The organism is Paraburkholderia phytofirmans, from assembly GCF_046028095.1.
GTDB lineage: Bacteria > Pseudomonadota > Gammaproteobacteria > Burkholderiales > Burkholderiaceae > Paraburkholderia > Paraburkholderia phytofirmans_A.
In genome coordinates this window covers 228,120-284,462 of sequence record NZ_JAQQDJ010000003.1, presented here as the reverse complement: position 1 = coordinate 284,462, position 56,343 = coordinate 228,120, and the positions used below count along the sequence as shown (strand labels likewise).

At 61.2% G+C, this 56,343-nt stretch carries 55 protein-coding genes and 2 pseudogenes (2 of these 57 running past the window's edge); 24 read left to right on the top strand and 33 right to left on the bottom strand.

The window, feature by feature from the left end; translation table 11 throughout:
* From PQR54_RS10195 to PQR54_RS10175, 5 genes are all read left to right on the top strand, one after another.
* Positions 1 to 741, top strand: the 3' portion of a protein-coding gene (locus tag PQR54_RS10195) for an ABC transporter permease subunit (RefSeq protein ID WP_408245261.1). 180 nt of this gene lie to the left of the window's left edge; the window shows 741 of its 921 coding nt (coding positions 181-921); its start codon lies beyond the left edge, outside the window; the stop codon is at positions 739 to 741.
* Between the two features lie 221 nt (positions 742 to 962).
* A complete protein-coding gene (gene phnY / locus PQR54_RS10190) occupies positions 963 to 2,396 on the top strand; it encodes a phosphonoacetaldehyde dehydrogenase (RefSeq protein ID WP_408245260.1) in 1,434 nt (477 codons plus the stop codon).
* A 189-nt stretch (positions 2,397 to 2,585) separates the two neighbouring features.
* The gene (gene xsc / locus PQR54_RS10185; protein ID WP_408245259.1) at positions 2,586 to 4,418 is read left to right on the top strand and encodes a sulfoacetaldehyde acetyltransferase; all 1,833 of its coding nucleotides are present in this window, start codon (positions 2,586 to 2,588) and stop codon (positions 4,416 to 4,418) included.
* A gap of 148 nt (positions 4,419 to 4,566) precedes the next feature.
* A complete protein-coding gene (pta, locus tag PQR54_RS10180) occupies positions 4,567 to 5,604 on the top strand; it encodes a phosphate acetyltransferase (RefSeq protein WP_408245258.1) in 1,038 nt (345 codons plus the stop codon).
* On the top strand, positions 5,601 to 6,362 hold the full coding sequence (locus PQR54_RS10175; RefSeq protein ID WP_408245257.1) for a TSUP family transporter: 762 nt from the start codon (positions 5,601 to 5,603) through the stop codon (positions 6,360 to 6,362). The genes pta and PQR54_RS10175 overlap by 4 nt, the downstream gene beginning before the upstream one ends.
* Before the next feature lie 25 nt (positions 6,363 to 6,387).
* Here the strand turns inward: PQR54_RS10175 and PQR54_RS10170 are convergent, their stop codons facing one another.
* The 5 genes from PQR54_RS10170 to PQR54_RS10150 all read right to left on the bottom strand — a co-directional run bounded on the left by PQR54_RS10170 (position 6,388) and on the right by PQR54_RS10150 (position 12,759).
* The gene (locus PQR54_RS10170; RefSeq protein WP_408245256.1) at positions 6,388 to 8,115 is read right to left on the bottom strand and encodes a cobaltochelatase CobT-related protein; all 1,728 of its coding nucleotides are present in this window, start codon (positions 8,113 to 8,115) and stop codon (positions 6,388 to 6,390) included.
* On the bottom strand, positions 8,112 to 9,101 hold the full coding sequence (locus tag PQR54_RS10165; RefSeq protein ID WP_408245255.1) for an AAA family ATPase: 990 nt from the start codon (positions 9,099 to 9,101) through the stop codon (positions 8,112 to 8,114). Before PQR54_RS10165 ends, PQR54_RS10170 begins: the two co-directional genes overlap by 4 nt.
* Before the next feature lie 138 nt (positions 9,102 to 9,239).
* Entirely contained in the window at positions 9,240 to 10,670 is a 1,431-nt protein-coding gene (locus PQR54_RS10160) for an amino acid permease (protein ID WP_408245254.1), read from the bottom strand.
* A gap of 249 nt (positions 10,671 to 10,919) precedes the next feature.
* On the bottom strand, positions 10,920 to 12,335 hold the full coding sequence (locus PQR54_RS10155) for an NAD(P)/FAD-dependent oxidoreductase (protein ID WP_408245253.1): 1,416 nt from the start codon (positions 12,333 to 12,335) through the stop codon (positions 10,920 to 10,922).
* A 13-nt stretch (positions 12,336 to 12,348) separates the two neighbouring features.
* Positions 12,349 to 12,759, bottom strand: a complete 411-nt coding sequence (locus PQR54_RS10150; RefSeq protein ID WP_408245252.1) for a nuclear transport factor 2 family protein — start codon at positions 12,757 to 12,759, stop codon at positions 12,349 to 12,351.
* 284 nt (positions 12,760 to 13,043) lie between these two features.
* Here PQR54_RS10150 and PQR54_RS10145 point away from each other — a divergent pair, with 284 nt between their 5' ends.
* Genes PQR54_RS10145 through PQR54_RS10130 form a run of 4 tightly spaced genes read left to right on the top strand, consistent with a single transcriptional unit; the run spans position 13,044 to position 17,269 of the window.
* Positions 13,044 to 13,253, top strand: coding sequence for a DUF3311 domain-containing protein (locus PQR54_RS10145; protein WP_106300676.1), 210 nt, complete (start codon positions 13,044 to 13,046; stop codon positions 13,251 to 13,253).
* 12 nt (positions 13,254 to 13,265) lie between these two features.
* On the top strand, positions 13,266 to 14,651 hold the full coding sequence (locus PQR54_RS10140; RefSeq protein WP_408245251.1) for a sodium:solute symporter family protein: 1,386 nt from the start codon (positions 13,266 to 13,268) through the stop codon (positions 14,649 to 14,651).
* A gap of 33 nt (positions 14,652 to 14,684) precedes the next feature.
* Entirely contained in the window at positions 14,685 to 16,343 is a 1,659-nt protein-coding gene (locus tag PQR54_RS10135; protein ID WP_408245250.1) for an amidohydrolase, read from the top strand.
* Positions 16,340 to 17,269, top strand: a complete 930-nt coding sequence (locus PQR54_RS10130) for a CobW family GTP-binding protein (RefSeq protein ID WP_408245249.1) — start codon at positions 16,340 to 16,342, stop codon at positions 17,267 to 17,269. Before PQR54_RS10135 ends, PQR54_RS10130 begins: the two co-directional genes overlap by 4 nt.
* Positions 17,270 to 17,299: 30 nt before the next feature.
* Here PQR54_RS10130 and PQR54_RS10125 read toward each other — a convergent pair whose 3' ends face one another.
* Positions 17,300 to 18,121, bottom strand: a complete 822-nt coding sequence (locus tag PQR54_RS10125) for a LysR substrate-binding domain-containing protein (protein WP_181196480.1) — start codon at positions 18,119 to 18,121, stop codon at positions 17,300 to 17,302.
* 126 nt (positions 18,122 to 18,247) lie between these two features.
* Between PQR54_RS10125 and PQR54_RS10120 the strand changes: the two genes are divergently transcribed.
* Entirely contained in the window at positions 18,248 to 19,099 is an 852-nt protein-coding gene (locus tag PQR54_RS10120) for an alpha/beta fold hydrolase (protein ID WP_408245248.1), read from the top strand.
* A gap of 50 nt (positions 19,100 to 19,149) precedes the next feature.
* Here the strand turns inward: PQR54_RS10120 and PQR54_RS10115 are convergent, their stop codons facing one another.
* Both PQR54_RS10115 and PQR54_RS10110 read right to left on the bottom strand, forming a co-directional pair.
* On the bottom strand, positions 19,150 to 19,554 hold the full coding sequence (locus PQR54_RS10115) for a VOC family protein (protein ID WP_408245247.1): 405 nt from the start codon (positions 19,552 to 19,554) through the stop codon (positions 19,150 to 19,152).
* Positions 19,555 to 19,814: 260 nt separating this feature from the next.
* The gene (locus PQR54_RS10110; RefSeq protein ID WP_408245246.1) at positions 19,815 to 20,678 is read right to left on the bottom strand and encodes an NmrA family NAD(P)-binding protein; all 864 of its coding nucleotides are present in this window, start codon (positions 20,676 to 20,678) and stop codon (positions 19,815 to 19,817) included.
* Between the two features lie 184 nt (positions 20,679 to 20,862).
* Here PQR54_RS10110 and PQR54_RS10105 point away from each other — a divergent pair, with 184 nt between their 5' ends.
* Positions 20,863 to 21,777 (top strand): LysR family transcriptional regulator, encoded by a 915-nt coding sequence (locus tag PQR54_RS10105; protein ID WP_408245245.1) that lies wholly within the window; start codon positions 20,863 to 20,865, stop codon positions 21,775 to 21,777.
* Positions 21,778 to 21,896: 119 nt separating this feature from the next.
* Positions 21,897 to 22,307: a DoxX family protein gene (locus tag PQR54_RS10100; RefSeq protein ID WP_408245244.1), complete on the top strand. Its 411-nt coding sequence runs from the start codon at positions 21,897 to 21,899 to the stop codon at positions 22,305 to 22,307.
* A gap of 54 nt (positions 22,308 to 22,361) precedes the next feature.
* On the opposite strand, the gene PQR54_RS10095 is transcribed toward PQR54_RS10100, so the two are convergent.
* Both PQR54_RS10095 and PQR54_RS10090 read right to left on the bottom strand, forming a co-directional pair.
* Positions 22,362 to 22,739, bottom strand: coding sequence for a Rid family hydrolase (locus PQR54_RS10095; RefSeq protein ID WP_408245243.1), 378 nt, complete (start codon positions 22,737 to 22,739; stop codon positions 22,362 to 22,364).
* Positions 22,740 to 22,795: 56 nt separating this feature from the next.
* Positions 22,796 to 23,242 (bottom strand): GNAT family N-acetyltransferase, encoded by a 447-nt coding sequence (locus tag PQR54_RS10090; RefSeq protein ID WP_408245242.1) that lies wholly within the window; start codon positions 23,240 to 23,242, stop codon positions 22,796 to 22,798.
* A gap of 128 nt (positions 23,243 to 23,370) precedes the next feature.
* On the opposite strand from PQR54_RS10090, the gene PQR54_RS10085 reads away from it, so the two are divergent.
* Entirely contained in the window at positions 23,371 to 24,024 is a 654-nt protein-coding gene (locus PQR54_RS10085) for a helix-turn-helix domain-containing protein (protein WP_408245241.1), read from the top strand.
* A gap of 34 nt (positions 24,025 to 24,058) precedes the next feature.
* Here PQR54_RS10085 and PQR54_RS10080 read toward each other — a convergent pair whose 3' ends face one another.
* The 6 genes from PQR54_RS10080 to PQR54_RS10055 are packed head-to-tail and all read right to left on the bottom strand — an operon-like array spanning position 24,059 to position 28,435.
* On the bottom strand, positions 24,059 to 24,664 hold the full coding sequence (locus tag PQR54_RS10080; RefSeq protein ID WP_408245240.1) for a hypothetical protein: 606 nt from the start codon (positions 24,662 to 24,664) through the stop codon (positions 24,059 to 24,061).
* Positions 24,665 to 24,709: 45 nt separating this feature from the next.
* Positions 24,710 to 25,465, bottom strand: a complete 756-nt coding sequence (locus PQR54_RS10075) for an amino acid ABC transporter ATP-binding protein (RefSeq protein ID WP_408245239.1) — start codon at positions 25,463 to 25,465, stop codon at positions 24,710 to 24,712.
* Positions 25,466 to 25,494: 29 nt separating this feature from the next.
* A complete protein-coding gene (locus tag PQR54_RS10070) occupies positions 25,495 to 26,115 on the bottom strand; it encodes a type 2 periplasmic-binding domain-containing protein (protein ID WP_408245238.1) in 621 nt (206 codons plus the stop codon).
* Positions 26,116 to 26,175: 60 nt separating this feature from the next.
* Positions 26,176 to 26,943, bottom strand: coding sequence for an ABC transporter permease (locus PQR54_RS10065; RefSeq protein ID WP_408245237.1), 768 nt, complete (start codon positions 26,941 to 26,943; stop codon positions 26,176 to 26,178).
* 3 nt (positions 26,944 to 26,946) lie between these two features.
* A complete protein-coding gene (locus PQR54_RS10060; RefSeq protein WP_408245236.1) occupies positions 26,947 to 27,624 on the bottom strand; it encodes an ABC transporter permease in 678 nt (225 codons plus the stop codon).
* Between the two features lie 13 nt (positions 27,625 to 27,637).
* A complete protein-coding gene (locus tag PQR54_RS10055; protein WP_408245235.1) occupies positions 27,638 to 28,435 on the bottom strand; it encodes a transporter substrate-binding domain-containing protein in 798 nt (265 codons plus the stop codon).
* Between the two features lie 381 nt (positions 28,436 to 28,816).
* On the opposite strand from PQR54_RS10055, the gene PQR54_RS10050 reads away from it, so the two are divergent.
* A complete protein-coding gene (locus PQR54_RS10050) occupies positions 28,817 to 29,284 on the top strand; it encodes a GNAT family N-acetyltransferase (RefSeq protein ID WP_408245234.1) in 468 nt (155 codons plus the stop codon).
* Positions 29,281 to 29,955, top strand: a complete 675-nt coding sequence (locus PQR54_RS10045; protein WP_408245233.1) for an FMN-dependent NADH-azoreductase — start codon at positions 29,281 to 29,283, stop codon at positions 29,953 to 29,955. Before PQR54_RS10050 ends, PQR54_RS10045 begins: the two co-directional genes overlap by 4 nt.
* A 151-nt stretch (positions 29,956 to 30,106) precedes the next feature.
* Here the strand turns inward: PQR54_RS10045 and PQR54_RS10040 are convergent.
* Positions 30,107 to 30,295: pseudogene (locus PQR54_RS10040) on the bottom strand (GntR family transcriptional regulator); the annotation flags it as partial.
* Between the two features lie 188 nt (positions 30,296 to 30,483).
* Between PQR54_RS10040 and PQR54_RS10035 the strand changes: the two are divergent.
* The 5 genes from PQR54_RS10035 to PQR54_RS10015 all read left to right on the top strand — a co-directional run bounded on the left by PQR54_RS10035 (position 30,484) and on the right by PQR54_RS10015 (position 34,650).
* Complete coding sequence (locus PQR54_RS10035) at positions 30,484 to 31,236, top strand: SDR family oxidoreductase (RefSeq protein WP_408245232.1); 753 nt, start codon at positions 30,484 to 30,486, stop codon at positions 31,234 to 31,236.
* A gap of 106 nt (positions 31,237 to 31,342) precedes the next feature.
* Positions 31,343 to 32,053 carry an SDR family NAD(P)-dependent oxidoreductase gene (locus PQR54_RS10030; RefSeq protein WP_408245231.1) on the top strand — a complete coding sequence of 237 codons (711 nt, stop codon included), beginning with the start codon at positions 31,343 to 31,345 and terminating at the stop codon, positions 32,051 to 32,053.
* A 181-nt stretch (positions 32,054 to 32,234) separates the two neighbouring features.
* Complete coding sequence (locus tag PQR54_RS10025) at positions 32,235 to 32,807, top strand: TetR/AcrR family transcriptional regulator (protein WP_408245230.1); 573 nt, start codon at positions 32,235 to 32,237, stop codon at positions 32,805 to 32,807.
* A gap of 162 nt (positions 32,808 to 32,969) precedes the next feature.
* Positions 32,970 to 33,848 carry an NmrA family NAD(P)-binding protein gene (locus PQR54_RS10020; protein ID WP_408245229.1) on the top strand — a complete coding sequence of 293 codons (879 nt, stop codon included), beginning with the start codon at positions 32,970 to 32,972 and terminating at the stop codon, positions 33,846 to 33,848.
* A gap of 40 nt (positions 33,849 to 33,888) precedes the next feature.
* Positions 33,889 to 34,650: an SDR family oxidoreductase gene (locus PQR54_RS10015; protein WP_408245228.1), complete on the top strand. Its 762-nt coding sequence runs from the start codon at positions 33,889 to 33,891 to the stop codon at positions 34,648 to 34,650.
* Between the two features lie 68 nt (positions 34,651 to 34,718).
* On the opposite strand, the gene PQR54_RS10010 is transcribed toward PQR54_RS10015, so the two are convergent.
* The 7 genes from PQR54_RS10010 to PQR54_RS09980 form a co-directional block, all read right to left on the bottom strand.
* Complete coding sequence (locus PQR54_RS10010) at positions 34,719 to 35,663, bottom strand: VOC family protein (protein ID WP_408245227.1); 945 nt, start codon at positions 35,661 to 35,663, stop codon at positions 34,719 to 34,721.
* 60 nt (positions 35,664 to 35,723) lie between these two features.
* Positions 35,724 to 36,566 carry a fumarylacetoacetate hydrolase family protein gene (locus PQR54_RS10005; protein ID WP_408245226.1) on the bottom strand — a complete coding sequence of 281 codons (843 nt, stop codon included), beginning with the start codon at positions 36,564 to 36,566 and terminating at the stop codon, positions 35,724 to 35,726.
* A 40-nt stretch (positions 36,567 to 36,606) separates the two neighbouring features.
* The gene (locus tag PQR54_RS10000; protein WP_408245225.1) at positions 36,607 to 37,617 is read right to left on the bottom strand and encodes an alpha/beta hydrolase; all 1,011 of its coding nucleotides are present in this window, start codon (positions 37,615 to 37,617) and stop codon (positions 36,607 to 36,609) included.
* Complete coding sequence (locus PQR54_RS09995; protein ID WP_408245224.1) at positions 37,614 to 38,951, bottom strand: amidohydrolase family protein; 1,338 nt, start codon at positions 38,949 to 38,951, stop codon at positions 37,614 to 37,616. Before PQR54_RS09995 ends, PQR54_RS10000 begins: the two co-directional genes overlap by 4 nt.
* A 4-nt stretch (positions 38,952 to 38,955) precedes the next feature.
* Positions 38,956 to 40,530, bottom strand: a complete 1,575-nt coding sequence (locus PQR54_RS09990; RefSeq protein ID WP_408245223.1) for an FAD-dependent oxidoreductase — start codon at positions 40,528 to 40,530, stop codon at positions 38,956 to 38,958.
* A 37-nt stretch (positions 40,531 to 40,567) separates the two neighbouring features.
* Complete coding sequence (locus tag PQR54_RS09985; RefSeq protein ID WP_408245222.1) at positions 40,568 to 41,596, bottom strand: porin; 1,029 nt, start codon at positions 41,594 to 41,596, stop codon at positions 40,568 to 40,570.
* A gap of 176 nt (positions 41,597 to 41,772) precedes the next feature.
* On the bottom strand, positions 41,773 to 43,119 hold the full coding sequence (locus tag PQR54_RS09980; protein WP_408245221.1) for an MFS transporter: 1,347 nt from the start codon (positions 43,117 to 43,119) through the stop codon (positions 41,773 to 41,775).
* Between the two features lie 130 nt (positions 43,120 to 43,249).
* On the opposite strand from PQR54_RS09980, the gene PQR54_RS09975 reads away from it, so the two are divergent.
* Positions 43,250 to 44,230, top strand: coding sequence for a LysR family transcriptional regulator (locus PQR54_RS09975; protein WP_408245220.1), 981 nt, complete (start codon positions 43,250 to 43,252; stop codon positions 44,228 to 44,230).
* Positions 44,231 to 44,334: 104 nt separating this feature from the next.
* Here PQR54_RS09975 and PQR54_RS09970 read toward each other — a convergent pair whose 3' ends face one another.
* Together PQR54_RS09970 and PQR54_RS09965 are read right to left on the bottom strand one after the other, a co-directional pair.
* The gene (locus PQR54_RS09970; protein ID WP_408245219.1) at positions 44,335 to 44,535 is read right to left on the bottom strand and encodes a copper chaperone; all 201 of its coding nucleotides are present in this window, start codon (positions 44,533 to 44,535) and stop codon (positions 44,335 to 44,337) included.
* Positions 44,536 to 44,934: 399 nt separating this feature from the next.
* Positions 44,935 to 47,736, bottom strand: coding sequence for an MGH1-like glycoside hydrolase domain-containing protein (locus PQR54_RS09965; RefSeq protein WP_408245218.1), 2,802 nt, complete (start codon positions 47,734 to 47,736; stop codon positions 44,935 to 44,937).
* A gap of 351 nt (positions 47,737 to 48,087) precedes the next feature.
* Here PQR54_RS09965 and PQR54_RS09960 point away from each other — a divergent pair.
* A pseudogene (locus tag PQR54_RS09960) lies at positions 48,088 to 48,707 on the top strand (transglycosylase SLT domain-containing protein); the annotation flags it as partial.
* A gap of 34 nt (positions 48,708 to 48,741) precedes the next feature.
* Here the strand turns inward: PQR54_RS09960 and PQR54_RS09955 are convergent.
* On the bottom strand, positions 48,742 to 49,110 hold the full coding sequence (locus PQR54_RS09955; protein ID WP_408245217.1) for a BON domain-containing protein: 369 nt from the start codon (positions 49,108 to 49,110) through the stop codon (positions 48,742 to 48,744).
* Positions 49,111 to 49,442: 332 nt separating this feature from the next.
* Positions 49,443 to 50,132, bottom strand: coding sequence for a ferredoxin reductase domain-containing protein (locus PQR54_RS09950; RefSeq protein ID WP_408245216.1), 690 nt, complete (start codon positions 50,130 to 50,132; stop codon positions 49,443 to 49,445).
* Between the two features lie 364 nt (positions 50,133 to 50,496).
* Here PQR54_RS09950 and PQR54_RS09945 point away from each other — a divergent pair, with 364 nt between their 5' ends.
* Positions 50,497 to 51,120, top strand: coding sequence for a LysE family translocator (locus PQR54_RS09945; RefSeq protein ID WP_408245215.1), 624 nt, complete (start codon positions 50,497 to 50,499; stop codon positions 51,118 to 51,120).
* A 9-nt stretch (positions 51,121 to 51,129) separates the two neighbouring features.
* Here the strand turns inward: PQR54_RS09945 and PQR54_RS09940 are convergent, their stop codons facing one another.
* Positions 51,130 to 52,545, bottom strand: coding sequence for an aminotransferase-like domain-containing protein (locus PQR54_RS09940; protein ID WP_408245214.1), 1,416 nt, complete (start codon positions 52,543 to 52,545; stop codon positions 51,130 to 51,132).
* 242 nt (positions 52,546 to 52,787) lie between these two features.
* Here PQR54_RS09940 and aptA point away from each other — a divergent pair, with 242 nt between their 5' ends.
* Positions 52,788 to 54,116: an omega-aminotransferase AptA gene (gene aptA / locus PQR54_RS09935; protein WP_408245213.1), complete on the top strand. Its 1,329-nt coding sequence runs from the start codon at positions 52,788 to 52,790 to the stop codon at positions 54,114 to 54,116.
* A 219-nt stretch (positions 54,117 to 54,335) separates the two neighbouring features.
* Here aptA and PQR54_RS09930 read toward each other — a convergent pair whose 3' ends face one another.
* The 4 genes from PQR54_RS09930 to PQR54_RS09915 form a co-directional block, all read right to left on the bottom strand.
* Positions 54,336 to 54,854: a DUF6496 domain-containing protein gene (locus PQR54_RS09930; protein ID WP_408245212.1), complete on the bottom strand. Its 519-nt coding sequence runs from the start codon at positions 54,852 to 54,854 to the stop codon at positions 54,336 to 54,338.
* 223 nt (positions 54,855 to 55,077) lie between these two features.
* Positions 55,078 to 55,794: an O-methyltransferase gene (locus tag PQR54_RS09925; RefSeq protein WP_408245211.1), complete on the bottom strand. Its 717-nt coding sequence runs from the start codon at positions 55,792 to 55,794 to the stop codon at positions 55,078 to 55,080.
* 91 nt (positions 55,795 to 55,885) lie between these two features.
* On the bottom strand, positions 55,886 to 56,182 hold the full coding sequence (locus PQR54_RS09920) for a 4Fe-4S dicluster domain-containing protein (RefSeq protein WP_408245210.1): 297 nt from the start codon (positions 56,180 to 56,182) through the stop codon (positions 55,886 to 55,888).
* A gap of 2 nt (positions 56,183 to 56,184) precedes the next feature.
* Positions 56,185 to 56,343: the 3' portion of a hypothetical protein gene (locus tag PQR54_RS09915; protein ID WP_408245209.1), read on the bottom strand. 150 nt of this gene lie beyond the right edge of the window; the window shows 159 of its 309 coding nt (coding positions 151-309); the start codon falls outside the window, past its right edge; it ends in the stop codon at positions 56,185 to 56,187.

Here is a 56,343-nt window from a genome sequence, read left to right as displayed (position 1 = left end):
CTGATCACCGTCGCCGCGTTCATCGCGCTCTGGTTCGCGGCGACCAATCTGCACTGGATCAAGCCGCTGTTCCTGCCATCGCCGCAGGCCGTCTACGCGAAGTTCATCTATGTCGCCACGGAAGGCTTCGCCAATTCGACGCTCGCGCAGCACACCGGCATCAGCTTGCTGCGGGTGTTCGGTGCGTTCGCGCTCGCCTGTGTGACGGCGATACCCGTTGGCGTGATGATGGGCGTGTCGCGCTTCGCGCGCGGTGCGTTCGATCCGCCGATCGAGTTCTACCGGCCGTTGCCGCCGCTCGCCTATTTGCCACTGATCATCATCTGGTTCGGCATCGGCGAATTCTCGAAGGTGCTGCTGATCTATCTGGCGATCTTCGCGCCGCTCGCGATCGCGGCGCGCGCAGGCGTGCGGTCGGTGTCGATCGAACAGATTCACGCCGCCTATTCGATGGGCGCCTCGCGCACGCAGGTGGTGCTGTACGTGATCCTGAAGTCGGCGATGCCGGAGATCTTTACCGGCATGCGAATCGGCATCGGCGTGGGCTGGACCACGCTGGTGGCCGCCGAAATGGTCGCCTCGAACAGCGGCCTCGGCTTCATGGTGCTCAACGCCGCCGAGTTTCTCGCGAGCGACGTGGTGATCATGGGGATCATCGTGATCGGCTTCTTTGCGCTGTGCTTCGATTTGCTGATGCGTTATATCGAGCGCGTGCTGGTGCCTTGGAAAGGGAAGGTTTGAGAAGGCTTCACATATTCTGCCGACAAGGGCCCTTCATTGGGCCCTTTCTCTTTTCCGGGTGCGCCGTATCGACACGACGCGCTGGACTCAGCGACTCCCCCGCACTGGCTCTACCCGGTTGGCGTGCCCGACGGCAATATCGACCTCAACGGTAAGACATTTACCTTCCACGATCGTCAATCCAGCCAGGGGGCCGCGTGAACGCCATCTTCAAACCACGGATGCCTTCTGCAGTTCGGCACGAGGCCATGCGCATCGGCGGTGAAAGGGTCACGCGCGCCGAGGTCATCGAGGTATTCAACCCCTATACGCGCGAACTGGTCGGCACCGTCCCGAAAGCCACCGTGGACGACGTGCGCCATGCTTTCGAGTACGCACACGCGTATCGCGCGCGACTCACGCGCTATGAGCGCGCGCAGATCCTGCGACGCGCGGCGGATATCGTGCGCGAACGGACCGATGAAATCGCCGACCTGATTACCGCGGAATCGGGGCTCTGCAAAAAGGACTCGTTATACGAAGCGGGCCGTGTCAGCGACGTTTTGGTGTTCGGCGCCAATGAAGCGCTAAAGGACGACGGCCAGATCTTCTCCTGCGATCTGACGCCGCACGGCAAACAGCGCCGCGTCTACACGCAGCGCGAGCCGCTGCTCGGCGTGATCTGCGCGATCACGCCGTTCAATCATCCGATGAACCAGGTGGCGCACAAGATCGTGCCGTCCATCGCCACCAATAACCGGATCGTCGTCAAGCCGTCGGAAAAGGTGCCGCTGTCCACCTGCCTGCTCGCCGACATTCTCTACAACGCCGGCCTGCCGCAGCAAATGCTGCAGGTTGTGACGGGCGACCCGAAAGACATCGCCGACGAACTCATCACGAACCGGCACGTCGACCTGATTACGTTCACGGGTGGCGTCGCGATCGGCAAATACATCGCGAACAAGATGGGTTACCGGCGCGCGGTTTTAGAACTGGGCGGCAACGATCCGATCATCGTGATGGAAGACGCGGACCTCGACGAGGCGAGCACGCTCGCCGTTTCCGGCTCGTACAAGAACTCGGGGCAGCGCTGCACCGCCATCAAGCGGATGCTCGTGCATGAGGCGGTGGCGGACCGCTTCGTCGAATTGCTGGTGGAGAAGACCCGTGCAATACGCTACGGCGACCCGGCCGATCCCGCCACCGACATGGGCACCGTAATCGACGAAGACGCAGCGAAGTTCTTCGAAACGCAAGTCAACGACGCCGTGAGACGCGGCGCGAAGCTGCTGCTCGGCAACGTGCGCCGCGGCGCGCTCTATTCGCCGACCGTGGTCGATCACGTCACGCCGGATATGCCGCTCGTTCGCTATGAAACCTTCGGGCCGGTTTCGCCGGTGATCCGTTTCCGCGATATCGACGATGCGATCCGACTCTCCAACTCCACCGATTACGGCCTGTCCTCTTCCGTCTGCACGAACCGGTTCGACTACATCACGCGGTTTATCGCGGAGCTGGAGGTGGGCAGCGTGAACGTGCGCGAGGTGCCGGGCTACCGGCTCGAACTGACGCCGTTCGGCGGCATCAAGGATTCGGGGCTCGGCTACAAGGAAGGCGTTCAGGAAGCGATCAAGAGCTTTACCAACGTCAAAACGTACTCGTTGCCGTGGCAGTAAGGCTCGAAGCAGCGGCTACCGCTGCCACGGCGCAAACCGCATCCTCGCGAAACGCCACATTTTTTTGATACAAAACGTTCCATTTATTTGAATTTTGGTTGACTGACGCAAACCGCTGGCCTACATTTCAGACACCAAGCATTTTTCGGTATTTTTTGTTCCACTTATCTCAAGAGCTGGAGACACCCCATGAGCGAGCAGAATCCTTCCCCGCGTGACGCAACCACCGACAACCGCGCCAGTGGCCCGCAGGCCATGACGCCGTCGGAAGCCTTTGTCGAAACCCTGGCGGCCAACGGCGTGACCGATATGTTCGGCATCATGGGCTCCGCCTTCATGGACGCCATGGACATCTTCGCGCCCGCCGGCATCCGCCTGATTCCTGTCGTGCACGAGCAAGGCGCCGGGCACATGGCCGACGGCTATTCGCGTGTCTCAGGACGTCACGGCGTGGTGATCGGCCAGAACGGCCCGGGCATCAGCAACTGCGTCACCGCCATTGCGGCGGCTTATTGGGCGCACAGCCCGGTCGTGATCGTCACGCCGGAGGCCGGCACCATGGGCATCGGTCTGGGCGGCTTCCAGGAAGCCAAGCAACTGCCCATGTTCCAGGAGTTCACCAAGTATCAAGGCCACGTCACCCACCCGGCGCGCATGGCCGAATTCACGGGCCGCTGCTTCGACCGCGCGATGGCGGAAATGGGACCGACCCAGCTCAACATCCCGCGCGATTACTTCTATGGTCAGGTCAAGGTGGAAATTCCTCAGCCGCAGCGTCTCGATCGCGGCGCGGGCGGTGAGCAACGCCTGAACGAAGCGGCCGAACTGCTCGCGCAAGCCAAATTCCCGGTGATCATTTCCGGCGGCGGCGTGGTGATGGCCGATGCGATCGAAGAATGCAAGGCGCTCGCCGAACGTTTGAACGCACCGGTCGTCAACAGCTATCTGCACAACGATTCTTTCCCCGCCAACCATCCGCTGTGGTGCGGTCCGCTCGGCTATCAAGGCTCGAAGGCGGCAATGAAGCTGCTGTCGCGCGCCGACGTCGTGATCGCGCTCGGCTCGCGCCTCGGACCGTTCGGCACGCTGCCGCAGCACGGCATGGATTACTGGCCGACCAACGCGAAGATCATTCAGATCGATGCCGACCACAAGATGCTCGGCCTGGTGAAGAAGATTTCGGTGGGCATCTGCGGCGACGCGAAAGCTGCCGCTGTCGCGCTGACCGAACGCCTTGCGGGACGCAAGATCGCAAGCGACGCCACGCGCGAGGAACGCGGCGCTCAGATCGCATCCGAGAAAGCCGCCTGGGAGAAAGAACTCGACGACTGGACCCACGAACGCGACGCCTACAGCCTCGACATGATCGAGGAGCAGAAACACGAACGCACGCCTGGCGGCGGCACCTACCTGCATCCGCGCCAGGTGCTGCGCGAGCTGGAAAAGGCCATGCCTGAAGACGTGATGGTCTCGACCGACATCGGCAACATCAACTCGGTGGCCAACAGCTATCTGCGCTTCAACAAGCCGCGCAGCTTCTTCGCGGCGATGAGCTGGGGCAATTGCGGCTACGCGTTCCCGACCATCATCGGCGCCAAGGTCGCCGCGCCGCATCGTCCGGCCGTCTCGTATGCGGGCGATGGCGCATGGGGCATGAGCCTGATGGAAACCATGACCTGCGTGCGTCACAACATCCCCGTGACGGCAGTGGTGTTCCACAACCGCCAGTGGGGCGCGGAGAAGAAGAACCAGGTGGACTTCTACAACCGCCGTTTCGTCGCCGGTGAACTCGACAACCAGAGCTTCGCGGCGATTGCCCGCGCGATGGGCGCCGAAGGCATCGTGGTGGATCGTCTCGAAGATGTGGGCCCGGCGCTCAAGCGCGCGATCGACGCGCAGATGAACAACGGCAAGACCACCATCATCGAAATCATGTGTACGCGTGAACTCGGCGATCCGTTCCGCCGCGACGCGCTCGCCAAGCCGGTGCGCATGCTCGACAAGTACAAGGACTACGTCTGAGCGTGTTATGCGGCGCGGGCGGCCTCCGTGTCCAAGCGGACCGAGGCCGCCGCGCTCACTGGCCGGAAACGGCGCGCATTCTTTTCACGCGCGCTGTCTCCGGCTTCTTCGTTCCAGGTTCTCGCTATTTCTCCACTCGGCCACGCTTATGAAAGCCATCAACCGCATCATTGAACAAGCGCGCCGTTCGCCGATGCGCATCGTGCTGAGCGAGGCCGAGGATCCGCGCGTATTGCAAGCCGCGCAGCGCGCGAGCCGAGAAGGCATTGCGCGCATTCTGCTGGTGGGCGACGCCACCCGTATCCGCGATGCCGCCGCCGGCTTCGACGTCGATCTATCCGGTATGGAACTGGTGGACCCCGCCGCTTCGGCGCTCGCACCGTTATATGCGGACGAATTGTTCGCCTTGCGCAGCAAGAAAGGCATGACGCTCGAACAGGCGCAGAAAGAAATCCTCAACCCGCTGTGCTTCGCGAACCTGATGGTGCGTCTCGGCCATGCCGACGGTTCCGTGTCCGGCGCGGTCAACACCACCGCCGACGTGGTGCGCACCGCGATCCAGATCATCGGCATTGCGCCGTCATTCAAGCTTGTCTCCAGTTTCTTTCTGATGATGTTGTGCGAGCCGTTCCACACGCTCAAGGGCGGCCTGATCTTTTCCGACTGCGCGCTCGTGGTGGAACCCGATGCCGCTCAACTCGCCGAGATCGCGATGGCCGCGGCGGACAGCGCACAAAGCCTGCTGATGGATGAACCGCGCGTGGCCATGCTGTCGTTTTCGACGAGCGGCAGCGCGCATCATGCGGCAGTCGACAAGGTGGTCAACGCAACCCACATCGTGCAGGAACGCCGCCCGCATCTCGCGATCGACGGCGACGTGCAACTCGACGCGGCCATCGTCTCCGAAATCGCACTGCGCAAGGTCAAGCATTCGCAGGTGGAAGGCCACGCCAACGTGCTGGTGTTTCCGAGTCTCGAAGCGGGCAATATCGGCTACAAGCTGGCCGAGCGGATCGGCGGCGCGAAGGCGATCGGCCCCTTGCTGCAAGGCCTGCGCAAGCCCGCCAACGACCTCTCGCGCGGTTGCAGCGCGGACGACATCTACTACGTCACCGCCGTCACCGCGGTCCAGGCGCAAGCCGCGCTCACGCATTCCGACGCCCTCCTCACGCCGTCTCATTCATGATCGTTCAGAAGTTGCTGCCTCTGCTCGCGCTGATGGGCGTCGCGAGCTATTTTCAAACGATCACCGGCTTTGGTCTGAGCATGATCGTGATCGGCGCCGCCAGCGGCCTGGACCTCGCGCCGGTGACGAGTCTCGCCGCGTTGCTCAGCCTCGTGACGCTCGCCAACAGCGCGACCGCCTTGCCCGGCAAACTGCATCACATCGACTGGCGTGCGGTGGGCGCCGCTACGTTGGGCATTCTGCCGTCGGTAGTAGCGGGCGTGCTGGTGCTGGATCTGTTGAGCAATGCAGCGTCCAGCGTGTTGCAACTGCTGCTGGGCGCCGTGGTGCTGTATGGGGGCTTGAGCGCGGCGCTGCGGCCGACGCCGCTCGCTTGCCGCTCGGGCGACAAAAGTTTCTTCGTCAGCGGCCTCTTTGGCGGTCTGCTGAGCGGGATGTTCGGCGTATCCGGGCCGCCGTTGATTTTTCAGTTCTATCGCCAGCCGCTCTCGCTCGTGCAGATCCGCTACGCGTTGATTCTGATCTTTACGGTGACCTCGACCATTCGCACGCTGTTCAGCGCGTACCTGGGCCAGCTCGACGCCGATCTCTGGATGCAGGCCGCGTTCGCGGTCCCGGTCGTCGCGCTGATGACGCTCGTGGCGCGGCAGTATCCGCCACCGCTTTCAGGCGTGATGACGCGCCGCATCGCGTACGCGATTCTGGTGGTGATCGGTGGGTCGCTGAGCCTGCATGCGGTGCAGCAGTTGCTCCGCTGAGGCGCCTCACGACAGCACGGCCTACCTAGCGCCGCGCGCCGATCCAGCCGACGAGTTCCGCGAACAACGACATGTCAGGCGGCGTGGACAGATCGAGCGCAAGGCAACGGCGGTAATACGGACTGAGATCGAGTCCGACGCCAAGGCCCAGCAACTCGACATCGCGCGCGGCTTCGTTGCGTTCGACCACTTGCTTCAGGTGATTGTCGAGATAGTAGGTGTCGTTGACCTGAGCGGTGGCGCTGTCCATCGGACTGCCGTCCGAGATCACGACGAGAATCCGCCGCGCCTCGGCACGCGCTCGCAGCCGCGTGCAGGCCCAGTCGACCGCTTCGCCGTCCACGCCTTCGCGAAACAGATCGGCCTTGAACAACGCGGCGATGTCGGCGCGAGCGCGCCGCCAACTCGTCGCGGCGTCCTTGAAGACGAGATGAGCGACCTCGTTGAGCCGCCCCGGATGAGACGGCCGGCCGCCGGCCAGCCAGTCTTGCCGCGCGCGGCCGCCGTTCCAGGTGCCGGTCGAGAAACCCAGCACCTCGCTCGCGACACCCGCCTGATCGAGCGCGCGAGTGAGCACGTCCACCAGCAGCGCGACCGGCTCGATATACGTGCGCATCGAACCCGAACAATCGATGAGAAAGCTCACCACGCAATCGGCGAGCGGCTTGTATCGTTCGAGCAGAAACAAACGCCGCTCAGCAGGCGAGCTGACTAGCTGCGAGAGACGCCGGCCGTCGATGCGGCCATGCTCTTCACCGAACGACCAACCATCGCGTTGCGGCACGGCGAGCGCGGCCTTGAGCGAATACGCGAGTCGCGGCACGTTGATGCGCTGCGCGGCAATGCGCTTGTCGAGCTGGTCGCGGTATTCCGCCAGCAACTCGCTGCGGATGCGCGAGCCCGGCATGAACTCACGATCGTAGCGCGTGGTGTACGCCAGGTAGCGATGCTCGGCGTCTCTGAGTACGCGGCTGTCGCCGGTGGCGGCGAGACCCATATCGACCTGCTCGCCTTCGTCGGTGTCGAACCAGAGCGCGAACATGGCGCGCACGGCTTCGTCATCTTCCGGCGCCTGCTCGTCTTCTCCTTCGACGGACTGTGCACGGGCGTCACGCATCATCTGGCTGACGAGACGGGCCAATTCGAGCGCATGAATTGCAAACTCGCCCTGCTCCGTTCTATGCCGCCGCAGCGCCGCGAGCGGCACGCCCAGGGTCGGTGTGATCGCGGCGCGCGTGGCTTCGATCAGACCTTCTGTTTCTTCCAGCACGGGCCAGCCCGATAGACGCGACCAGACGATCTGAGCCACCGTGTAAAGCAGAATGCCGAGGTGGCCGTCGGTCAACCCAGTGCGATAGAAAGCACGCGACCATGTTTCGAAGCGATGGCGCAGATTCTGCGCGAGTCCCGGCATGCTGGCCGGCGCAAGCGCTTCGCAACGTAACTGCTCGAACAGTTCGAACAGGAGTCGCTCCACCGGTTCGGTGGGACATAGACTCGCGTGGAGATTTGCGTCGGAATAGGTAAGACGTAATGCTGCGCCGTCCGCGGCGCCGCGCAAGGAACGCAGGTCATCTGGTTGCGAGCCCATGCGCAGATGCGGCGCATGCAGATGCACTGGACGCAGTCCACGGAATAAACGGCCGGCGCGGTAATGCAGCTCAGCGTCCCCGGTCAATGCGCGCACGGCCGCCGCGCAGAGGTTCTGACGCTGTTCGGCGCGGCGTGCTGCTTGCCGCTCGGCAGGCGTCATTGCGGCACCGTCGAGCGCATCTCGCGCTCCGCCGTGCTTTCCAGTTCCCTATCGAAGCAGCGCTGAAAATACTCGGCCACGATGGGCCGCTCCGCTTCGTCGCACTTGTTCACGAAGGTCAGGCGAAACGCCATCGCCGGATCGCGGAAGATCTGGCAGTTTTCCGCCCAGTCGATCACGGTGCGCGGCGACATCAGCGTGGAGAGATCGCCCGTAGCAAAACCTTTGCGCGTCAGTTCCGCGACGCTGATCATCGACTCGATCAGCGCGCGGCCAGTGTCGTTAGCGAGTTCGGGCACACGCGCCAGCACGATGCCGGCTTCCTCGGCGCGCGGCAAATAGTTGAGCGTGGCGACCACGTTCCAACGGTCCAGCTGCGCGTGATTCAGCAACTGCGTGCCGTGGTAAAGACCATTCAGATTGCCGAGGCCGACCGTATTGGTCGTGGCGAACAGCCGGAAATACGGATGCGGATGAATCACGCGGTTCTGATCGAGCAGCGTGAATTTGCCGTCGCGTTCGAGAATGCGCTGGATCACGAACATCACGTCGGGACGGCCCGCGTCGTATTCGTCGAAGATCAACGCCATGGGCCGTTGCAGCGCCCACGGCACGATGCCTTCCTGGAATTCGGTGACCTGCACGTCGTCGCGCACGATGATCGCGTCTTTGCCCACCAGATCGAGACGGCTGATATGCCCGTCGAGATTCACGCGCACGCACGGCCAGTTCAGGCGCGCCGCGACCTGCTCGATGTGCGTGGATTTGCCCGTGCCGTGCAAGCCCTGCACCATCACGCGGCGCTCGCGCATGAAGCCGGCGAGAATCGCCAGCGTCACTTCAGGATTGAAGCGATACACCTCGTCGATTTCCGGAACGTGGTCGTCCCGTTCGCTGAAGGCCGGCACCATCAAGCCTGAGTCGATGCCAAACAACGTGCGCACCGAGACCATCCGGTCCGGCTTGCCTGTCACGATATCGGTCACTACGGTCTCCTCGCGCTTCGTCACGACGAAGGCCGGCGCCCAGCAAGCTGGCGACGCGGCCTCGCCGGTCCATCATACGCACTTTCTTTTTTCGATACAAATCATCTCGTTTTTTACAACTGCGGCGCGACTCTCGTATCAGTGATGGTGGTGGCGGTATTCCAGCGTGTCCGGTTCGCTGAACCCGGCATCGGGTCTGCGGACGCGCAGCAGATAAGCGAGTAGCAGCACGCCGAGGCTCGCGACTCCGAACCACAACGGTTGACGTTGCTCGGGAATGAACGCCATCGCCACCAGAATGCCGACCATGCCGATGATCGCGACCCACGTGAGGTACGGGTAGCACCACATCCTGACGCGCAGCTTCGCTGGCGCATCCCGTTCGATGCGAGCGCGCAATTTCAGTTGGGAGATCGCGATCAGCACGTAGACGAAAATCGCCACCGTGCCGTACGAATTCACGAGGAAGGCGAATACCGTATCCGGCGACACATACGACATCACCACCGACGCATAGCCGAACACGGTGCCGATCAGAATCGCGCGAACCGGCACGCCGCGACGATTGACCTTGGCGAGCGCGGCGGGCGCGTCGCCGTGGCGTGTCAGCGCGAAGATCATCCGCGACGCGGCATAGAGCCCTGAATTGAGCGCAGACAGCACCGCGGTCAGCACGATGGCATTCATGACACTGGCTGCGGCCGGAATACCCATGGCGTCGAGTGCGCTCACATACGGCGTCGCCATCTTCGGAGAGTTCCAGGGCACCAGCGCGACGACGAGCAGAATCGAGCCGACATAAAAGACCAGCACGCGCGTGATCACCGAGTTCGTCGCTTTGGCAACGGCTTTGGCGGGCTCCTGCGCTTCGGCCGCCGCGATCGTGACGATCTCCGCGCCGAAGTAAAAGCCCGTGGCCGCAACCGCGCCGCTCAGCACGGGTCCGATTCCCTTCGGCATCAAGCCGCCGTGCGAGAGCAGTGTCGGCAGAACGGCGGTGACGTGCTTCGCCGCGGGCCACAGTCCCAGCACATACATGCCGCCGAGAAACAGAAACACCATGATCGCCGCGACCTTGATCGACGCGAACCAGAACTCGAACTCGCCATAGCTGCCCACCGAGACCAGGTTGGTCGCCGTGAGCGTGACCAGCAACACGAGACTGATCGCCCACGCAGGGACGTCGGGTAGCCAGAACTGCACGAGTTTTGCGCCCGCCACGGCCTCCACCGCGACGACAATGACCCAGAAATACCAGTACATCCAGCCGGTCAGGAAGCCCGCGAGATTGCCGGACGCACGCTTGCCGCCGAACGCGAGCCGCGCGTATTCGTAGAACGAACCCACGGCCGGCATCGCGCAGGCCATTTCGCCGAGCATCCGCATGACCAGCACGACCAGCGCACCGGTGATCAGAAACGACAACACGGCCGCGGGGCCGGCCTGTTGCACGACCACGCCGCTGCCGACGAAGAGCCCCGCGCCGATCACGCCGCCGAGCGCGATCATCGTCATGTGGCGCTGTTTGAGGCCCGCCTTCAATTCCGTTGTGTCTGAAGATTGCTGCATGTCACCTCCAATTCCGTTATCCGATCGCGGACCGGGCCGGCCTGGTTTCTCAGCCGCCCGAGTCCTATCGTCGTCAATACTGGATGGGGCGAGGACCCTCGCCCTATGATTTTTTATGAAGCACCGCGCAACTCTCGCGCATGGTGCAAGTGTGCGCCGTTTGGTGCGCCGTTTGCGCGGTGCGAGCGGCAAGTTGCGAGTTGCAAGTTCAGCGCCGCACGGCGCGCGGGCGATTTTCGGCCTGCTGCATCAAGGTTTTTCGTCGCGCCGGAAATACAGTTGATACAGCATCCGCTGGCCGATGCGCCGGAACGGCGCGAACGGGTGCCCGGGCAGCGGCGACGTGAAGATCGGCAACGTCTGCTTCGCACCCTTTCCCGCGATGCGTTCAGCGAGCCGCCGCCCGGCCTGCTGAGAATACGACACCCCGTTGCCGCCGTAGCCGAGCGCGTAGTACACCGTCTGCATCGGATCCGGCTGATACACGCGCGGCATCATGTCGTGGCTGACATCCACCCAGCCCCACCATGAGTAATCGATCGCCACGCCGCGCAAGGCCGGAAACTTGCGCACCATGCCTTCCACCAGCAGATCGTAGTGGCGCGAATTGGGCGCGTCGGCGCCGGTGATCGCGGAACGGCTGCCGATCTGCAAGCGGTTGTCCGGCAGAAAGCGATAGTAGAAGCGCAGCGTGCGCGTATCGGTCAGCACCTGGGTCGTGCGAAAGTTGCACGCGTCGATTTCCTGCTTCGTGAGCGCACGCGTGACCATCGAATTCGACAGGATCGGCATGATGCGGCTGCGCAGCGAGTTGTGCAGCGTTTGCGCCGTATAAGCTCCCGTTGCAATGCCAACTGCGCGTGCTCGCACGATGCCGCCAGGGGTGCGCAAATGATGCACGCCGTTGATCGTTTCCCAGCCGAGCACCGGGCTCGCCGGATGCACCTTGGCGCCCGCTTCGCGGGCCAGCCGCAGATAGCCGAAGGCAAGCTTCAACGCATGAATGCCGATGCCCTCAGGCTCGTGCAGCGCGCCCGCTGCTTCGTGATCGTTGACGTACTCGCGCTGGAAGGTCTGTTTGTCGATCAGCTCCGACGGATAACCGAACACGTCTTTCCAGACCTTGGCCTCGGCGGCGAGCTTATGCATGATGCGCGGCCGGTGTGCGATCAGAAAGTGGCCACCGGGTTGCGGATCGCAATCGATCTCCGCGACCAGCGACTTGAAATTATCGAAGCCTTCCTGAATCTCGTCGTGCATTTTCAACGCGACGTCTTTACCCCAACGCTCGATCCATTGCGAACGCGACAGCCGGCCCGAGGCGTTCTGACCTTGGCCGCCGTTGCGGCTGCTGCAGCCCCAGCTCGTCTTGTTGGCCTCCAGCACGACCGCCTTGATGCCATGCTCCCGCGCGAGACAAAGCGCCGTGGCGAGCCCCGTATAGCCGCCGCCGATGATCGCCACATCCACGTCGACATCCGCCGTGATCGGGCCGTCGTCTTCGGGCGGCGTGCCCGCGGTGGCGACCCAGTAGGTCGGCGCGTATTGCTTGCCCCAGCCCGGCCCCGGCGACACCAGCGGGTCGTACGCCGGATCGTAGCGCGTATCGTCTGCGCGGGTGGACGGCATGCCTTGCGCGACCCGTTCGATTTCACTGTGCTCCATGTGAAGCTCCCGATCAGCGTGCGAGGTTCTGCTTCGGACGTTCCTTGCGGAAGGCCCGCTTGACCGCGATGAGGCCGTCGCGGAATTCGAACAGGTCGCAACCTTCCGCCTCGATGCGCCAACCTTCCGCGTGCGTTCCCGTGAACACCCACTCGGACACGCCGCGTTCACCGATCACGTAATGACGGCCTTTGCCCCAATGCGCGTCGGGAAAGGTCTTGAAGACCGCTTCGAAGGCAACGCGGGTCGCGTCGCGCCCCACGAAGCGCGTGCCGAACACTTCCGGACCGCCCGCTGCATCGAATACGCAATCGTCGGTCATGAAGGTCATCAACGCGTTTGCGTCATGACGATTGAACGCATCGGAAAACGCGGCCAGTGTTTCGGCCGTGACGTGCTGCAGCGGGGTCTGTGTTTGAGCCATTGCTTTCTCCTCCTGGATGACTTTCGCTTTCGCGTTTGTTTCGATAAGACATGAGACGCCGCCGGTGGCTGGCGATTCCGTGAGGAAATTGTAGGCAGGGGGTTTTTTAGCCGGTAGGTCCAGTGAGGTGTTTTCGCCTGGTGCAGCGCGCCGTGATGCGGGGTTTCGCAGCGTCTGCGGCATGCGCTGGATTGGACTCATCGACTCCCGTGAACTGGCTCTATGGTTCTGTTTTTTTGTTCGGCAACACTGAGGGTATTGGCCACATGCTGCGAGGAGTTAACGTGCTCAAACTGTTTATCGGACTCGGCATTCCCTATCTGGGTGTGGTCGGCCTGCTGCCGTGGGTGGCGTCCGTCGATCGCTTCGTATTGGGCGTGCCGTTCATCTACGCCTGGATCTTCGCGTGGTTCATCCTCACCTCCGGGTGCCTGATGATCTGCTGGCGCGTGTTCGACTGCCGCCACGACGAGTCCCACCCGCAAAACCGCTAAAGGAGTGTCCGGATGGCCACCGCAGTCTTTCTCGGCTTTCTCGCTTTCTCGCTTTACCTCGCGATCCGTTCGAACAAGGGACGTGGCCCGCAAAGCGTGCATGACTTCTTCGTGGCGTCGCGGCAGTTCGGCGCCTACCTCGTGTTCTTCCTCGCGGCCGGCGAGATCTACAGCATCGGCACGATGGTCGGTTTTCCGGGCGGCATCTATGCCAAGGGACCGACATACGGCGTCTGGTTTCTCGGCTACATTCTGCTCGCCTACCCCGTCGGCTATTTCATCGGCCCGAAGATCTGGCAAGCCGGCAAACGCTATAACGCGATCACCCTGCCCGATCTGTTCAAGGGGCATTTTCAGAGCCGCGCGCTCGAGCTGATCGTCGCGGGTTCCGCGATCGTCTTTCTGCTGCCGTGGGGACAGTTGCAGTTCACCGGACTCGTCGCAGCGTTGAATGGACTCGGGTGGAATTTCAAACCGCTGTATCTGATTCTGTTCGCGGCGTTGCTCGCCTTCACCTATATCGCGATCGCCGGCGTGCGGGCATCGGCTTATATCGCCGTGCTGAAGGATATCCTGATGGTCGTCGCGATCGTCGTCACCGGCGTTGCCGTGTCGATGGAAGTCGGCGTGACCGAGGTCTTTCATGCCGCCAGTCAGCATGTCAGCAACCGGATGAATTCGCACCAGTTGACCTTCTCGATGAGCACCATGCTGTTCCAGTCGCTCGGCTTCTACGTCATGCCGTTCGCGGTGCAGAACTTCTTTACCGCAAAAAGCGCGAACACGATCCGGCGCACGCAGGTCGCGATGCCGCTTTACATGCTGATGTATCCGTTTCTCGTGGTCGCGTCGTACTATGCGATCAGTCAGAACCTGCATCTGGCCTCGCCTAATGAAGCGTTTTTTGCGGCCGCGATCCGTTTGCTGCCGGGTTGGCTGCTTGGACTCGTCGCGGCCGGCGCGTCGTTGTCGGGCTTGCTCGTGCTGGCCGGCATCTGTCTCGCGATCGGCCCGATCGTGACGCGCAATCTCCTGCCGGGTATGCCGGAGGCTCGCCAGAAAACGAGCGCGAAAGTGGTGATCATGCTGTACCTGGTGGTGTCGATCGTGATGACGCTGCTCACGCCGAATCTGATGCTCACGCTGATCAACACCACGTACTACGGCGTGACGCAGTTCTTCCCCGGCGTGATGGTCGTTCTGTTCGGATTGCGCGTGCGGCCGTCCGCGATCGCCTCCGGCATGTTGACCGGGCAACTGCTAGCGATCATCCTGTACGTGCTGCAGATCGACCTCGGCGGCTTCAATCTGGGACTGGTATGCCTCGGTGTGAACCTGCTGGTGCTGACCGCCGTGAACCTCACCGCGAAACCGAGCCGTGCGCACGCGCTCAGTTGAAACCGGGCTGAAACGAACCTCAACCACTGACCTATGACTCAACGAGACGAGAAGCGCCCTACACAAGTCTTCGTCGCGAAGAAGATCGTGACGATGAATCCCATGCAACCCTATGCGACGCATGTGGCGATTCGCGACGGCAAGATTCTCTCTGTAGGCGACGCTGACGATGTGAAGCAATGGGGCGATGCGGAAATCGTCGATACGTTCAGCGATAAAGTGTTGATGCCCGGTTTCGTCGAAGGCCACTGCCACTTGATGGAAGGCGCGATGTGGGACGCCGTCTATGTCGGCTACTACGACCGTCGCGGCCCCGACGGCCGGCGCTGGCCAGGCCTGAGATCGCTTGACGCCGTAATCGAGCGTCTGAAGGCGGCGCAAGCCGAAATGACGTCAGCCGACGCCCCGCTGCTCGCGTGGGGCTTCGATCCAATCTTCTTCGGCACCCAACGCCTGAGCGTGCGCGAACTGGACACGGTATCGGCCGAGCGGCCCATCGTGATCCTGCATGCGAGCGTGCACCTGATGAACGTCAATTCGGCGATGCTCGCGCGCGCCGGCATCGATGAAGAAACGGATATCGACGGCATCGATAAAGACGAAAGCGGACAGCCGACCGGCGAGTTGCAGGAGTTCGCCGCGATGTTCCCAATCTACCGCGTGATCGGCGCGGGCCTCTCGATCGCCGCGAGCGAAAGCACGAAGGCCATCTGGAATTTCGGCCGCGTCGCGCAACTCGCCGGTGTGACGACCGCCACCGATCTGGTCAACGACTTCTCCGAACAGGGCAATCGCAATCTGCGCGAAATCACGGGGAATGCCGATTTTCCCGTGCGTATCGTGCCCGCCTTCGCGCCGCAACGCAGCCCTGAAGGCGGCGCCCAACGGGTGCTCTCGGCGATGGAAACCGCCACGCCGAAGCTGCACTTCGGGCCCGTCAAGTTTATCGTCGACGGTTCGATTCAGGGCTTTACCGCGCGCCTGAAATGGCCCGGCTATCTGAATGGCAAGCCCAACGGTTTGTGGCTGATTCCGCCGAGCCAGTTCGTCGAGGTGTTCACGCCCTTTCACGAAGCGGGCCTGCAACTGCACGTGCACACCAACGGCAACGAGGCGACCGAACTCGTGCTCGACGCGTTCGAGCGGCTTCTCGCGCTTCATCCGCGACGCGATCACCGGCATACGCTGCAGCACTGTCAGATGGCGGACGCGAGCCAGCTCGCGCGCGCGGCGAGCCTCGGCCTGTGCATCAATTTCTTTTCGAACCACATCTATTACTGGGGCGACGCGCACTACACGCAAACCATGGGCGCGGACCGCGCGAATCGGATGAACGCGGCGGAATCGGCGCGCCGTCTGGGCATTCCGTTTGCGTTTCATTCCGATGCGCCCATCACGCCGCTCAATCCGCTCTTCACCGCATGGTGCGCGTCGCAGCGCGAGACCGCGTCGGGGCGCGTGCTCGGTGCGAGCGAACGCGTGCCGATCGCCGACGCATTGCGCGCGATCACGCTCGGCGCCGCTTACACGCTCAAGATGGATCATCTGGTGGGCAGTATCGAAGTCGGCAAATTCGCGGACTTCGCGGTGCTCGACGAAGACCCGGCCGAAGTCGCGCCGCAACGTCTGAAGGATCTGGAAGTGTGGGGCACGGTGCTCGGCGGCCGCATCTTCCAGGCGCCGGCGGGATGAGTGCGATTCCGCTCGTCGTAATTGGCGGCTATCTCGGTGCGGGGAAGACCACACTGCTCAATCATATTCTGAGCAACGCCGGATCGCGGCGCGTCACCGTCCTCGTCAACGACTTCGGCTCGATCAATATCGACGCTTCGCTGATTCGCCAGCGTACCGACGATGTAATCAATCTGGAAAACGGCTGCGTCTGCTGTTCGATCGGCGGCCGGCTGGTCGAGGCGCTGCTTGCCATCAGTTCGCGCACTGACGCACCCGATCTGTTGATCATCGAAGCGAGCGGCGTGTCCGACCCGGTGCGCATCGCGCAGATCGGCTTGCTCGATCGCGCGTTTCGTCTGGACGGCATCGTCGTGCTGGTAGATGCGGAGCGCGTCGAAGAGACGCTGGCCGATCCTTATGTCGGCGACATCGCGCAGCGGCAGATCGCGGGCGCCACGGCCATCGTGCTGAACAAGATGGATCTGCTTGGCGAGTCCGCGCGCGAGGCTGTCAAAGCGCGCATTGAAGCCTTGGCGCATAGTCGAGTCATCGTAGAGGCCACGCACGCAGCCGTGCCGCTTGGTTTGATCTTCGAGGGGCATGTGCAGCCGGCGCGCCCTATCGGCACGATGCCAATATCCCCCTCTCCCACCCCGCGCGATCTGTGCAGCTTTTCGTTTGTCACCGACGCTTACCTGAGCCGCAAGAAACTCAAGGACGCGCTGCGGAGTTTCTCGGCAAAGCTGTTGCGTGCAAAAGGTTTTGTCCGACTGGAGAGCGAAGGCGCGCTGCATGAATTGCATGTGGTCGGTAACCGCGTGGTGATCAGCGCGTCGCCGGCTTGTGCTTCCACGCAATCGCAGATCGTGCTGATCGGCATGTTCGATCGGGAAGACGAATCGACTGCGAGAGCGGCGCTCAAAGCCGCGGAAATCGGCCCATGACTCCGGCCAACCGGACGCACGTCGAGAAAGCTAGCGCCTCAACTCGGAGACAATCTTCTCCGCCAGAAAATCGCACGGCGGACGATTCGAAGCCGTGCTGCGCGCCAGCACCATTTCCAGCGCGGTGATTTCGGGCAAGCCGTGCGCGCGCCCAAGCAGCGTGAAGTGTGCGGGCACCGCGCAGCGCGCGAGCGGCACGATCGCGAGACCGGCTTCGGCCATCGACAGCAGACCCAGCAGACTCGGACTTTCATACGAGGTGCGGTAGGGAATCTTCGCCCGCTCCAGGCTGCGAATCGCGTTCTCGCGCGCGACGCTGCCCGGCAGGAACACGGCGATCGGCAACGGCCGCTCGCGCCATATTTCATCCGCGCTCGGCGCGGCCGCCCATTCCATGGGTTCATGGCGAATGAATTCGCCCGACAAACCCTTGACTCGCGTCGCGCACACCAGATCGACGGAGCCGTCTTTCACCATCGGCGCGAGCGCGACGCTCGGCAACCCGACGACCTGAATCTCCACCTTCGGATAGGTCGCGGAAAACTTCTTGAGGATCGGCGGCAGCAGCGACGACGCGTAATCGTCCGGCACGCCGATGCTCACGCGCCCCGTCACGTCCGGCCGAACCACCGCCGCCCAAGCCTCGTCGCGTAAAGCCAGCATGCGGCGAGCGTAGGTCAGCAGGACTTCGCCGTCTTGCGTCGGCACCACGTTTCGCGGCTTGCGTACGAACAGCGGCTTGCCCAGCGCGGTCTCGAGCGTCTTGATCTGCATGCTCACCGCCGATTGCGACCGATGCACGACTTCCGCCGCCCGGCTGATGTTACCGGTGTCAGCGACGGCGACGATCATGGTCATCACGTCCAGGTCGAGGGCTTTCAAGGGGTCTGGTATCAGAAAATTGAATAGATTCGATCAATATTACGCGATTTTCTAAAGTTGCGACATGGGGCATAGTGGCCGCAAAGGAGCCTGTCCATGAACGCCCGTACCGACCTCTCAGTGCTTGCCGTACCCGAACTGTCGTTTGCGACCATCGCATCGGGCATCTGCGTGCCGTACGTCGAGTGTGGAGAAGGCGAGCCGCTCGTGTTCGTGCACGGCTCGCTGTGCGACTACCGCTACTGGAATGCGCAGACGGCGGCGCTCTCGCAGCATTTCCGCTGCATCTCGGTGAGCCTGAGCCACTACTGGCCGGCCAGCGAGGCGTGCATTCAGGGCGAGTTCGGCTGGCAGACGCATGTCGGCGAACTGGCCGAGTTCATCGAGGCGATCGATCTTGGGCCCGTGCATCTGGTCGGCCATTCGCGCGGCGGCTGTGTCGCGTTTCATGTTGCGCGCGACTATCCGCGGCTCGTGAAGACGCTGACGCTCGCCGATCCGGGCGGTCCTCTGCAGATCGACGGCATGCCGGAGGCGGCGCTGCCGGCCACGACCAATGTGCTGCGTGCGCGCGTTGCTGAACTCATCGAGAGCCAGCAGATCGACGCGGGCCTGGAGCTTTTCGTCGACTCGGTGAGCATGCCTGGAGCGTGGCGCAAGAGTCCGATTGCGTTCCGCACCATGGCGATCGACAACGCGGGCACGCTGCCCAAGCAGCTCCGCGATCCGTTGCCCGCCTATTCCCACGATACCGCACGCGGCGTGAAATGCAGGACGCTGCTGATCGACGGCCAGCGCAGCCCGCGCATGTTCCGCAACAACGTCGACAAGCTCGCGGAGTGGATCGATTATGCGGACCGGCAAACCATTGCCGGTGCGTCGCACGGCATGAATGTGTCGAACGCCGGCGCTTTTAACCGGCTCGTGCAGGCGTTCGTGAGCTTCTGATTCCGCGCGGTTCGGCGTTCGGCGTTCGGCGGCACGGTCGTCGAGAAACGTTAGAGGTCGAAGGTGCCGCGATATTTCTCGTCGGCATCCGAGCGCGTATTGATTTCGACGAGAACGCCGCCGGGCACCTCGCAGAAAAACCGCGAGCCGCGCTCATGCTTGAACACGCCGGTTTTCATCACGACACCGGCACCGGCCATCTGCTCGTAAAGCGCGCGAACCTCGTCGAGAGAAGCCAGCTCGAAGCCGATATGGAAGTTGTGCGGCCACTCGACCGGATGGTCGGCGGCGTCATCGATCACGATGTCGAAACCGGGACGTTTCAGAAACCAGCTCGTCCCTCGCGCGGCGACCGTACAGCCTAGATGGTCCTCGAAGAAGGTGGCTGTGGCGCTCACATCGGATGAAGGGAAGCTCACGTGATTGAGCTTCATGCTGGTGGTGATATCGGTCATGTCGATCTCCGTTGAATCGGATCGCTCGCTGCGTTCCGTACGGAGGATGTTACGAGTAAAAGCTCACATTCCATACTCGCATCGCCCGGCTCGCGCTATCGGCCGCTCAGGCCCGTGCTACGGGCGTTTCCGGTCATGCGATGCGAACTTGCGCGCGGCTTGCTCACGTTTTCTCGCCCGTCGATCAGACCGCGAGCCGATAGACGAGCGCAAGCAGCTGGCGACGCGTCATCCTGCAAGCGTCGCCAGACACGCCGGCGTTAGGCCGCTTGCGAAACGAGATCCCGCAGAACGGTTTCCAGTTCCACTTCGCCCTTGACGACATCTGCCGGGTCGCCTTCGAAGCAGATCCAGCCTTCATTGAACCCGTCGAGCATGCGCATACGCGGCAACGGTTCCTTCATACCTTGGGATCGGAACAGCGCGTCCCACGTTTCGCGCGGCACTACCTCCGCACGGACCGGACGACCGAGCACCTGGGCAAATGCCTGCGCCAGATCGTTGGGGCTCACGCGTTGCCCTTCCAACTCGACGACACGCACGCCGCGCCAGGTTTGCAGAAGCAGTTGTGCGGCAACGCGACCCACGTCCGCGGTCGCGACCATCGGCACAGCCCTGTCGAGCGGTTGCAGAAAGCTGGGGATCACCCCGTTGTCCCGTGCCGGCGCAACGTCCCATGCGGCGTTTTCCATGAACCAGCCGGGACGAAAAAAATTCACGGGCATCGGCAGATCGCGAAGCGCCTGCTCCATCAGAGTACGTTGCGTGAGCAGATTAGTTTCGGTGGCCTGCGCGCCGATCGTCGACAGGCAAACCACCTTGCCGGGCGCCGCCGACTGAAGCGCCCCGCGCACGGAGTCAATGACAACACGCGCCTCGGGAAAGCCCGGCGACGGATCGAACTCCGACGGCGGCAGAATGAAGACGCCCTGCGTGCCCTCGAAAGCGGCGGTAAGGGACGCCGCGTCGTCCATGTCGGCTGTCACCACTTCACAGCCGCGTTCTGCCCACGAGCGTGCCCGAGTGGCGTCGCGTACAACCGCGCGCACCGGCTGGCCCGCGGCGAGCAACGTGCGCGCCACCGCGCCGCCGACCTTTCCTGTTATCCCTGTGATTGCATACATTGCAGCTTCTCCTTGCGTGGATAAATAACGTTGAAACGCACTGTTGGGATGGATTGTGGGCAACCGCGATGAGAAACTAAATGACACGAATGACACTTGTGAAGTGACTCTTGGTTACTAATGCGTCATAGTGCGGTTTTTGACGCACTGTGCAGAGGCAGCCAATGACCAGGAAGCAGCGCCCATGAGATCGTCCAGCGAGAATCTCTCTAGCGGTATCAGCGTATTCGCCGCCGTCGTCGATGCGGGGACGTTCGCGGCCGCTTCCGAATTGATGGGCATGTCGCCGCCCGGAGTCAGCCGGGCCATCGCTCGACTCGAACGGCGGCTGAAAACACGGCTTTTCAATCGGACGACTCGCGCCGTTTCCCTCACTGAAGAGGGTCGGCGCTTCTACGAGCAGGTCATGCCGCACTTGAGGGGCATGGAGGAAGCGGCCGCAGCCGCGGCAGGAGGCGCCGCGACAGTGCGCGGGAAGCTGCGGATCAATCTCGACCCGGTTTTCTCGCGAATTATTCTGGGCCCGAAGCTCGACGAATTCATGGACGCGCATCCTGAGCTCGAACTCGAACTCATTGCCAGAGATCAACTCGGCGACCTCGTCATGGACGGCTTCGATCTGGCCTTGCGATTTGGCGAACCACGCTCGTCCAGTCTGATTGCGCGAAAGCTCCTTGACACCGCGGTGGTCACCGTCGCATCGCCCTCGTACCTCGCTCGTATGGGGCGGCCGGCGGAGCCTCAGGAACTGGGTCGCGGAATGCACAGGTGCCTTGAATTCCGCAACCCGGATACCGGCAAACCGTATCCGTGGGAATTTCATCGCAAGCGCAAAAAGATTGTTGTCGAGACGCATGGACGGCTTACGGTGAACGATCCGAGCGCGCTCCTCAACGCGTGTCTGGCTGGCTCCGGCGTCGCGCAGATGCTTCTGCTCGGAGGCGGGCACCTGATCCGGGAGGGACGGCTCGTCAACCTGTTCCCGGACTGGCCGGACGAGCGCTTCCCGCTCTATGCGTACCATCCGTCGCGGCACCACACGCCGGCCAGGACAAGGGTATTTCTCGACTTTATCGTCGCGTTGACGAGAACGGGTTAGTCCAGATAGGCCGGTTAGCGGCAATACCTGGCGCTTAAGAACACTTAAGGAATCTCAAAGGAGGTTTACGCCGCGCAAGCCTATGATCGCTCAATCTAGGCGAGTGCAAGGAAGCGCGCGTGAAATCAAGGGCAACAACGGCGGATCTTGGACTGTTGTATTTACGAGTGACCGCGAGCCTGCTCGTTCTCGTGGTTCACGGCTTGCCGAAAGCCATGCACTACGCGAGCCAGGCGGCGGCGATCGAAGATCCATTTCATCTGGGCCGAACCGTGTCGATAGTATTCGCGATTTTCGCGGAAGTCATTTGTCCGCCGCTGATGATCCTCGGGATCGCGACACGGCTCGCTGCGTTGCCGATCCTCATCGTGACGGTGGTCGCGTTGGGCTTCGTCCATCGCGACTGGTCGCTGGCGGAAGGCCAGTTCGCGTGGATGCTGCTGATTCTGTTCGGCACGATCGCGATTGCCGGGCCGGGGCAGATCCGTTTCGGCGGCAAGGCGGAGCGGCGCGACGGCACAGCCCGATAGTATGTTGCGCTTTCGCGCGTTACTTCCTCAGCGCCGCGACCATCTTGATCTCGACTAACAACTCGGGACGCGCCAGCGATGCCACACCGAGAATCGTCCATGCGGGAAGTCGGAACGGATGTAACGCTCCTTCACCGCCCGGAAATCAGCGAGTTGTGACGCGATGTCCACGTGATACGAAACCAGTTCGACGAGGTCGGTGAAGTCGAGACCGATATTCTGAAGAATGACTTCGGCGCGCCTGAACGCCAAATCAATCTGCTCTTCAGCCGACTCCGGAATGGTCCCGTCCGCTCGCAATCCGACCTGCCCCGCAATGAAGACCAGACCGTTCGCAGACACGGCAGGCGAATACTGGAAGAGGTCGAAAATCTTATTGCCGCCGAACGTTGCATCGTCTTCGGGCAATCGCAGGCGCTCAATCTTGCTCATTTTTAACCTCGGTGAAGTTCGTGTTCTCGTGCAGCCAATTGACCCGACGAACAGCATCACAAGTCTAGACGCAATCGTGGTCCAACCTCGATGAAACCCGCGGACAGATAGAACGCAAGCGTTCGCGCCCAACGCGGTTGGCCAGGCGCGCCTACATCGAGTCGTTTCCATCCGCGCTCCTTGCCGAACCTCGCGGCTTCGCGCACCAGCGCCGCAGCCAATCCACCAGACCGGCATTCCGGTCGGACGTACAGCTCGGTAACCTGTCCGAAGGCACCGCCCGCGTAGATTGCCATGCCTTCTGTCATGAGCAGCACGCCCACCGGACTATCTCCTTCGAGCGCCAGATATCCAAAGCTGCGATCCGTTTGGGCCAGAACGGCTTCAGCGACACACACCCGGTCCGCGGGCTCAAGTTCGCCATTGTGAAGCTCTACTAGAAGCTCTTCCACAAGGCGCGCAACGGATCGCGCATCGGTCGGTGCAACAGGGCGAATACGCATCAGGGTAATCTCCTTTACTATCTCGCGCGGCGCGCCAAAAAGCCGTTGACGCGGCACTCATCCACGGCAATGCCTCATATAATGGCAACACGTCGTCATCTTCGAACTGCTCGTTCACTGAAGGCACCATGCCAAAAAATCAGAGTCAGCCATCCGCTGAGGAATCTCCGGACATCGAGGTAATAGAGAAGCAGACGGACCCTGCAGTAGAGAAAGTGTCCCGTGCTCTCGCTGCACAGATTCACGCCTTCCGAACCTCAGCGGGAATCGCCTCGGGCACACTCGCGAAAATGGCCGGCATTTCCCATTCGATGCTCTCGAGAATCGAAAAAGGCACGGCTACACCGTCTATAGAGACGCTTACGCGGCTCGCCAATGCATTGGGCAAACCCGTATCGCGCTTCTTTGTCGACCAGAGTGAGCGCCACGACTGCTCGTTCGTGCCTGCGGAACAAGGCGTGACTGTGGACCGGGAAGGCTCATCGTATGGCCACATCTATCGGCTCGTCGGCCACGTATTGTCGGGCAATCTTTCCGTGGAACCGTATGTCGTTACGCTCGACGAAAAGTCCCAGCCGTGGTCTACCCATCAGACAACGGGTATTCAGTTCCTTCACGTACTCGAAGGCAAGATGAAGTACCGATACGCCAATCGGCTCTATGACCTGAAGCCCGGCGACAGCCTGCTGTTCGACCCGAATGCGGCGCATGGTCCAGAAGAAATCGAGAGCGTACCGGTCAAGTTTCTCGCCGTGTTCTTCAACATTCGGGAATACAGCTAGAAAATAGAGCGCATACCCTGTCGCACGAGTCGGTTTATCGTTGCGACTGCTGCAGTTCCGCGAATTGCCTTGCCACCGCGCTCTCCCGGCTGGCGACAATCTCTCCCGCTCCAACACGCTCCCGGCCGTACACAATCCAGGCGTCATCGGGCGAGCCGATAGTGGCGTCCACTCGCAGCGTCTCCGGTTTCGAATCGAAATAGTACCGGTAGACCAGCGCGGAATCGCACTCTCCCTTCATCAGCCGTTCGAAAGCCACGGGAATCGAGACCGCGGGAAGCAGCTTTGAATATGCGCTGAGGTCCGCGTAATCATCGGTTGCAGGGGAAACAAGCGAGATGGTTTCCGGCTTGCCCACGTCCTTACGCGTGAGAATCGCCAATGTCTGACTCGGCGAGATGAAGGTGTCGACAACGAACCGTTCACGGAAGTTACTGCCCATCACACGCGGGGTATCGGGATGAACCGCGCATTGAATGAGATAGTCGATTTCGCCGGCGTCAAACGCGGCTAGCGCATCGTCGAAATTATCAAACAGTTTGACTTGCGCCTCGAGTCCGTGGAATTCGATGTAACGACGAGTCACATACTCGTGGTTCGTTCCGGATGGGCCGAGAGTGCCAAATCTGATTGTGGCCATGCGTTACTCCTTAAAATTCGCGCGTGTGGGGACGACGTTACGTATTCACTTGTGAATCATCTGACTGAGAAATCGCCTCGCTCGCTCCGTCTTCGGCGCGTCGAAGAATTGAGCGGGCTCGTTGTCTTCCACGATTTCCCCCTGATCCATGAACAGAATGCGGTCGGCCACGGCCCGTGCAAAGCCCATTTCGTGTGTGACGCAAAGCATGGTCATGCCGTCTTGCGCGAGCAGCGTCAGCGTGTCGAGCACCTCCCTGACCATCTCCGGGTCGAGCGCCGATGTTGGTTCATCGAGCAGCATGATGGTGGGCGACATGCAAAGCGCTCTTGCAATAGCCACCCGCTGCTGTTGGCCGCCGGAAAGCTGAGAGGGATATTTCCCCGCATGACTCGCCACGCGAACGCGTTCGAGCATTTCAAGGGCGCGTGTTTCGGCTTCTTTCCGCTTCAGGCCACGAACACGCATGGGAGCCAAAGTGCAGTTCTGCAGTACCGTCATGTGCGGGAACAGATTGAAATGCTGAAACACCATGCCGACATCGGCCCGTACCATGCGAACGTGTTTCACATCGTCGGTGAGTTTGATTCCGTCGACGTGGACATCGCCCGAGTCGTGCCTCTCCAGTCGGTTCATGCAGCGAATCAATGTCGATTTGCCGGAGCCGGACGGCCCGCACAGAACGATCTTTTCGCCTCGGCGGACATTCAGCGAAATAGAATTGAGTACATTGAATTCGCCGAAACTCTTCGAGAGTTCGTTGATGGATATTGCGAATTCGCCGTGCGGGATCGTATTCATAGCGAAAGTCCTGTGCATTGTCGTGCGGCTCAGGTGTCGAGCCGCGTGAGTGTCTGGGCGTGGAATGCCTGAGCCGCCGGGCTCTCCTTCCAGGCGACAACCTGGCCGTCGGACAGCCGCTTACGGCCATAGACAATCCAGGGGTCGTCGACCGTACCGATCCGCTCGTCGATTCTGAAGCGAGCAGGATTCTCGGTAGCAAGGGACGAGTACGTCAGACCGCTCTCGTATTTTCCCGAGAGCAGTCCATTCGCAACCGATGCTGTCGAGGTCTCCGGAATGAGCGTGAGTCCATCTGTATTGACATAGTCCCGCGTGGCCGGCTGAAGTGCGAGCGTGCGCGGTGTGTCGACGTCGACTCGAGTTACCACAGCCATGTCCTGGCTGGCGGAGACGAAGGCGTCGATGACAAAAAGCTGTTTGCGGTACTTCGCAACGATGTCCGCCGTCGAAGGATGAACTGCCACCTGCACGATATAGTCGGCATCACTGTCGATTACCATTCGTGCTGCGTCGTCAAAGCTCAACACCAGCGCCATCGACGCCCGTTCTTCCAGACCGTGATGTTGAATGTATCGGGCAGTCACGAACTCGTGATTGCTACCACTGGGTCCAAGTGTCAGAAACCGAAGCAATTTGTGTTTCTCCATTAACTTTGCTTAGTGGACTCGAGAGCGTGAGTGCACCTATATAAATGCGCCATAAGAGGACTAGGTTGCGTGAGCGTCTCCAGAATCTGAAGACTTCTGCATCGCCGCTTGCCTGGATTTCCGTGAATTGAGCACATTGACGTCCTTCCCTGTTCTGCGCGCAATGTTCAACTCGAGAATCCGAAACGCGTGCGAGAGGAAAAACGTCATCGCGAGATAGATCACTCCCGCGCCGACGAAGATCTCATAGGGCGCATAGGTTTCACTCACCAGCAGCTTCGACGTCCCCGTCAATTCCATGATGGTCACCGTCGATGCCAGCGACGTCGCCTTCAGGTTCAAAATCGTTTCATTCGCATAGGCCGGGATTGCAATACGAATGGCAATGGGCGCTTTGATGCGAGTGAGCATGGAAGCTCGACTCAAGCCTAGCGCCTCGGCAGCCTCGACGATACCTTTCGGTACGGCGGACAGCGCCCCCATCAGAATGCGCGCCGTATACGCGCCCGAATTCAATCCCAAGGCAATGACCGCGCAGGTGAATGGGTCACGCAAGAGCGGCCAGACTACGGAATATCGAACAAAGGAGAACTGGCCGAATCCGTAGTAGAGAAAGAACAATTGCACGAGAGCCGGCGTGCCGCGGAACGCGCCGATATAGAACTTGACGCTACCGCTCAGAACCCGGGAAGAACTCAATCCCACGAGCGCCGTGGGCACACCCACAATGAGACCCACTACGACGATGGCGACAAACAGCTCCAGCGTGACGGGCAAGGCAGCCAGCAGACGCGGAAAGCTCGAGATGAGCAATGAGAAATCAAACATGCGTCACCTCGCCAATGCGGTCGATGTCTTGCGACGAACCGTGCTGAAAACGTTTGTCATTGCGAAGCTGAGAACAAAGTACAGCACGCCGGCAACCAGGTAGAAGAAAAACGGGCGATTTGTCGCCTCGACTGCAAAGCCTGTTCGCCGCATCAAATCTTCCAGGCCGACCAGCGAGACCAGCGCAGTTTCTTTCAGCAATACGGTCAACTGATTGCCGAAAGCAGGCACGGCAAGCCGCCACGCCTGGGGCGCGATGACATGGACAAAGCTCCCGGCGCCCGTCAATCCGAGTGCCGCGGAGGCCTCGAACTGGCCGCGCGGCACTTCCAGAATTGCGCCCCGGAAGATTTCCGTCGCATAGGCCCCGAATACCAGCCCCAGCGACACGGCGCCTGCACCGAACGCATTGATTTCGATGGATCGGCCTAGCACATGAGAGAGAGTTGCGCTGCCGCCGTAGTACACCAGAAAAATGACCAGCAGGTCCGGAACACCTCGTATGGTGGTCGTGTATGCGCCGGCGAACTGCCTGAGAATCCGCATCGGCGACAGCTTGGCGGCTGCCATGAGAATCCCGATTACCGAGCCGATCGCCGTGGCCGCGAGTGCGACCAGCAGCGTCGTCAGCGCCCCTAGCAGAATGAGTCCGCCATAACCGTTCAGAGTGAAGTTGACCATGCTGGCTCCCGCATTACATCAGAGAGAAGGGGAAGTACTTCTTTCTGATCTGGTCGTAGGTGCCGTTCGCCATGATTGCGGCCAGCGCTGCGTTAATACGATTGCAGAGCTCACTGTCGTCGAGGCGAACGGCAATAGCGTTTCCGTCCCCGAGTACGCCGCCCTTGAATTCAGGTCCGATGAAAGCGAAGTCTTTCGAGTCGGGCCGTTTGAAGAAGTCGGAATAGAACGTCGCCTTATTACCAATGATGAGGTCGACACGGCCCGCGACGAGGTCCAGCTCCGGTTGACGGGTGTCGTCGTAAAGCACGAGCGAGGCCGCCTTGTCGTAGCCGTTGGCGACGAGCCACTGGTGTTGGGAGGAGCCGCGTTGAACACCGATGCGCTTGCCCTTCAGCGCCGCGGGAGAGACGTCCTTGATGCCGCTGTCTTTTGCCGCGATGAAACTGGACGTCGTGTCCTTGTACTTGTTGGTGAACAGAACCTGTTTGCGTCGCGCCGGCGTTGTCGACATCGACGCGACGATGGCGTCATACCGATTGGCCTGAAGGCCAGGAATGATGCCGTCCCATGCTTGCGCAACGATCTGGCATTTCAGCTTCATCTGCGCGCAAAGGGCATTCGCAATGTCCACGTCGAAACCCTGTAGCTGGCCCAAGGCGTCCTTGAAACTCCACGGCGGATACGTGCCCTCCGTAGCGACTCTCAGTGTGTCGCCGGCCGCAAAGGCAGGCGCCGACATGACCAGTGCTGCCGCCGTCAGCGCGCAACCGACCAATCCTTGAAAACGTCGAAACAGGGTGTGTGACATGGCAACTCTCTCGTCGCGATTGCTGCGCCCCGGGTAGTCCGTCGCATTAGAGAGAAAGGTAGTCGTTCGTTAATTTAACGTCAATATTTTAATTTTATGCAAATTCCCTAATCGGGTTTACCCGTGAATTGTCGTTCCGCGCGGCAGCCGGCCGTCACGGTTCGTGGTTGGATTCGGCCGCACATTCGCCCCGCAGAAGGTCGACGAATGCAGAGCAGGCGATCAGAAAGCTGACGACAGACGCGAGATGGCGCCGAATGCGGAACCCGGCGTCTGTCGAAGGTATATTCACCAGATGGCTCAATCGAATTACAGATTCTTGGCTCTACCGACCAGGCCGTGCGCGGGGTATCGTGAGCGTCGTTCCTCATGGAGACGCCTATGCCCGCCTCGCTTCGCTTCGTTCACCTCTACACGCCCGATTCGCTGCTCCCCGCATTCGACGTCATGCGCCAGCTGCGCCCGCATCTCACCGACGCGCATTCGTTCGCCGCGCGGGTGGCCAGACAGCATGCCGAGGGCTATCGCCTGCTCGCTGCGTCGGACGCGGGCGGCATCGTCGGCCTCGCCGGTTATCGCACGTTGACTAATTTGCTGTACGGCCGCTTCGTCTATGTCGACGATCTGGTGGTGGATGGCAAGCTGCAGCGTGACGGCATCGGCGCGCAATTGCTCGACGCGGTACGGCAGATTGCGCGCGAAGCCGGCTGCGCGCAATTCGTGCTCGACACGGGTCTGCACATGCCGCTTGCGCAGCGCTTCTATTTCCGCAATGGGCTGCTCGCGCGAGGCATGCACTTCGTCGAACCCCTCGCCCCTCTTTCCCCTGCTGGCGCGTTCACGTCATGAGAATCTTGCTGATCAATGCCAGCCCGCATGGTGAAGCGAGTCACGGCTACCGTTTCGCCGACGAAATCGTCGGCATGCTGCGCGGGCACGCCGCACCCGCTGCATCGGCCATCACCGTGGTCGAACGCGACCTGGCAGCGCCGCCGCTGCCGCCGATCGCCCGCGACTATGCCCGCGCCATCACGTCGCGCACGCCGGATACGGCGCATTTCGATGTCTCCGAGCAACTGATCGGTGAAATCGAAGCGACTGATGCGCTCATCATCAACACGCCGATGCACAACTTCACGGTGCCGGCAGCGCTCAAGCTGTGGATCGATTACACGTTGCGCATTCATCGCACGTTCGCCTCGACGCCGGACGGCAAGGTTGGACTGATGCGCGACCGGCCGACCATCGTGATCGTCGGCTCGGGCGGTGTGCATAGCGGCGAACGCGCGCGGCAGCCGGATTTCCTGACCCCGTATCTGCGCTACGCGCTCGGCTCGATCGGTATTCACAGCGTGCAGTTTCTTCTTTTGCAGGGGCTTGTGATGGGCGAAGCGACGGTGGCCGAAGCGCTCGATGCGGCGCGCGTCCAGCTTACCGGCGACGCAGTGTTCGCCTCGCTTGCTGCGCAGGCGTCCGGATGCGCGAAGACGGCGGCGGGTAGCTCTGCACGGAGCGTATGACGCACGCCGGACTAAACGCGATGCCACAGCGCTCCTGTCGCATCGTGCGAAGGCGTGCCGCACCGTGCTGCGTCAATTCGAAATCCGCACACATGTCCCGTGCTTCAACCGTCCAGACACGCGCGCAATGTTCGCGCGAGACGGCCTGCCTGGCGAGTTCAACGGTGCCGCGGGCTGTTGTGTTCAGCTGTGTCGCAAGGCCGCGCAGCGCGGGCACGCGATCGCCGGGACGTAGATGCCCCGCGGCGATCGCGGTTCTGAAACGCTCGCAGATCTGCAGATAGATCGGCAACTGCTGCCGGTCGATTTCAATGGTCAAAGCGGGAGTCGGAACAGTCATGACGGTCTCGCGGACAAGGGAAGCAGCAAACGATTTGTACTAGTCGGATCGTCGATTCCTGGCACTTTTCGATCGACCATGATTCTTCCACAATGGCCTCACGCGATGAGACGGCGGCGAACACTTTCGCGCGATACGACACTCGCCGGGCGCCCCGCGTTCATTTACTCTCATCTGGAGAATTTGCCATGAAAATCGTCGTAATCGGTGGGTCCGGCCTGATTGGATCGCGTCTTGTCACGCTGCTTGGCGAAGCAGGCCATGAAGCGCTCGCTGCGTCGCCGCGTACCGGTGTCAACGCTGTGACGGGCGAGGGCCTGAACAACGCGCTATTGGGCGCGGACGTCGTCGTGGATGTGACCAACGCGCCGTCATGGGAGCCGCAGGCGGTACTCGACTTCTTCCGCACTTCGGCGCGCAATCTTGGCAAGGCCGAAGCGGCCGCGGGAGTGCGCCATCACGTGGCGCTCTCCATCGTCGGCTGCGAACGCTCGCCGGAGAACGCGTATTTCGCGGCCAAGGTCGCGCAGGAGGAATTGATCCAGGCAGCGGGCGTGCCGTACACGATCGTGCGTGCGACGCAATTCATGGAGTTCATCGGCGGCATCGCGGATTTCAGCACGGTCGACGGCACGGTGCGTATCGGCGAAGGACTGTTTCAACCAATCGCCGTGGACGATGTCGTGGCAAACCTCGCGCAGGTCGCGCTCGCTGCACCGCAAAACGGCAAGGTCGAGATTGCCGGCCCGGACCGCGCCCCCTTCGCGGAGATCGTCTCGCGTTATCTGAAGTCGGTAGGCGACGCGCGCCCGGTGGTAACGGATCGCGATGCGCTGTATTACGGCGGCCGCGTCGAGGAACAATCGCTCGTGCCGCTCGGCGATGCACGGATTGGCCGCGTCAGTCTCGACCAGTGGCTCGCGCGGGCCAAGAACGGTTGATTGCGGGTTTAAGCGAAACCTGAATCAACGTGTCCGCGTTTAGTCCTGATTGGAGCCGTTGGCCCGATCGGCGCCTAAGTCAAACAATCCATTTTCCGGCTGAAGCATGAGCAAGTCTCACAAGGTTGTCGTCGTTACCGGCGCGTCGCAAGGCATCGGTGCCGAAGTCGTCAAGGCGTTTCGCAAGCTCGACTACCGCATTGTCGCGAACTCACGGTCGATCAAGCCATCGGACGACGCGAACATCCTCTGCATCGCAGGCGATATTGGTGACCCGGCAACCGCCCGTCGTGTCATTACCGAAGGCGTCGCGCGATTTGGCCGGATCGACACGCTGGTGAACAACGCCGGCATTTATATCGGCAAGCCTTTCACCGAACACACCGCGCAAGACTACGCCGCGGTGGTGAACGTGAATATGACGGGCTTTTTCTACATCACGCAGCTCGCCATCGCCGAAATGGAAAAGCATTCGAGCGGCCACGTGGTTAGCGTAACCTCCAGCACCGCCGAAAACGCGATCAGTGGCGGCTACTCGGTACTGGCAGCCCTGACGAAGGGTGGTTTGAACGCCGCCACGAAGTCGCTGGCGATCGAGTACGCGAGGAAAGGAATTCGCGTGAATGCCGTCGCGCCGGGGATCATCAAGACGCCGATGCATGCGCCGGAAACCCATGAAGCGCTGGGCGCCTTCCATCCGCTCGGGCGCATGGGCGAGACGAGCGATATCGCCGATGCGATTCTGTTCCTTGATTCCGCACCGTTCATCACGGGAGAAATCCTGCACGTCGACGGCGGCCAGAGCGCCGGTCGTTAAATTTATCGGCACCGCAAGACGGTGCCCTTTCGTTTTGCCAGCCACTTCCTGAGCCGGCCCCAGTTGCGCAAATCTGCGGGCGGAGAAAAGGGACGTGAGGAATTTCGCTCATTGCCCTTGACTTCCATTTAGATGATGACTAACATCTAAATCAACAGATCGTCTTGGAGCCAGCACTATCATGAGGAAATCGAGGGTCGAAACCGCCGAGACCCGGCAGCGAATCGTCGACGTTGCAGCCCGCAAGTTTCAGCTCAACGGCATCAACGCGACGGGCCTAGCCGATGTCATGTCTGAAGCCGGGCTCACACACGGTGGCTTTTACCGGCACTTCGAATCCAAAGATCAGCTGGTTGCCGAGGCCTGCGCAAGTGCGGTGACAAACATCGTCGCTACGCTGGAAGAAGTAGCCAGCGAGAGCGACGTCGAAGATGGTTTTCGGGCCATCGTCGACCGTTATGTATCGACCAGCCACCGCGACAACGTCTCGGGCGGCTGCCCGCTCGCGGGAATGGGCAGCGAGTTGTCCCACGGCGACGAGAACACTCGTGCGGCCGCCTCTCAAGGCTTCCGCGAGCTCGTTGAAGTCGTCGCGAAGCGCCTGGATCCTCAGCGGTCGGAGTCAACGGAGTCGAAGGCCGTCTTCGCCGTAACGGCGATGATCGGCGCCATCACCATGTCCCGCATTCTCACTGACAGCGACGCTTCGGCGTCGGTTCTTCAGCAAGTCAAGCAACATCTCGACGCGATCTAGGCGATTGATCATCACGACCATCGCCTGAACATTTATCCGTTTGTGTGCATATACACATAAAGTTGAGAGACGTACATATTGCTGCCAGATCAGGCATCGATATGCGCCGCCCCCCGGCACTCGCCAAGAGTGCGCATACCTTGAGAATGGAGCATCGACATCATGCAACAACGCAACTATCTGGTAACAGCCGCCGCTGGCAAGACTGGCGTGCACACAGTCCGTCACCTCCTTGAAGGCGGTCACGGCGTTCGCGCCCTTGTCCACAAGGAGGACGAAAGAAGTGCAGCGCTTCGGAAGGCCGGCGCCGAAGTCATCGTGGGCGATCTTCTGGAACACGACGATGCGATACGCGCCACGGAAGGCGTATCGGGCGCCTATCTCTGCTATCCCGTGCGTCCGGGGTTCATTCAGGCAACCGCATACTTCGCGGATGCTGCGCGGCGCGCAAATCTCGACGTCGTGGTGAACATGTCGCAGATTTCCGCTCGCGAGGACTCGAAGAGTCACGCCGCCCGTGATCACTGGATCGCAGAACGTGTTCTGGACTGGTCGGGCGTGTCGACCGTCCACCTCCGCCCGACATTCTTCTCGGAATGGCTGACGTTTCCGTGGGTCCGCGACCCCATCGTGAAAGAAGGAAAGATTGCGCTTCCTTACGGCAACGGGCGCCATGCACCGATCTCCGCCGAAGACCAGGCGCGAGTGATCGCCGCGATTCTCGCTCAGCCGTCAACGCATATCGGCAAGACATATCCGCTGTACGGCCCCGTCGAACTCAGCCAGCAAGATATCGCCAAGGCAGTCGGCAAAGTGTCGGGTCGCAAAGTCGTCTACAGCCCGACAGGCATCGAAGACTATCGCAAGCATCTGGAAACATACGATCTGCCCGAATTCATGATTCAGCATTTTCTGGAAGTGGCAGTCGACTACCAGAACGGCATCTTCGCGGGTACCAACGACGTTATCGAAAAGATCACCGGACAAGCGCCGCAAACAATCGACGCATTTGTCGCCGCCAACCGCGAGGCGTTCCAGTAAGCGCATTGTTCAGCCTGAATCGTTAGAAGGAACCGCTATCATGAAACTCACCGGAAATACTATCTTCATCACCGGCGCCACCTCGGGTATCGGTCGGGCACTTGCAGAGGCGTTTCACCGTAAGGGCAACAAGGTGATCGTCAGCGGACGCCGCAAGGCCTTGCTGGCTGACGTCTCCAAAGCAAATCCGGGCATCGACACCGTCGAGCTCGATGTCACTGACCCGGCGCAAATTCAAAGTGTCGCGAATGAGTTGATCACGAAATATCCGTCGCTCAATGTCGTCATCAACAATGCGGGAATCATGCCGTTCGACGATGTGGCTGGCCCCTTCGACGACGCGCAGGCGGTTCATTTAATCAACACCAATCTGCTGGGGCCGGCGCGGATCAGCGGTGCATTTGTTGAACACCTCAAGACACAACCGCAGGCGGTCATCATCAACAATAGCTCGGTTGTCGCGTACATTCCGATCGCAACGGCGGCACTCTACTCTGCAACCAAGGCCGCCATTCACTCGTACTCCCTGTCCCAGCGCTTTGCATTGCGCGAGACCTCCGTTCGCGTATTGGAGATTGCTCCGCCGTGGGTTGACACGGACCTTGTCCATAAGAGCGGCGATCCGCGAGCGATGCAAGTCGAGCCGTTCATCGCGGAGACAATGGCGCTTCTCGAAAGCGCGACGACTGAAGTCGTCGTAGAAGCCGCCAGGCAGTTGCGGACCAGTGCGGGGCCGAACGAGCACGGCATCGTGGATTATTTCAACCAGATGATTTTAGATAACCCTCTGCCGACTCCCTGAAGGACGTCGTATCCGCAGCCCGCGACGTGCCGCGCTGAATTCCCGCACAACCTATCCACCGAAAACGATCAATCCTCCGTGTTTCGGGTGAAATCGGCGGGTACGGCCGGGCCCCACAAGTACAGCGAGTCCTCCGGAGGAAAGTCGCCGGCTGGCCACGTATGACCCGCCGACACGAAATCGATATCCGCCGAGTACTCGCAAAACGACCCCCACGGGTCCTGAACATAGTGGAAGTAATTCGAACCGAGAACATGCCGGCCGGTCCCCCAACCTTTCGAGTACCCGGCTGCCGCCATTTGCGCCGCGCCCTCGCCAACGACGTCGACGTTATCGACATCCCACGATGAATGGTGCCAGCCGCGCGTGTGGCTTTTGGCGAAGGCCACGAGATGATGGTCGCAACCGTGCGGTGCGTGCGTGAAGGCGATCAGGTCCTGCGATTTGTCCGACAGGCGCAGACCGAGCGCCTGCTCATAAAAATCGACCGCGCGCAGCACGTCCGGCGTGAATAGTAAAACGTGAGAAAGCCGACGCGGCTTGACATGCCGCACTTCAGAACGCGTGCAAGCGCCGCGCATGTCGGCAATCGCGCCTTTGCTCGCGCTGACGATCTTGCTGTCGGGACTCGTTTTCGGGCCGATCGCGACCTGAATCAGATTGCCGTCCGGGTCGTGAAACGAGAAAGCCGAGTCATCGTTACCATCTGCGGAAGAGATCAACTCGGCGCCCGCCGCTGCAGCCTGGTTGCGTAACGCGCGTAAATCCCGCTCATAACAGTTGAACCGCAAATAGGCCAACGACTTTCGATCGGCAGCCAAAACACGTGCCCAACGGTGCCCATCCTCGGCCCGAAGTTCGAGTTCCTGACGAGGTGGGCCCGCTTTCGTGACATCCAGGCCAAAGGCGTCGAAGAATCGCTGCGCTTCTGCGAGCGACGGCACGTTGAGCGCGAAGTGATCGATTGAGTGCACGCCGGCTCGGGACCGCTGCGTCGCTACAGTTTCCGTCATGACAACCTCCTTGGGACGGACTCGCTTTCGTCGAAGCCGGCGATCCGTCCATATGGCAGCTCAGGCCAACTGTTCATCGACAATTTCGTTGCGCAGCGTGCCGATGCCTTCGACGCTGACTTCGCAGACATCGCCGTGCTTCATCAGCAGTTTAGGCGTGCGCGCCCAGCCAATGCCCGATGGCGTGCCCGTCACGATCACGTCGCCCGCTTCCAGCGTAATCGCCTCGCTCAAAATGCTGATCAGGCTGGCGATGTCGAACACCATATCGTCGGTGCTGGCCGACTGCACGAGTTCCCCATTCAGACGCGTCTCGAGTCGCAAGCCCTTGGCGCCGGCAGGCAGTTCATCCGCCGTGACGAGATCGGGACCGAAGGCGCCGGTCCCATCGAAATTCTTGCCGACCGTCCATTGCGGCGATTTGAACTGGTACTCGCGCACCGAACCGTCGTTGAAAAGCGCGTAACCCGCGACACACGACAGCGCGTCTTCCTTGCTGATATACCGGCCGCCCTTGCCTAGCACCGCGGCGATCTCGCCTTCGAAGTCGAGCGAATCGGACGCGGCCGGCCGGATCATCGGCTGCTGATGCGCAATCAGGCTCGTGTGAATGCGGAAGAAGATCGTCGGATAGTCCGGTTGTTCGTATTGGCTCTCTTTGGTGTGGTCGGAATAGTTCAGGCCGATGCAAATGATCTTCGGTGGACGCGAAAGCGGCGGCAGGAAAGTGAGGCCTGCCGCGCTGAGCATTTCGTCGCTCGCATGATCTCGCCCATAGGTAGCGAGGTCGACACCCTGCGCGAGCAGAGATCCGAGCGAGACTTCACCGATCACGCGAATATCGCTACCCTCGCGCACGCCGAGACACGATTTCCCGTCTTTAACAAACGACACATAGCGCATACCAAACTCCAGAACATTGAAATAGAAAAAGCGTGGACTCTTACCGCGTGATGGGCAACGCATGTTGTTGAAGCCACGCTGCGAAGGCATGGCAAATCTCGTCGTTGGCACGGCGCGCCGCCGCCGAAGCGCCGAAGAATGCAAGGAACGGATGGAACATGTCGTCGAACCGATGTATCTGTACGGGAACGCCGGCAGCCTCGAGACGTTCCGCGTAGGCAAGTCCTTCTTCGCAAAGCGGGTCATGGCCGGCCAAGGCGATCACCGCGGGCGGCAACCCGGCAAGGTCGGCGGCATGCAAGGGCGACGGCGGAAACGCTCCGGCTCGCATCGCGTTTGCGCCCATGTAAAGCCGCGAGATATCGCGCAGGTCCGACGGCGACAGCATCGGAAAATCGCGCCGCGTCGCTTCGATCAGCGATGTGTCGCGTGAAAGGTCGACACCCGGCACCATGAGCAGTTGCGCCGCGAGTCGCTCGCCTCGCTCTCGCCGCTCACGCAGCGTGATAGCGGTCGAGGCGGCGAGATTGCCGCCCGCACTTTCGCCCGCCACCGCAACGCGTGTGGGATCGCCTCCTAACGCCGACACGTTGCGGATGGCCCATAGCGTGGCGGTCACCGCGTCGTCGTGCGCGGCGGGAAACGGATGCTCCGGCGCGAGCCGGTAATCGACCGATACGACGACGGCGTTCATGTCACGGCAGAGTTTGCGTGCGATGTCGTCCATCAGTTCGACGCTGCCGAGTACGAACCCGCCACCGTGAAAGAACACCACCGTTGCGAGACCCGGCCGCGCGTCCAGCGGACGATAAACGCGCACCGGCACATGGGCGCCGTCGAACCCGGCGAGCGCGTCTTCCACCGCACCGACGACAGGCACGCCGAAACGCTCGCGCGTGCTCATGACGGCGCGCCGCATCCGCTCACGAGCCTGCTCGGGCGTGCCGGAAAACGGCGGCGGTGCGTGCGCGGCGCGCATGGCCGACACGATGTCGGCCAGTTCGGGATCGAGCGTGCGCAAGGGTGAATGCGAGTCGGTGGCGTCTCTCATTGCAGTCCGAGGATGTATTGTTGCGAAGCAAACGCGCGCTGCCGCAGCGCATCGAGATCGACATTCAGCATGCGGCCATGTCGCTTCACCTCATGCCCTGCGACGAACACGGTGTCCACGTTGCCCGGATGCGCCGCCAGCACGACGGCCCCCACCGCGTCGGAAACCGGCGTGAGATTGAGGTCGTCGCCGCGAATCATGATGATGTCCGCCTGCTTGCCCGGCGTGAGCGAACCGACCTTGTGGTCCAGACCGTTCGCGCGCGCACCGGCGAGCGTGGCGAACTCGAGCACGTCGCGCATCGACAGCGTGGGCGGTGCGCTCGCCACCTTCGAGTGGTTGCCGCCCATCCACGATCGGTAATAGGCGAACGCATGCCGCATCTGCGTGAACATGTCGCCTGAGCATTTCGTTTCTGTGTCGCCGCTCAGGCTGGGCCGAATGCCTACCGCGAGCAGCCGATCCAGCGGAATGTCGCCGATGCCCTGCGCGTTCAGTTCGCAGTGGACGCCGAGCGAGGCGCTGACGCCCGCATCGGCCATCATCGCGATCTCGTCCGCGCCGCAGAAACAGCAATGCACGAAGGTGAGGTCGTCGTTCAATACGCCCGCGTCATGCATCTGCGCGATCGCCCTCACGGATGCGTTGCGCGCATAAGCGCCCATGTGGATCGTCGAGCGTATGTCGAGTTCGCGGGCGAGACGCAGATCGGCAAGCCATACGTCGCGCCGGGCCATCTCGGGGCCGCGTGCCGCCATCGCCAGCGTGAGCAGTTGATCGTCCGACGAGAAGAACCGTTCGCGGATGCGGCGAATGTCATCGGGGTGGCCGCGCTGGCTGTCGAACATCCACGAAGCGCCGTCGACCAGCGGCCAACCGTGGGCGAAGACGCCGCGAATGTTGGCGTCGTGCAGGCCCATGATCGCCGCGTCCGAATGCTCCGGACGGTTCTGCACGTGCGACCAGTCGAGCATGGTGGTGATGCCGCCGTCCAGTGCCGAGACGGCGCCGAGCAGCGTACCGACGTAGACATCCTCCGGCCGGAATGCGGCGCCTTTGGCGCCCAGCATCTCCGCGAAGTAGATTTGCGGATCGATATCCGCATAGCGATGGCGCACGCAGGTTTGCCATGTATGGCGATGCGTATCGACAAAGCCGGGCAGCACGATCATGCCGCTGGCGTCGATACGCTCGACATCGTTGGCGTCGATGCGGGGCTCGACGGCAACGATGTCTTGCCCTTCGATGAGAACGTCGCCGGTGCGTAAGTCGCCGATGGTCTCGTCCATACTCAGGACCCAGCCACCTGTCAGCAGAATTCGTCGTTCGTTCATGATGTCACCGCTTCAGCCATTTACCGATTTGCGCTTCTACATCGCCCGCACGCGCCAGCTCGGTGCTCGCCCATGCGACGTAGCCATCGGGCCGTACCAGCAGGCTCTTTACGCCCTCCATCGACGCCGGAATATGCGCGGCTCGCGCCTGCAATACCGTGACCGGCAAACCGGTTACGTGGAGCGCCGCGAACTGGCGGCCGAAGCCCTCGAGATCGAGCAGCACGAAGTGTCGGCAGCGAAGCGTTTCAGTTACCGAAACGGAGCGGCCATCGGGCATCAGCAGATCGAAATCAGGGCAACGCCGGCCAGTTAATGAATGGCTATTCGTGTCGCGTGGATAAGGCGCTTCGAGGCCGCACAGTTCGAGCACGAGTTTGCGCTGCACATCGGGCAGCGGCACGATGTGCTCCTGCATACGACGCTTGAGGGCCACCGCCTCCGGTTCGAAATTGAACTGCAGCGCGCACTGCGCCTTCACGCTATCGAGCAGTGCATGCATGACGGGCAGCCGTTCTGCGTTGTAGGTGTCGAGCGTGGCCGCTTCGGCCACGCCATTAATGACATTGGCGAGTTTCCAGCCGAGATTGAAGGCGTCCTGCAGACAGAAATTCATGCCCACGCCGCTCGCCGGGTAGTGAACGCGCGCGGATTCGCCAACCAGGAAAGCGCGGCCCTGGCGCAGGCTCGGCACCGCACGCATCTGATCGTCGAAACGTGAGGCCCAGCGATAGCCCTCTATGCCGTAGTCCGTACCGTGCACATCACGGATGCATTGCAACGCTTCTTCTAGCGTGACGGGCTCGTCCTTCGGCGCATGGCGGCGGTCGCGGTGCACGATATTGAATCGGGTAATTCCTTCACCGAACGTGTAGCCGCGCACCCAACCCATTTCGTTGTCGATGTTGATCCGCCCGCCCGGCCACGGCGCTTTGAGTTCGGCATCGAGCACGATGCCGCGGAACGTGCCCGAACGGCCTTCGAACGGCAAGCCGATTTTCGAGCGGACGATACTGCGGCCGCCGTCGGCACCGACCAGGTATTGCGCGCGCAGTGTCGAGACGACGCCCGACGCATCGGCCACCTCGACCTCGACGCCGTCCGCATGCTGACGGACGTCCTGGACATCGGCGCCGCGCTGTACCTGAACGCCCATTTCGATCGCCCAATCCCACAGCACTTCTTCTGTCAGGTTTTGCGGAAGGCCCAACGTAAAACCGAAGCGTGTTTCCAGATACTTCCAGTCGATCGGATGGAACCCGGCCCAGATATGTGACGGACGGAACGGGTAGTCGGCGATCTTGCGCGTTTTTTCGATGAACCTGTCCGCAATCCCGCGCGCATCGAACAGCTCCAGCACGCGTGGCAAGATCGTGCCGGCGCGTGACTGGACGCCTTCCGTGCGGCGCTCGAGCACCAGTGTGCTGACACCCGCGCCAGCCAGTTCCGCGGCTACCGTCAGGCCCGACGGACCGCCGCCGACCACTATGACATCCCACTGCATCGTATTTCTCCATCTACTGTGTGGATAGGGATCCGTTACCGCGATCCTTTTGCTCCGGGTGCGTCCAAGTCCCAATGGCCAAAGCGCCGGACGAGGACAACAACCGCTCGACTCAAAAAAGATGCGTCATCCCGACTTCGAGTTCGAGTTGCCGCGACGTCGACGCCGGCGCCTGATTGCGCAGCACCGCCAGTTGACCGCTGCCCGCCAGTTGCAGCACGCTGAGTGCGTACAGGCTCGTGCGTTTCGACAGTGCGTAGTCGAGGTGCGCATGAAGCTGGTTCCATTTGTAGGTATCCAGCTTCGTGTATGAATAGCCGCCGCCGATGCGCATTTGCGTCGTGATGTACTTGTAGGCGCCGACATCGACCGTCTGTGCCGTTTCCGATTGACCTGCGGCCGTCAGATGCGTGTAGCTGTAGTTGCCCATCACACGCACGGTATCGCCCGAGTAGGCCACGCCGACTGTCGTTGTGTTCTGGTTCTGGCTGACCGTTCGCGTGGGGTTTGCCGCGAAGTTGATGCCGTACAACTGGCTCACGCCCAGCCTCGTATAAGGCGCGTACGGCACGCCATCGACCGACTCCCACACCAGCACCGACTGGAACGGGCCACTCGTGAAACTGGCCTCGGCGCCGACGGTGCGTCCCGTGTTGGTTGTCGAGCCCGGTTGGCCGAAACCGTATTGAGCGCCGAACTGAAGCGCGCCGCCGAATACCGGCGACTTGTACTTGATCAGGTTGTTCAGCGAATTGCCGACGGTCCGGTCCAGATTGCCGGGATGGGTCGCCAGAAAAGACGTGTAGCGCTCCGACGTGAACGGAACCAGGTCGGCAAGCAGGTCGTACATCGACCCGAGAGTCAGCGTGCCCGCCCGGTTGGATTTAAGGCCGATGTAGCTCTCGAATGGCGTGCTGGTGCCGTTGTTGAGAAAGGCATACTGGCTCAGCCGAAAGAATGCGGACGAATCCGTGTCCAGCTCCTCTCTGCCCGAAATTGCCCAGAACGGCACGGCGTGGGTTCCGGTCATCTGATAAAGACTTCCGCCTTTGCCCGCATTGGTGCTGTATGCAATGCCCGTTCCGAGCAGTCCGGATAGCGTCACGCTCGATTGTGCATATGCGGTGCCTGATATCGCCATATACATAGCCATACTAATTAATAGTCCTGGTTTCATTGCCACGTCTCCTCGCCTCCTCCATAAACCCCGTTCATCTACGACCGCTATCGCTGCGGCTCACAACACGAACAGGGGCGTGCCGATTGTCGTATCGGAGGGGCGTTCTGAACGCCCTCCCCGGTTCGATCATTTGAAATTCAACGCGCGTCGCCGATGTGAACAGCCAGAGCGACCGGGTCGCCTGCAAGATCGCGCCGGCCGACATGGCGGTACAACGCGACGGCGGCGAAGAACGCAACCGCGCCGGCGACGGCGAAGACCGACGCCATCGCGCGCGGCAACGCGTCGGCGCTGCCGGCGAACACGTGCTGGCTGACGAGCGCAATCACCGTGGGCGAGCCGCCTTGTCCGATGAGTCCATTGAGAACCAGCACGATTGCCATGACCGCGCCGACTATCGATGCAGGCGCCACTTTCGCGACGACCGTCGAGGTAACCGCCATGAACGTCCACGAGAACAGCACGACCATCGCATCGACGACCCAGAACGCGGTCACTGAATCGATCAGGCACATCGTGACGGTCAGCGTCGTGACCGCGATCGTGACGAACACGCCGACAAGCGCGACACCCGAGAGGCTCCGGCCTTCTTTCAGATCCATCGCCATGCCGGCGAGCCACAGACCGAGCGGCCCCATCGTCAGTAACAGGCCGCCCTGCATCAGGCCGATTTCACGCAGTCCGAGATGGAAGCGGCGCGCGGTCATCGTCGGCATCCAACTGCCAAGTCCAAAAGTAATCATCGCGTTGAATACGGCGAAGATGAACAGCGGCACAAAGATCGCCCGATTGGCGACAAGATAGCGGGCGACGCCCGACAGGCTGCGACTCGCGGCCAAGCCGCTCTCGTGCTGCCGCCCCGGTTCTCTCGCGAGAAAAATCAGAAGACTCATCGGGAGACCGACGACGCCAATCAGAAATAACGTGATTTGCCAGGGCGACACCGCGCCGACGAAGGGCATCGACCGGATACCCGACAACTGAATGGCGCCCAGAAGCGGGCCACCCAGCACGAGCGACAATCCCGTTCCAAGCATCAGCGACATCGTGTACACCGACAACGCGCGCGCCCGCCGCTGTTCGTCGACGCCGTCGCGAATCAGCGAGTAGGAAGACGGCGGAATCAATGCCTCCGCGCCACCGACGATGATTCGCGCCACGAGAAGCGCCACGAATGCCGACGCGATCGCATTGGACGCCACCGCGAGCGACCAGACCGCCACGCCCAGGGCGACCACGACACGCCGGTTGAATCGATCCGCCAGCCAGCCTGCCGGCAAGCCGATCACGATGTTGGAGACAGCAAACGCCGCGCCGATCAGGAGGCTGATCTGCACGTCGCTCGCAGCGAAGTCGCGTTGAATCGGCCCCGCCATCAGGACGAGAATGTTCTTGTCGATCTGGGCCAGCATGCTGATCACGGTCAGGCAGGCAACCAGCACCCACTGCCGCGAAACCGGCTGGCGGTTACGGTCTTCCTCCATATTTCCTGTCTCCGAAGATGATGTGCGTGCCACGCAGGGCCGTTGTTTGGCTCAAGTATAAATTTCTCGAGACATTTACAGAATTTATTGTTTAAATGCGGAACATTGATACGGTAAAGATCGGGCGAATATGCGCTTCAACAAACTGGATCTCAATCAACTGGTCGTGCTCGATGCGATCCTGGCCACGCGCAGCGTGGGCCGCGCGGCCGAGCGACTATTTCTCAGTCAACCGGCGACGAGTTGCTCACTCGCGCGTTTGCGCGAGTATTTCGAAGACGAGCTTCTGGTGCCCGTAGGAAAGACCCAGGTTCTGACGCCGCTGGCGAGCGAACTGGTCAAACCGGTCCGGGAAGTTCTGCTGCAAATTCAAACCATCACGCGCGCCAGACCGACGTTCGATCCGGCGACATCGACACGGCGATTCACGATCGAATCGTCCGACTACGTGATCAGCGTGTTTCTTTCCGAAGTCGTGAGAAGAGCAGCGACACTCGCGCCTTTGATGCAGTTCGACCTGAGAGCGATCAGCCCGCAATCGCCGGAGCATCTCGAAGGCGGCGAGGTCGAGTTGCTTATCGCGCCGGAATTCAACAACGTCGCGGGGCATCCAGCCGAGATACTGTTCGAAGACACGTTCTCGTGCCTGGTCTGCACCGACCATCCGGTGAAGGGCAGCACGATTACCGCCGACCAGTATTTCGAACTGGCGCATGTGGGTGTCGAATGGGGCGGCGGCAGGCGAGTGACCTATGATGCGCGCATGATTTCCACAGGCAAACGTGTTCGCCGGCAGGACGTGATTTCGCCGACCTTCACGCTCGTGCCGGAACTACTCCTCGGCACGTCGAGAATCGCCACGCTGCCGACGCGATTGGCCTTGCAGATGGCGCAGCGATTCCCACTCCGAATCCTGCCATGTCCGATCAAGATTCCGACGTTCGCGGAGAAAGTCCAGTGGCACAAATATCAGGAACGCGATCCGGCGATCTCATGGCTGCGCACGCTGCTGAGGGAAACGGCACGTGATCTGCCGGCGGTCGAAGCGGCCGGCACTGGCGAGAAGGCGTCCGGCAAACCAACGCGACGCCGCGGTACGGCGCGAGTTTGACTGCATTGTGCATGCATCGTTGTGACGATGTTGGTTCTCACCTCGATGAGGATAGATGGCCGAGGTGGTTCGCGTGCCCCCGGCCGATCCAGGCAAATGTCTGTCTACGCTTCAACAATCGTCGCGTCATAGTCTTCATCGACGAAAGCCACAAGAAACTCTTCCGGCATCAACCACGAATCAACGCTGACCGTCTTCGCGTCAATGTCCACGTTGACCTTCGCGTCAGCGTCGACGGTCCTCATCGCGTGTTCGATAGCCGGAACATCGTCAGAGCGAATTTCATCTTTAACCGAGAATTTCATTTTTCATTTCTCCAGTAGATAACGTTTATATAAACTGCCGCCACCACCTGTTTCGCGTTCGACGAAACTTCGCGGCTCGCGCACCATTCGTCTTCATAGGGTTCATGGTCCGATACAGGCGAATTTAGGCGCATTGACTCAAGTTTCGAATACCCACACCGTACAAACAGTCTTGCGCAGTGAGAACAAATCGAAAATCAGGCTGCAGGGTTCGAATGTCTGGACACCGCGATACCAGATCTGCCAACTCCATCAAGTTTCGGCAAACGCAGCGCCTCCCATCGAATGTCGGGAAAACGATCTGTATCGGGTTCGGGACGAGACCGTCCGGGTGTTGGCAATGGCCGATGCTCAGCCGTACGCAGAGTCTTCACATAAGCCCGAAGTCCGCTGACCGAGCTAAGTAGCTGTTTCGGGATTGGGAGGATTCTGCGGTTCTCCTGACTCCGCCGCCGTGTGCGCGGCTCTCAGCGCGCGCAGGATCACGACCTCTGCCCCGCGCGCCAGCAGCAAGTCCTTCGACAGCAGAGCATTCCCCTGAACGATGCGCGCGACGCAGCCGGTCCAGCCGGTCTGGTGACTGGCTCCGATCCCGGCGCCGGTGTCGCCGTGAAAGTACTCGTAGAACAACACCAGATCGCGCCAATGCGGATCGTCGTGAAACTGGCGTGCCGCGCCGTATGCCGGCCGGCGGCCATCGGCGTCGCGCAGGAAGATCCGGCACAAACGTTCGCCCAAATCCTTCGCCACTTCGAGCAGGGTCATCATCTGCCCCGACCCGGTCGGGCACTCGACTCTGAAATCCTCGCCGAAGTAGGCGTAAAGACGTATCAGCGACGTGTAGAGCAGGAAGTTGATCGGCATCCACACCGGGCCGCGCCAGTTGGAATTGCCGCCGAACATGCCAGTATCGGAATCGCCCGGCACATAGGCCACGCGATGCTCCTGCCCTGCGTGGTGAAAGACATACGGGTGCTCGAGGTGAAAGCGCGAGAGCGCGCGAATGCCAAAGGGGCTGAAGAATTCGTCTTCGTCGAGCATGCGCGTCAGAATGCGGCGCAGCTTCTGCTCGCCCACTATTGCCAGCATGCGGCGATTGGCTACGCCGGGCAGTTGGGGCAGATGCACGTTGGCGGCCAACTCCGGGCAGCGCTCCAGGAACAGCGCTGCACGCTCGCGGAATTTCGGCAATTTCTGGAGGATGTCTTCTTCAAACACTGCCACCGCGGCCAGCGGCAGCAGTCCAACGATTGAGCGCACTTTGAGGCGCGTGGCGCTGCCGTCGGGGAGACGCAGCACATCATAGAAAAACCCATCCTCCTCGTCCCACATTGCGTCGTTGCGCTCGCCGACGCGATCCAGCGCGCCGGCGATGAATAGCGTGTGCTGAAAAAATTTCTCGACGAACTCCTCGTAAAGCGGCTCGTGTAGCGCGAGTTCGACCGCGATACGCAGCATCTGCTGGCTGAAAAATACCATCCATGCCGTCCCATCGGCCTGATCCAGGTAGCCGCCTGTGGGCAATGGCGAAGAACGGTCGAACACGCCGATATTGTCGAGTCCGAGAAAGCCGCCCTCGAAAACGTTGGCACCGGTGCGGTCCTTGCGGTTGACCCACCAGGTAAAGTTGACCAGCAGTTTGGAGAAGGCGTATTTAAGGAACTCGATATCGCCGCTGCCACCGCGGCGTTCCTTGTCGAGCACATAAAGCTGCATGGTCGCCCAGGCATGCACGGGCGGATTGACATCGCTGAAATTCCACTCATAGGCGGGAAGCTGCCCGTTCGGATGCAGGTAGTCGTTGCGCAGCATCAGGTCGAGTTGCTGCTTGGCGAAGTCGGGGTCCACCATACCCAGCGGAATCATGTGAAACGCCAGGTCCCACGCTGCATACCAGGGATACTCCCATTTGTCCGGCATCGAGATGATGTCGTCGTTGAACATGTGCGCCCAGTCGCTATTGCGCACCGGCCGACGTTCCAGCTGCGGCAACCGCACACCCGCGCCGTGCTCGTCGAGCCAGAGACCGAGGTCATAGTAGAAGTACTGCTTGGTCCATAGCATGCCGGCCAGCGCCTGCCGCATGACGTTCATACGGTCTGGGTCATTGCGAACCGCGAGCGGTGTCATCGACGCGTAGAAGGCATCGGCCTCGTCCAGCCGGGCCGTGAATATCGCGTCGAAATCATCGAAGAGCGCGGACGACTCGCCGGGCGCCTGGCTTGTAAGACGCAACCGGACAACCTGCGACGCGTCGCCGTCGACACCGAGCTGATAGTGGAATGCCACCTTGGTTCCTTGGTGCGCGGGATTCACCGCTGCCGCATCGCCATGCACAATGAAGTCGTGGATGCCGTCCTTCGCGTAGGGCGACGCGTTGTCCGTGCCGAACAGGCGGGCGTTGTTGGTCTCATTCTCGGTGAAGAGCAGCGGCACGTCGGCTTCGGCGTAGAGGTAATACTCGCCCAAAGACTCCTGAAACAAGGGATCACTGTGACGCGCACGGACCGTCGCTTGCCAGGGAGACGTGACGGGTTCGAGGATCGGCTTCGAACCACCTTGCCGCTGCGACCACGTGTTTCGGAACCACAGGGTCGGCAACAGGTGCAGCGGCGCGGCGTCCGGCCCGCGGTTGAAGACGCTGATTCGCACCAGCACGTCATCGGGCGCCGCCTTTGCGTACTCGACAAAGACGTCGAAATACCGGTTGTCGTCGAATATGCCAGTGTCCAGCAGCTCGTACTCGGCCTCATGCTTGCCGCGGCTGCGATTAGTCTCGACAAGGTCGTTGTACGGATAGGCAGCCTGCGGATACTTGTACAGATACTTCATGTACGAGTGCGTCGGGGTGGAATCGAGGTAGAAGTAGTACTCCTTGACGTCCTCGCCATGGTTGCCCTCGCCGTTGGCCAGGCCGAAGGCGCGCTCCTTCAGGATCGGATCGCGCTCGTTCCACAGCGCTAGCGCGAAGCACAACACCTGGTGGTCGTCGCTGATACCGCCCAGGCCGTCCTCGCCCCATCGATAGGCGCGTGAGCGGGCCTGGTCATGGGTGAAGTGATTCCAGGCGTCGCCGTTGTCGCTGTAGTCCTCGCGCACCGTCCCCCATTGCCGCTCACTGAGGTATGGCCCCCACTTTTTCCAGACCGCGTGATTCGCGCGCGCTTCGTCGAGCCGGTTCTGCTCTGCATCCTTGCTCATGAGACGCTCTCCTGCGGGCGGGCAAAGCCAGACATCTGGATTGGAATTGGCGCGGCCGTGAACGTTATATCTCTGATGTGCTGGGCGCAATCTTCGGGACTTCTGCCTGTGCCCTGCCAATAGTTCGCTCTTTTTGTTCGACATACAAGCGGGTTTCTCGCGACCCTTCGGCCCGGAACAGGCGCTGGCGCGGCATGGTACTAAGGTCCAAGTCGTTCATCCGCGCAGCTACTAGCATTAATTTCGGTCGAGCTGTTCTGTCGTAACGGGCATCACGCGCGCCGGTTCACAATGTCGCGTTTCATACGCATGTCGATGCTGACGTCGGTAGCCGTTCACGTGTTCTGAGCAATCAAGGTACGTGAGGATCTTGTCGTTCGCGGCGAGAGTTATGTCGGTTGGGCGATCCGCATAGGAAGCCCGCAACTGCAGGCCGCGATCACGGACTTCTACGTGAACCACGTAAAGAAGCAGGGCGCGGCGGCGTATCGGCTATCCCAGTACATGAAGCAGATCAAGCAGATCTCGACCAACACCGGCTCCGCGGAACGCAAGCGCTTCGAGCAGACCCTGGCCTTATTCGAATAGTACGGCAAACAATACTTCGATCCGCTGATGCTGGCCGCACAGGGCTACCGGGAATCGCAACTCAACCGAGGCGCTCGCAGCCATGTCGGTGCGATCGGCATCATCCAGATCATGCCTGCCACATGCAAGCAGATGAAGGTCGGCAGCATTTCGGTCAGCGAGGCCAATATTCATGCGGACCCAAATATATGGACCACCTGATGACCCGCTATTTTCCAGACGTTCACTTTAACGACAGCGACAGGGCGCTCTTTGCGTTTGCGAGCTACAACGCCGGACCGGGCAATATCTCGAAGATGCGCAAGGAGGCAGCGCCACGCGGTCTGGATCCAGACAAGTGGTTCAACAATGTAGAAAGCGTGGTGGCGGAAAAGATCGGCATCCTCTGATCCCGCGGGCCGACCCGATCGAGAAGGATTACTGACCCACTTCTTTCAATGTCAGAGAATTCTTCACCGACGTAACGCCGGGCACACCCTTCGCCAGTTGTGCCGCTTTGTCGATCTCACTCGAATCACTGACGGATCCGGCAAGCGTCACTGCACCGCCTTTCGCAATGACGTTCATTCTGGACGTGCTGACGCCGCCCTTGGAGAGCGCGTGAAGCACTTTCCTGCTGAGTGCGCGATTCGCCTGTCTGGCGGATTTCGCACTTCCCTCGCCTGCCGGCGCCATGGTGGATTGAGTCGACGTCGCAGCGGATTCGCTGGTCTGTGACCACGCATTGACGGATACCAAGACAATCAATGCGCCTCCCATCAGTTTGAATGTGTTGATTACTTTCATTGCTCGCTCCGGTTGAGCCACGATAAATCCCCACGGAGATCGCGGGTCCGCCACTATCGTGCAGCCCGATCGCGCCGGTTCACGGTAGCTTGCACCCTCCTTATCCCATCACCAATCGAATCCTCCGGACAATGCCGGAGTTTTCGCAGCGGGCCAGGATGCGCAGTTAGTCACCGGTAAATCTGCTCCCGTTTTTCTCGCAAGACAATAGGACCTTGGTCCAACAGATCGGAGATATTGACCTTCTGAGGTGGCGCTTCGCTAGGTTTCCGGGGGGCGGGCGTTTTCGGCTCACGTTCATTGAGACGCGGACCGTCACACATGTCCGGCGACTATGAATTTCTTCTGTCACCCAGGAAAATTTTGTGGACATTGGCCGGATACACCCAGTCGCGGGCCTGACGTTCGATAAGATCCATAAACGCCGGCGGACCACTGCAGTAGATCTGAGTGTTCGCATGCGCTGGGCTTATCGCGTGAGAAGTTGCCTGCGCCAGCCGGTCAGCATCCAGACCAAAATGGTGATAAACCCTACTTTCGCTTTTGAGCGCGTCTAGCTCTTTCCGAAAGACTGCACGTTCAGGTGATCGAGCAAAGTTGTGCAACTCGAATTTCTGCCCTGCCAACGCTAGCCGTTTCGCGATCCCTGCGATCGATGCTGCGCCGACACCTCCGGCAAAAAGTATCGATTGTGTACGACCGTCCAAAATAACCGTAGGACTCCGTGTCGTTACGATAAGCGCCTCGTCGCCTTGATTCAACGAAATGTCTGCTGTTTTTGCGCCCGTGCCGCCATCGTCTTGTCTCACGGCGATGACGTATGCACGCGGCCGGGAAGTAAAACGGCACAGAGGATATATTTTCTCTTTGCAAATGACATCGTCGCGAACAAGTGTGACGCAAGATCCATCGTCGAACGACGGAAGCTCGGACCTGCATCTGGTTTGAAGTTCAACAGCGTGATAACTCTCGGCAAGCTGCCATTTCCGTGTAACGACGACTGAGAGGAATTTGTCGTGCATGTCTTCTCCAATAGGACCTTCGTCTTCCTCAATCGGAAGTTCGTCGGTGTATGGATTGCATGAGATGGCCGGTCCAGCAAACTGCTGGAGGGTGGTTGAATGCCGGATTCAGGTTAGGGCGGAAGGGATCCACCAGCAAGGCGTTCAACGCGAATATCACCTATATAACCGTGCTGATAAAGGGTGCCGTTGGCGCAGTGCAGCAGAAGGTCCCGCTGGTCGACCAGGCGAAAGTTCGCGGACGGCACTGATTGAGCGACGCCTCCACCCGTACCGGACACCATCCCGCAAAGCGTACCGGTACTGTACCGGCAACGCTCGCTAGAATGCTCCAATGTCCTTTCGACCGACACCGGAGCCTTCCATGTCATACCTCAGTCTCAGCGCGCTGCCCGCCGGCATCCTGTTCGCGCTCGTCACCACCATCACGCCCGGTCCGAACAACACGATGTTGCTGGCCTCAGGGGTCAACTTCGGATTTCGTCGCACGTTGCCGCATCTGTCCGGTATCAGCGCGGGTGTCGTGCTGTTGATGCTGTCGGTCGGGATCGGTCTGGGCGAAGCCTTCGTGCATTTCCCCGTGCTGTACACGATGCTCGAGGTCGCGAGCGTCGCTTATCTGCTGTACCTCGCGTGGAAGATCGGCACCTCGGGCGAATTGAAGGTGAAAAAAGGCGAACGCCGCCCCATGAAGTTCTATGAAGCGATTGCCTTCCAGTGGGTCAATCCGAAGGCATGGATGATGGTGCTGACAGCCGCCACGACGATCCACCTCAGCGAGAGCTACAGCATGAACGCCATCGCGATGGCGGTGATCTTCTACGTGATCGGCTTTCCGTGCATCTGCCTGTGGGCAGGTTTCGGCACCGCCATGCGGCAGGTGTTGTCGGACCCGAAGCGGTTGCGCATCTTCAATGTGGCGATGGCGCTGCTGCTGGTGCTGTCGCTGTATCCGATCGCACTGAAGCTGATCGGGCAGTCGGCCTGAACGCAGTCTCTACAACATCCCCTGCCCCACTCGCTCGATGAAGCGCCACAACGCATCATCCGTCGAATAAGGTGCGTTAAAGCGGAACCAGGCGCTCGGGGCATCGTCGGGACGGAAGTAGGAGCCCGGCGCGAGCCAGATACCGTGTGTGAGCGCGGCCGTCGCCACTTCGCCGGCCCGCTCCGCTTCGATCGGCAAGCGCGCCCACAAAAACAGCCCGGCGCGCGGCCGATGAAACAGTTCCAGACCCAGCGAATCGAGCCGATCTTCAACGGTCGCGTGCGCGAGCTTGAGACGCTCGTTGACGGCTTCCACGTGACGCGCATAGCGCCCCTCCAGCAGCACCTTGTCGACGATCCGCTCGATCGCCTCCGACGACGTCAAACCCACCGCCATCTTCGTGCGCGCCAGTTCGCGCAGCACCGCGCGCTCGGCGACCACGTAGCCGCAGCGCAGCCCCGGCGTCACAGTCTTCGAAAAGCCGCCGACGTACAGCACGCGCTGCAAGCCTTCCATCGCCGCGAACAGCGGCGCGCCGGACGGCGCGAGTTCGCGGCTCACGTCGTCCTCGATCACCCACATGCGCTGACGCTCGGCGATCTGCAGCAGGCGGAACGCCACGGACATTCCGAAGGTCGCGCCGGTCGGATTCTGCAGCGTCGTGTTGACGAAGATCGCCTTCGGCTTGTGCTCGGCAACCAGCGCTTCGAGCACGTCCGTATCGACGCCCGCCGGCGTGCGCGGCACGCCAAGCACGACCAGGCCGGCGAGCTTGAGAATCTGCAGCAGATTGCAATAACCGGGATCTTCGACGATCACGGCGTCGCCCGCTCGCAGCAGCGTACGCACGATCAGATCCAGCCCTTGCGTCGCGCCTTGCGTAAGCAGGATGTTCGACACATCGACCGGCAAGCCGCGCCGGTCGAGTTGCTCGGCGATCCGCTCGCGCAACGGCGCAAATCCGTACGGATGCCCGTAATCGCCGAGGCGCGCCGCCGGCACGCGACTCATGGCGCGCAGCGCGTGCTGCAAACCGGTTTCGTTGATCCACTCGTTCGGCAGCCAGCCGCCGCCCGCCTTGATGGGCACCGAATGGTCGGCGAACACGTCGGACAGGAGCCAGGTCGCGGTGAGGCTAGGCGGCTGCCAGTCGGTCGCGGCGACCCGCGCGGACTGCGAGCGCGCCGCCACGCGATAGCCGGAACCGCGCCGCGCGACTACGAGTCCCATCGACACCAGCCGGTTGTACGCCTCCGTGACCGTGAAGGTGCTCAGTTCATGGCTTTGCGCCAGTTGCCGCACCGACGGCAGCAGCGCGCCCGCTCGCAGCGATTGCCCCTCGATGGCGCGCGCGAAGCCTTGCACCACCTGGTCGACGAGCGTGGGAGCGGCGCGCCGGTCGCGCTCGAGTTGTAGTTCGATCATGGTCTGGACAAAAAAGCGGGCCGCAGGGGGCGGCTGAACGTGTGAATACCTGCGAAATGTGGCGCCGGCGAGCCTGCCGACCTGCCGTGGCACGCATCGACACAGTTGGCGTAGATTCACCAACACAGTTAGCGCCACACCGCGTCAACTGTTTATGCCGCCATTAAACCGCGAACGCTACAGTTTCGCCATGCCCCGAAGGAAGTCCTTCTGGGGGACTACCTTCGATTCGAGGAGATACCATGACTTCGCGCCCCGTCATCGACGACCTGTCGTCTTTCTGGATGCCCTTCACCGCCAACCGCCAGTTCAAGGCCGCGCCGCGCCTGCTGGAATCGGCCAAGGGCATGTACTACCGCAGCACGGACGGGCGTGAAGTGCTCGACGGTTGCGCGGGTCTGTGGTGCGTAAATGCCGGCCATGGCCGCGAGGAAATCGTGGCGGCGATCACGGAGCAACTCTCCACGCTCGACTTCGCGCCGACCTTCCAGATGGGCCACCCGCTCGCCTTCGAAGCGGCCACGAAAGTCGCCGAGCTGATGCCGGAGGGTCTCGACCGCATCTTCTTCACGAACTCGGGTTCGGAATCGGTCGATACCGCCCTGAAAATCGCGCTCGCATACCACCGTTCGCGCGGCGAAGGCCAGCGGACGCGCCTGATCGGCCGCGAGCGCGGCTATCACGGCGTGGGCTTCGGCGGTATTTCGGTCGGCGGCATCGCACCGAACCGCAAGACTTTCTCGGGCGCATTGCTGCCGGCGATCGATCATCTGCCGCACACCCACAACCTCGAACACAACGCGTTCACGAAAGGCCAGCCGGTTTGGGGCGCGCATCTTGCCGAGGAACTCGAACGCATCGTCACGCTGCACGACGCGTCGACCATTGCCGCCGTGATCGTCGAACCGGTGGCCGGCTCGACGGGCGTGCTGATTCCGCCGCAAGGCTATCTGCAAAAGCTGCGCGAGATCTGCACGAAGCACGGCATCCTGCTGATTTTCGACGAAGTGATCACCGCGTTCGGCCGCGTCGGCAAGGCTACGGCAAGCGAATACTTCGGCGTGACGCCGGACCTGATCACGATGGCGAAGGCCATCAACAACGCCGCGATCCCGATGGGCGCGGTGGCCGCGAGCCGCACGATCCACGACAGCATCGTGAACAGCGGCGCGCAAGGCGCCATCGAACTGTTCCACGGCTACACGTATTCGGCCCATCCGGTCGCGACGGCCGCCGCGGTCGCGACGCTCGATCTGTATAAGCGCGAAGGCCTGTTCGAGCGCGCCGCAGCCCTCGCGCCGACGTTCGAAGCCGCAGCCCATTCGCTGCGCGGCGCAAAGCACGTGAAGGACGTGCGCAACCTCGGCATGATCGCCGGCGTGGAACTCGAATCGCGCGACGGCGCGCCGGGCGCACGGGCTTATGAGGCGTTCGTCAAATGCTTCGAAGCGGGCGTGCTGGTGCGCTTTACAGGCGATATCCTCGCGTTCTCGCCGCCGCTCATCATCAACGAAGAGCAGATCGCGCACATCTTCAAGACGGTTGGCGACGTGCTGGCTACGGTGCAGTAATCGGCTCACGATAAGTAGCAGGAAGCAGGCGGCGCGTTGAATGCGCCGCTTTTTTTCGCGCGCGACGTGTGTCTTACGCGCTCTAACAACGCACGCCGATGCTGGCAACATCGCGCAACTCAGCGCGGCCGCTGCCGGGTGCGGCGGGCGGACGCGCCACCCGCCGCCGTACCTCAATCAGGTTGACCGCCGCCGCGCGGTGCGCGACTGCTGCACGACTCAATGATGCGTACGCGAAGCCCGCGTCTGAGCAGCCTTCTTCGCAGCCGCCGACCGTCCTGCGGCACCCTTCGTCGCCGCCGCCTTCTTTGCCGCAGCCGAACGGCTGGCTGCCGGACGCTTAGCTGCCGCCGTCTTCGTCTGCTTCGACAGCGCCGTCCGAGACGCGCCAGCCGTACCTTCACGTTTCAACGCATCGGTAGCGGCGCGCGAGCGCTTCGCAGTCGACTCCGTGCTCTTCTTCGTCGTGCTCTTGTGCTGGCCCGCGGCGTTATCCGTAGCGGCTTTCTTGCGCGTGGCCTCGCTTGCCGTGCCCTTCTTCGGCGATTTCACGGCCACGCCCGCGCGGCGCGCTTCCGAGAGGCCGATCGCAATCGCCTGCTTCGCGGACCTGACGCCGTGCTTGCCGGCCCGCACCTTGTCGACCTGTTCCTTGATGAATTCACCCGCTTGGGTGCTCGATGCTTTGCCGGCGCGTTTATCAGTCTTAGCACGCTCGATCGTTTTCTTTTCAGGCATGACGGTTCTCCAGTTGGGTATGGCCTATGTCATGCAGCAACGCGTGTGCCGCGCGGCGGCGGCAGGCGACTCGCGTTGAAAAAAACCTTTTGGAACCGACCGACTTCGACAATTGCCCGTGACGTCTCGTCAAGTTTGCCGCCGGCAATTCCGGTGGCTCATGTGATCGAAGCGCCTGTCCTGAGGTCTCTTCACCAGCACGGCAGCACCGCTCGTCGTTAGCTTAAGCAACGACAACCGTAAATTCGACCCCTGACTCAAAGTCCAGCGTCGTGGTCGAGAAGCGCGGATTGCCGTCAAGATAGTGCTTGTATGGCCGAACGGCATCCTCGGCTGTGTACATGTTGTCGGCCAGAACGATAGATCCGGGACGTAGCAGGCGTTCAATCTGCTGGAATAGATTCAGATAGGAGCTGGCCCATACGTCGATAAACACCATGTCGAAAGTGCCGTCCAGTTCGGAAACCGTCTGGAAAACATCACCCTCCCGCAGGTCGACATACGCTTGCACGCCCGCCGTTCTAACGTGGGCCCGAAGATGTGCGCATTTAACAGCGTCGAGTTCGGTCGCCACAACGATGCCACCGCCTAGCCTGCGAAGCGCCTCGGCGAAATACAGCGTGGACACGCCGCAGGAACTGCCGAGTTCGAGGATTCGGGCCGGTCTATGCGAGAGCACCAAGTTGCTCAAAAACCTTCCCGTTTCCGCCGACACGGCGAGAGAGAGTGGTGTGCCTTGCGAGGATTCGAAGTCTTCGCTGGATAGCCCGAGCGTTTCGAGAAACCGTCCACGCAGTCGCGGCGCGAGCATTTCGTATTCCTCCGCAAGATCCTGAAACTCCTGGCTCGATCCCTGGAACTGCGCCCGTGCGCGGGCTATGACTTCTGTCTGGCTCTGTTCATGAAGCCGTTGCAAAAGACCTGTGGTTGATGAAGCCATGTGCGCTCCTTGACGAGACCGAAAATGCTGACGACGTATCAATCGACGGACCACGGCACTGTCTCTCCGTCATCAGCTCAAACGTGTGGCGCTATGCCGTTCTGGCCAGCTTGATCGCGCGTTCAGGGCACGCCGTCACGCAAAGCCCGCATGACCGGCAGGCCTGTGCGTTCGGCGTGTAGGCGACTTTCATTCCGTGCACGCGCAGCTTGAGGCGATGCATCAGATCGAGGCCGCGATAGTCGAGCTCATCGATGCGCCGGATCTCAAACACATTCTCCGGGCAGACCTCCATGCAATCGCCCTTTCCCTCGCAACGTGTCAGGTCGACAACCGGCGCAATCACGCCCGGCTCCTGTTTGCACTCGGCCGCTGATGTCTCGCGCATGTTCAATCTCCCTTGTGCCGGGCGCGACCCGATCGCCATGCCGTCTGAAAATGCTCGCGTTCTTCGGGCGTCATCGCTTCCCACTTGCGCCAGCGACGCCGTTCGCGCCAGCCGCCGTGTCCGCGGAATCCGCCAAACAGGATGCGGCTCAACACCAGCAA

Coding starts and splice junctions, on each gene's coding strand:
- pta (WP_408245258.1), top strand. CDS start 4,567: ATGAAAGCCATCAACCGCATCATTGAACAAGCGCGCCGTTCGCCGATG.
- PQR54_RS09925 (WP_408245211.1), bottom strand. CDS start 55,794: ATGGCTTCATCAACCACAGGTCTTTTGCAACGGCTTCATGAACAGAGC.
- PQR54_RS10035 (WP_408245232.1), top strand. CDS start 30,484: ATGAAAATCGTCGTAATCGGTGGGTCCGGCCTGATTGGATCGCGTCTT.
- aptA (WP_408245213.1), top strand. CDS start 52,788: ATGACTTCGCGCCCCGTCATCGACGACCTGTCGTCTTTCTGGATGCCC.
- PQR54_RS09980 (WP_408245221.1), bottom strand. CDS start 43,119: ATGGAGGAAGACCGTAACCGCCAGCCGGTTTCGCGGCAGTGGGTGCTG.
- PQR54_RS10120 (WP_408245248.1), top strand. CDS start 18,248: ATGAACGCCCGTACCGACCTCTCAGTGCTTGCCGTACCCGAACTGTCG.
- PQR54_RS10025 (WP_408245230.1), top strand. CDS start 32,235: ATGAGGAAATCGAGGGTCGAAACCGCCGAGACCCGGCAGCGAATCGTC.
- PQR54_RS10000 (WP_408245225.1), bottom strand. CDS start 37,617: ATGAGAGACGCCACCGACTCGCATTCACCCTTGCGCACGCTCGATCCC.
- PQR54_RS09945 (WP_408245215.1), top strand. CDS start 50,497: ATGTCATACCTCAGTCTCAGCGCGCTGCCCGCCGGCATCCTGTTCGCG.
- PQR54_RS10105 (WP_408245245.1), top strand. CDS start 20,863: ATGAGATCGTCCAGCGAGAATCTCTCTAGCGGTATCAGCGTATTCGCC.
- PQR54_RS10045 (WP_408245233.1), top strand. CDS start 29,281: ATGAGAATCTTGCTGATCAATGCCAGCCCGCATGGTGAAGCGAGTCAC.
- PQR54_RS10015 (WP_408245228.1), top strand. CDS start 33,889: ATGAAACTCACCGGAAATACTATCTTCATCACCGGCGCCACCTCGGGT.
- PQR54_RS10010 (WP_408245227.1), bottom strand. CDS start 35,663: ATGACGGAAACTGTAGCGACGCAGCGGTCCCGAGCCGGCGTGCACTCA.
- phnY (WP_408245260.1), top strand. CDS start 963: ATGCCTTCTGCAGTTCGGCACGAGGCCATGCGCATCGGCGGTGAAAGG.
- PQR54_RS10175 (WP_408245257.1), top strand. CDS start 5,601: ATGATCGTTCAGAAGTTGCTGCCTCTGCTCGCGCTGATGGGCGTCGCG.
- PQR54_RS09965 (WP_408245218.1), bottom strand. CDS start 47,736: ATGAGCAAGGATGCAGAGCAGAACCGGCTCGACGAAGCGCGCGCGAAT.
- PQR54_RS10130 (WP_408245249.1), top strand. CDS start 16,340: ATGAGTGCGATTCCGCTCGTCGTAATTGGCGGCTATCTCGGTGCGGGG.
- PQR54_RS10115 (WP_408245247.1), bottom strand. CDS start 19,554: ATGACCGATATCACCACCAGCATGAAGCTCAATCACGTGAGCTTCCCT.
- PQR54_RS10030 (WP_408245231.1), top strand. CDS start 31,343: ATGAGCAAGTCTCACAAGGTTGTCGTCGTTACCGGCGCGTCGCAAGGC.
- PQR54_RS10110 (WP_408245246.1), bottom strand. CDS start 20,678: ATGTATGCAATCACAGGGATAACAGGAAAGGTCGGCGGCGCGGTGGCG.
- PQR54_RS10140 (WP_408245251.1), top strand. CDS start 13,266: ATGGCCACCGCAGTCTTTCTCGGCTTTCTCGCTTTCTCGCTTTACCTC.
- PQR54_RS09955 (WP_408245217.1), bottom strand. CDS start 49,110: ATGAAAGTAATCAACACATTCAAACTGATGGGAGGCGCATTGATTGTC.
- PQR54_RS09920 (WP_408245210.1), bottom strand. CDS start 56,182: ATGCGCGAGACATCAGCGGCCGAGTGCAAACAGGAGCCGGGCGTGATT.
- xsc (WP_408245259.1), top strand. CDS start 2,586: ATGAGCGAGCAGAATCCTTCCCCGCGTGACGCAACCACCGACAACCGC.
- PQR54_RS10050 (WP_408245234.1), top strand. CDS start 28,817: ATGCCCGCCTCGCTTCGCTTCGTTCACCTCTACACGCCCGATTCGCTG.
- PQR54_RS10060 (WP_408245236.1), bottom strand. CDS start 27,624: ATGGTCAACTTCACTCTGAACGGTTATGGCGGACTCATTCTGCTAGGG.
- PQR54_RS10085 (WP_408245241.1), top strand. CDS start 23,371: ATGCCAAAAAATCAGAGTCAGCCATCCGCTGAGGAATCTCCGGACATC.
- PQR54_RS10055 (WP_408245235.1), bottom strand. CDS start 28,435: ATGTCACACACCCTGTTTCGACGTTTTCAAGGATTGGTCGGTTGCGCG.
- PQR54_RS10090 (WP_408245242.1), bottom strand. CDS start 23,242: ATGCGTATTCGCCCTGTTGCACCGACCGATGCGCGATCCGTTGCGCGC.
- PQR54_RS10080 (WP_408245240.1), bottom strand. CDS start 24,664: ATGGCCACAATCAGATTTGGCACTCTCGGCCCATCCGGAACGAACCAC.
- PQR54_RS10005 (WP_408245226.1), bottom strand. CDS start 36,566: ATGCGCTATGTGTCGTTTGTTAAAGACGGGAAATCGTGTCTCGGCGTG.
- PQR54_RS10075 (WP_408245239.1), bottom strand. CDS start 25,465: ATGAATACGATCCCGCACGGCGAATTCGCAATATCCATCAACGAACTC.
- PQR54_RS09985 (WP_408245222.1), bottom strand. CDS start 41,596: ATGGCGATATCAGGCACCGCATATGCACAATCGAGCGTGACGCTATCC.
- PQR54_RS10150 (WP_408245252.1), bottom strand. CDS start 12,759: ATGGCTCAAACACAGACCCCGCTGCAGCACGTCACGGCCGAAACACTG.
- PQR54_RS09970 (WP_408245219.1), bottom strand. CDS start 44,535: ATGAAATTCTCGGTTAAAGATGAAATTCGCTCTGACGATGTTCCGGCT.
- PQR54_RS09930 (WP_408245212.1), bottom strand. CDS start 54,854: ATGCCTGAAAAGAAAACGATCGAGCGTGCTAAGACTGATAAACGCGCC.
- PQR54_RS10020 (WP_408245229.1), top strand. CDS start 32,970: ATGCAACAACGCAACTATCTGGTAACAGCCGCCGCTGGCAAGACTGGC.
- PQR54_RS10135 (WP_408245250.1), top strand. CDS start 14,685: ATGACTCAACGAGACGAGAAGCGCCCTACACAAGTCTTCGTCGCGAAG.
- PQR54_RS10170 (WP_408245256.1), bottom strand. CDS start 8,115: ATGACGCCTGCCGAGCGGCAAGCAGCACGCCGCGCCGAACAGCGTCAG.
- PQR54_RS10125 (WP_181196480.1), bottom strand. CDS start 18,121: ATGATCGTCGCCGTCGCTGACACCGGTAACATCAGCCGGGCGGCGGAA.
- PQR54_RS09950 (WP_408245216.1), bottom strand. CDS start 50,132: ATGCACGACAAATTCCTCTCAGTCGTCGTTACACGGAAATGGCAGCTT.
- PQR54_RS09975 (WP_408245220.1), top strand. CDS start 43,250: ATGCGCTTCAACAAACTGGATCTCAATCAACTGGTCGTGCTCGATGCG.
- PQR54_RS09940 (WP_408245214.1), bottom strand. CDS start 52,545: ATGATCGAACTACAACTCGAGCGCGACCGGCGCGCCGCTCCCACGCTC.
- PQR54_RS10155 (WP_408245253.1), bottom strand. CDS start 12,335: ATGGAGCACAGTGAAATCGAACGGGTCGCGCAAGGCATGCCGTCCACC.
- PQR54_RS09995 (WP_408245224.1), bottom strand. CDS start 38,951: ATGAACGAACGACGAATTCTGCTGACAGGTGGCTGGGTCCTGAGTATG.
- PQR54_RS10065 (WP_408245237.1), bottom strand. CDS start 26,943: ATGTTTGATTTCTCATTGCTCATCTCGAGCTTTCCGCGTCTGCTGGCT.
- PQR54_RS10070 (WP_408245238.1), bottom strand. CDS start 26,115: ATGGAGAAACACAAATTGCTTCGGTTTCTGACACTTGGACCCAGTGGT.
- PQR54_RS10095 (WP_408245243.1), bottom strand. CDS start 22,739: ATGAGCAAGATTGAGCGCCTGCGATTGCCCGAAGACGATGCAACGTTC.
- PQR54_RS10160 (WP_408245254.1), bottom strand. CDS start 10,670: ATGCAGCAATCTTCAGACACAACGGAATTGAAGGCGGGCCTCAAACAG.